The following is a 57,671-nucleotide window of genomic DNA, read 5'->3' as shown; positions in this document are numbered from 1 at the left end:
AAGGCACATCAATTGCCTGATGTGCCTGTATGTTACATGAGAACGCATTGGCAGTCCTCACTCCACCGTAGAAAATGCTGCAATGGAGTCAGCAGTAAATTAGTTTACTGCGTCTTTCAGCGCTTTACCGGCACGGAAACCCGGTACTTTGCTTGCCGGGATGGTAATTTCTTTACCTGTCTGTGGGTTACGGCCTGTACGCTCAGAACGCTCACGTACTGAGAAAGTACCAAAACCAACCAGTGCTACTTCATCGCCTGATTTCAATGAATCAGAAACTGAGCTAATAAAAGCATCTAAAACACGTCCTGCTGCCGCTTTAGAAATATCAGCGTCTGCGGCAATCTTGTCGATCAATTGTGACTTATTCACTCTATTCATCCCCTCTTTTATTATTCACTATCGCGACGAGCGTCCAGCCAGCCGAGATGCGCAGCCAGTTATATCAAGGTTGTTGAGCCGAAACAACGGGAATTCTCTGGGTTGCGGCTTCAACAGCCCCTTAACTTAGCGGCACAAAAAAAAGCTGGCAAGTCAGATTTGACTCGCCAGCTCCGCTTTTTCGCTAATTTTAGCGCCAGATACTATTTTGCCGTAGCGACCTGCATGCCATAAGGCGCGTTTTGCAGCGCTAATGTCAGCACGTCTTCAATGCGCTTAACCGGATGGACATCCAGATCCGCCAGTACGTTTTCCGGAATCTCTTCCAAATCGCGTTTGTTTTCTTCAGGAATAAGTACCGTTTTGATGCCGCCGCGATGAGCCGCCAGCAGTTTTTCCTTCAGACCGCCAATTGGCAATACCTGACCACGCAGCGTAATCTCGCCGGTCATCGCCACATCAGCGCGAACCGGGTTACCGGTGAGGCAGGAAACCAGTGCGGTACACATAGCGATACCGGCGCTGGGACCATCCTTCGGCGTTGCCCCTTCCGGTACGTGTACATGGATATCACGTTTTTCGTAGAAGTCGCCGTTGATACCCAGTTTTTCAGCGCGCGCACGCACCACGGTCAGCGCCGCCTGGATAGATTCCTGCATCACTTCACCCAGCGAGCCGGTATAGGTCAGCTTACCTTTACCCGGCACGCAGGCGGTTTCGATGGTCAGCAGATCGCCGCCCACTTCCGTCCACGCCAGGCCAGTAACCTGACCAACACGGTTTTCGCTGTCGGCACGCCCATAGTCAAAGCGCTGTACGCCAAGGAAATCCTTCAGGTTATCGCCATTGATGTCGATGCGTTTGAGATTTTTATCCAGCAGCAGCGCTTTTACCGCCTTACGGCACAGTTTCGACAGTTCACGTTCAAGGCTACGCACGCCCGCTTCACGGGTGTAGTAGCGAATGATGCCAACGATAGCGCTGTCATCTACCGAAATTTCGCTCTCTTTCAGCGCATTACGTTCGATTTGCTTCGGCAGCAAATGCTGCTTCGCGATGTTCAGCTTTTCATCTTCGGTATAGCCAGAGAGACGAATCACTTCCATACGATCCAACAGCGGTGCCGGGATATTCATCGAGTTAGAGGTGGCAACGAACATCACATCGGAGAGATCGTAATCCACTTCCAGATAGTGATCGTTAAACGCTACGTTCTGTTCCGGATCCAGCACCTCAAGCAGCGCAGAAGCAGGATCGCCACGCATGTCCGAAGACATTTTGTCGATCTCATCCAGCAGGAACAGCGGGTTTTTCACGCCCACTTTCGCCATTTTCTGGATCAGTTTGCCCGGCATCGAGCCGATATAGGTACGGCGGTGACCACGGATTTCCGCTTCATCACGCACGCCACCCAGCGCCATACGCACATACTTGCGTCCGGTCGCTTTGGCAATAGACTGACCCAGCGAGGTTTTACCTACCCCCGGCGGTCCTACCAGGCAGAGGATCGGCCCTTTGATTTTATTAACCCGACTCTGTACCGCCAGATATTCAAGAATACGGTCTTTTACGCGCTCCAGGCCGTAGTGGTCGCGATCCAGCGTTTCCTGAGCTTTACGCAGGTCTTTTTTCACCTTGCTGCGCTCATTCCACGGAACCTGAACCATCCACTCGATATAGCCGCGCACCACCGTCGCTTCTGCCGACATGGGCGACATCATTTTCAGCTTCTGCAGTTCAGCTTCCGCTTTTTCACGCGCCTCTTTCGGCATTTTTGACGCTTCGATTTTGCGTTTCAGCGCTTCGTATTCGTCCGGAGCGTCATCCATTTCGCCCAGCTCTTTCTGAATAGCCTTCATCTGCTCATTCAGATAGTACTCGCGCTGGCTTTTCTCCATCTGTTTTTTGACGCGGTTACGGATACGTTTCTCAACCTGTAACAGGTCGATTTCCGATTCCATCATCGCCATCAGATATTCCAGACGTTCGTTAACGTCGGACATCTCCAGCACGGACTGTTTATCCGCCAGCTTAAGCGGCATATGCGCCGCCACGGTATCGGCGAGGCGCGCAGCGTCGTCGATACTGTTCAGCGAAGTCAGTACCTCAGGAGGAATTTTTTTGTTGAGCTTAATGTAGCCTTCAAACTGGTTGATGGCCGTACGCACCAGCACTTCCTGCTCGCGCTCTTCAATCTCAGGCGAGACGAGGTATTCCGCCTGCGCGCTAAAATGCTCGCCATTATCGGCCAGCTGGGTAATTCGTGCACGCTGTAAGCCTTCAACCAGCACTTTTACCGTGCCGTCCGGCAGCTTCAGCATCTGCAAAATAGAGGAAACGGTCCCTACAGAGAAGAGATCGTTAATGCCAGGTTCATCCGTTGAAGCCTCTTTCTGTGCGACCAGCATGATCTTTTTATCATGATCCATTGCGGCTTCGAGGCACCGAATCGATTTTTCCCGACCAACAAACAACGGAATTACCATGTGCGGATAAACCACTACGTCGCGCAACGGCAACACAGGGATTTCAATGCGTTCAGAACGCTCAGGATTCATAGAGCTCTCTCTTAGTTTAATGTCCGCCAGGTGATGGGTACCGCATAGTGCAGGCTATGTACCAGGCAACCCACAGGTATTTGAGTATATGGGGATGTTTATCAGACATTCAATGTCAGTCAGGTGAGAAAAACAAAAGGGGAAGAAATTCCCCCTTTAGCTGACTAACCCGCTGGCAACATTGACGAATTATTCGCCAGATGCCTGTTGCGCCTCGTGCTGTCCGTAGATCAGCATCGGCTTGCTCTCGCCCCCGATCACCGACTCGTCTATCACCACCTTCTCCACGTCATCCATCGACGGCAGGTCATACATGGTGTCCAGCAGCGCCGCCTCGACTATCGAGCGCAGGCCGCGCGCTCCGGTCTTGCGCGACATCGCCTTGCGCGCTATCGCCGTCAGCGCCTCGTCGCGGAACTCCAGCTCCACCCCTTCCAGTCCGAACAGCGCCTGATACTGCTTGGTCAGCGCGTTCTTCGGCTCGCGCAGGATCTGGATCAGCGCTTCCTCGCTCAGCTCGTTCAGCGTCGCCACCACCGGCAGACGCCCGATAAACTCCGGTATCAGGCCGAACTTAATCAGGTCTTCCGGCTCCACCTGCTCCAGCAGCTGCCCTTCGGTTGCCTTCTGCGACTTGCCTTTCACCGTCGCGCCGAAGCCGATGCCCGAGCCGGTTTCCACGCGCTGGGAAATCACCTTGTCCAGGCCGGCAAACGCACCGCCGCAGATAAACAGGATTTTCGACGTATCCACCTGCAGGAACTCCTGCTGCGGATGCTTGCGCCCGCCCTGCGGCGGCACCGCCGCCACCGTGCCCTCTATCAGCTTCAGCAGCGCCTGCTGCACGCCCTCGCCGGACACGTCGCGCGTTATCGACGGGTTGTCCGACTTGCGCGATATCTTGTCGATTTCATCGATGTAGACGATGCCGCGCTGCGCCTTCTGCACGTCATAGTCACACTTCTGCAGCAGCTTCTGGATAATGTTCTCGACGTCTTCGCCCACGTAGCCCGCTTCGGTCAGCGTCGTCGCGTCCGCCATGGTGAACGGCACGTCCAGCAGCCGCGCCAGCGTCTCCGCCAGCAGCGTTTTACCGCTGCCGGTGGGGCCAATCAGCAGAATGTTACTTTTGCCCAGCTCGATGCCGTTGCTGCTGTCGCCGTTGCGCAGGCGCTTGTAGTGGTTATAAACCGCCACCGCCAGCACCTTCTTCGCCCGCTCCTGACCGATAACATAATCATCAAGATGATGGCGGATTTCGTGCGGCGTCGGCAATGCGCTGCGCTCGCGGTGCGGCGTAACTTCTTTAATCTCTTCGCGAATGATGTCGTTGCACAAATCCACACATTCGTCGCAGATATACACCGACGGTCCGGCGATCAGCTTACGCACTTCATGCTGGCTTTTGCCGCAGAAAGAGCAGTACAGCAGCTTCCCTGAACTCTCTTTGCGCTTATCTGTCATCAGCTAACCTCATGCCTTGTTTCACAGCGCTTTTCAGGCTGATTCTCTCTCTTCATTTAGCTTTTACTATAGCGGTACTTTCCCCAGGCAACGTGAGCAAAAGCAGCCTGTGCTCACGTTGCGTTTACCCGTATTCTGTTCATTCAACCTGCCGTGCGCACATTCTGCCAGATGCTTACGCGCTTAGTTGATTCAGCGTCTGAAAGGATTATGCTAGACTTTCTGCACTTACGAAAATGCACAGATGGAGTGTTAACGATGCCTCAAGAGCCGAATAAAGAAAGCGGTCAGGAAGAAAAGACCTCAGCATTAGCGATGAACAAACTGCTGGAGTCTCGCTCTATCATTATTTCAGGCGAAATCAATCAGGCTCTCGCGGAAAAAGTGATGGCTCAACTGCTGATTTTGCAGGAGATGAACGACGAGCCGATCAAGCTGTTCATTAACTCTCAGGGCGGCCATGTCGAAGCGGGCGATACGATTCACGACATGATTAAATTTATCAAGCCGCGCGTCATCGTTGTAGGCACTGGCTGGGTAGCCAGCGCGGGCATTACTATCTATCTGGCCGCGGAAAAAGAAGATCGTTACGCGCTGCCTAATACGCGCTTCATGATTCACCAGCCGCTGGGCGGCGTACGCGGTAAAGTTTCTGATATCGAAATCGAAGCTAACGAACTGCTGCGCGCGCGCGATCGCATCAACAGATTGATCAGCAAAGCGACCGGTCAGCCGCTGGAACGGGTAGAGAAAGATACCGACAGCAACTACTGGATGAGCCCGGAACAGGCGATCGAATATGGCATCGCCAGCCATGTGATTACCCACTGGGACGAACTGAAAGCCTGACGGCTGCTGCACTACCTGTAAAGAAAAGGCCCCTGCGCATGACTTCAGCCAGCTAACGCAACTGAAGGGAAACACAGGGGCTATTTTTTTGCTATCCGCTGACCGCCGCTATAAAAACTTCAGGGCCGATAATAGGGTCAAAAAAATGGGCCCGCAGGCCCATTTCGCAAGATAACGATTTATTCGCCGGAGGCCTGTTGCGCCTCGTGCTGTCCGTAGATCAGCATCGGTTTGCTCTCGCCCCCGATCACCGACTCGTCTATCACCACCTTCTCCACGTCGTCCATCGACGGCAGGTCATACATGGTGTCCAGCAGCGCCGCCTCAACTATCGAGCGCAGGCCGCGCGCTCCGGTCTTGCGCGACATCGCCTTGCGCGCTATCGCCGTCAGCGCCTCGTCACGGAACTCCAGCTCCACCCCTTCCAGTCCGAACAGCGCCTGATACTGCTTGGTCAGCGCGTTCTTCGGCTCGCGCAGGATCTGGATCAGCGCTTCCTCGCTCAGCTCGTTCAGCGTCGCCACCACCGGCAGACGCCCGATAAACTCCGGTATCAGGCCGAACTTAATCAGGTCTTCCGGCTCCACCTGCTCCAGCAGCTGCCCTTCGGTTGCCTTCTGCGACTTGCCTTTCACCGTCGCACCAAAGCCGATGCCCGAGCCGGTTTCCACGCGCTGGGAAATCACCTTGTCCAGGCCGGCAAACGCACCGCCGCAGATAAACAGGATTTTCGACGTATCCACCTGCAGGAACTCCTGCTGCGGATGCTTGCGCCCGCCCTGCGGCGGCACCGCCGCCACCGTGCCCTCTATCAGCTTCAGCAGCGCCTGCTGCACGCCCTCGCCGGACACGTCGCGCGTTATCGACGGGTTGTCCGACTTGCGCGATATCTTGTCGATTTCATCGATGTAGACGATGCCGCGCTGCGCCTTCTGCACGTCATAGTCACACTTCTGCAGCAGCTTCTGGATAATGTTCTCGACGTCTTCGCCCACGTAGCCCGCTTCGGTCAGCGTCGTCGCGTCCGCCATGGTGAACGGCACGTCCAGCAGCCGCGCCAGCGTCTCCGCCAGCAGCGTTTTACCGCTGCCGGTGGGGCCAATCAGCAGAATGTTACTTTTGCCCAGCTCGATGCCGTTGCTGCTGTCGCCGTTGCGCAGGCGCTTGTAGTGGTTATAAACCGCCACCGCCAGCACCTTCTTCGCCCGCTCCTGACCGATAACATAATCATCAAGATGATGGCGGATTTCGTGCGGCGTCGGCAATGCGCTGCGCTCGCGGTGCGGCGTAACTTCTTTAATCTCTTCGCGAATGATGTCGTTGCACAAATCCACACATTCGTCGCAGATATACACCGACGGTCCGGCGATCAACTTACGCACTTCATGCTGGCTTTTGCCGCAGAAAGAGCAGTACAGCAGCTTCCCTGAACCATCTTTGCGCTTATCTGTCATTCAATTACCCCCTATTTATTGCACACCCTTTCCGCAACGCGGAAGTGGGCTGTCTGTCCCTTGTCGTTTCCGACATGATACAGGCAGACTGGTACAATATCGTATTTAATCAGGTACGCTGGGTAAGCACAGAGTCAACCAGACCGTACTCAACGGCCTCGCTGGCGGAAAGGAAACGATCGCGTTGCGTATCACGTTCAATAGTTTCTATGCTCTGACCCGTATGTTTCGCCATCAGCTCATTCATCAGCTGTTTAGTCTTCACGATTTCACGCGCATGGATCTCAATATCAGAAGCCTGCCCCTGGAAACCGCCCAGCGGCTGATGAATCATGACGCGCGCGTGCGGCAGGCAGAAACGCTTGCCTTTTGCACCAGCGGTTAGCAGGAAGGAACCCATTGAGCAGGCCTGTCCCATACAGATGGTGCTGACGTCCGGCTTGATAAACTGCATGGTGTCATAAATAGACATGCCTGCGGTAATCACACCGCCCGGCGAGTTAATATAGAGGTAGATATCTTTTTCCGGGTTTTCCGCTTCCAGAAACAGCATCTGGGCTACGATCAGGTTCGCCATCTGATCTTCAACCTGACCGGTAAGGAAAATGACGCGCTCTTTTAACAGGCGGGAAAAAATGTCGTAAGAACGCTCGCCGCGCGAGGTTTGTTCGACCACCATAGGCACCAGCGCCATGTGAGGCGCGGAAAATCCACGTTCGCCATTGTATGACATTACCGTCTCCTGGATAAATTTCATTGGCAACACTCTGTACCGATTCTACTCAAGTGAGCACATGAAAACCACGCTTCACGCAGCCACTCTCCGACGCTATCCGGACGGTCAATCAGCCAGCCTTACATTTCTCAAACTACACGAGAAACTATCTGGGGGCGCTGCCCCGCTGTTTCAAGCATAACAACGTTTTCTTCAATCGCTAAACCGGATTACCATCATACCGAATAACCTGACGCTTAATTAGCCAATAAGGCGCACAAAAGCAGATTTTTAAGGCAGATAAACAAAAAGCCCGCGCACCTTGCGGCAGCGGGCTTTCGGCTATTAAAGCAGCGAAAATCAGGCCATCGTGGTCTGATTCATCAGTTCCTGGAATTTAGTGGCTTTTTCAGTCACATTTGCTTTTTCCAGAACCGCTTCAACCGCCTGCTCTTCCAGAGCCACATTACGCATGTTGTTCATCAGCTCATTATTTTTGCTGTAGAACTCGATCACTTCCTGCGGATCTTCGTAGGCAGACGCCATTTCTTCAATCAGCGCTTTTACGCGATCTTCATCAGCTTTCAGCTCGTTGGCACGAATCACTTCGCCCAGCAGCAGGCCAACCATTACGCGACGTTTCGCCTGCTCTTCAAACAGTTCGCGCGGCAGTTCCAGCGCCTGTTTTTCGTTACCGCCAAAGCGCTGTGCAGCCTGACGACGCAGCACGTCGATTTCGCCATCGATCAGCGCGGAAGGCACGTCGATTTCATTCGCTTTGATCAGGCCGTCAATTGCCTGAGTTTTAACACGGTTACGCACCGCGCCTTTCAGCTCGCGTTCCATGTTTTTACGCACTTCTGCGCGCAGACCGGCTACAGAACCATCTTCAACGCCGAAACGTTTGATAAATTCTTCGGTCAGCTCCGGCAGTTCACGCTCTTCAACTTTTTTCAGTACGATAGCGAACTTCGCATCTTTACCTTTCAGGTTTTCAGCGTGGTAATCTTCCGGGAATTTCACGTCAACGGTGAATTCGTCACCCGCTTTGTGGCCAACAACGCCTTCTTCAAAGCCTGGGATCATGCGGCCCTGGCCCATTGCCAGTACGAAATCAGACGCTTTACCGCCTTCGAATTCTTCGCCGTCTACGGAACCGGTGAAATCGATGGTAACGCGATCTTCAGCCGCCGCTTCACCCTCTTTTTCTGACCAGGTCGCCTGCTGCTTACGCAGGGTTTCCAGCATGGTGTCCACGTCTTCGTCAGTCACTTCAACAATCGGTTTTTCTACTTCGATTGATTCCAGACCTTTCAGCTCAACTTCCGGATAGACTTCAAACTCAACGGAGTAAGTGAAATCTTCCCCTTGCTTGTACTGACCCGGTACGTAGTTCGGCGCGCCAGCCGGATTGATCTTTTCTTTGATGATGGCCTCAACAAAGTTGCGCTGCATCAGATCGCCCAGCACATCCTGACGAACGGAAGCGCCGTAACGCTGCGCGACCACGCTCATCGGTACTTTACCCTTACGGAAACCGTCGATACGGACTTTCTTCGCTACCTCGACCAGCTCTTTTTTCACTGCGCTCTCGATGCTGTCAGCTGCGACAGTAATCGTAACGCGACGGCCCAGGCCCTGAGTGGTTTCTACTGAAACTTGCATCTTGTTACCTCAAAAAATCACGAGCTCGGTCAACTTCAGACAGCGCGGATTACCGTAACCCTCGCTACCCAACAACCGGGACGGCCTCTGATGAAGAACCCAATTCCCTGTTACCAGAAGCGTCCCGAAGCAATTCCGGAAAAATAGACGCCGCATTATAGCGGCATCGTTTTACCGCGTCGAGAACGCAAACCGCTCACGGCTTCGCAGTTTGGCGGAAAATAAGCGAAAAATAATAAAAAAGGGCGGGCGAAGCGCGCAAAATTCAGACAAAAGAAAACGGCCCGTGGGCCGTTCAGGGAAAACATCACGCTAAATCAGGCCAGCATACCGGCCCCGCGACAGTTAGGCGAAGCCAGCACGGTATCCTGTAGCCCCTCCCACTCTTTTAACGTATAGGTGTGTAGCGCCAGCGCATGCACGCCGCCTGCCAGCTCATCGCTGAGCGTGCTGTAAATAGCACGATGTCGCATCAGAAAACGCTGATTGGCAAAGCTGTCGCTAACGATGACCACTTTAAAATGGCTTTCCGAGCCAGCCGGTACATTATGACGATAACTCTCATCATGAACTTCCAGATGAGCCGGTTGAAACGCCGTTCTTAACTTTTCTTCTATTTGTTCGCGAATCATGACTTACACTCCTCTACGGCAGAGAGCTACGCCCCATCCCTTTAAATATTAGTCGGTTTTCACCCTTTTCCTCTGGCGAGGCGAAAAAAACTGTCCCGGTTGTTTCGCTGGCAGCCAGGAATGCGTAACGGATGCGATGTAATAGCAGGGCCTGCACTGGAGAAAAAACATGCAGGATGATGAATTTACGCGCCGCCGGGCTTTTTTCATGGAAAGGCAATGATATGATGAGTGCTGTTTTGTCAGCAATATCATTCAGACATACGAGAAAATAAGCATGCTAAAACGACTCCTTCTCCCGCTGCTGGCTGCCTTTATTCTGGCTGGCTGTGCCAATAACAGCAATACGCTTGATGTACAGCCTGTCATTCAGCTGCCCCAGCAGGACCCCAGCCTGATGGGCGTGACCGTAAGCATTAACGGTGCTGACCAGCGCGCCGATCAGGCGCTGGCGAAAGTCAATCGCGACAGCCAGCTGGTTACCCTGACGCCCAGCCGCGACCTGCGTTTCCTGCTACAGGAAGTGCTGGAAAAACAGATGACCGCTCGCGGTTATATGGTCGGCCCTAACGGCGCGGTAGATCTGCAAATCGTGGTAAACAATCTCTACGCCGATGTCACCCAGGGTAACCTGCGCTACAGCATTACGACCAAAGCGGATATCTCAATTATTGCCAACGCGAAAAACGGCAATAAGCAGGTGAAGAACTACCGTCAAACCTATAGCGTCGAAGGCGCGTTCAACGCCACCAACGAAAAAATCACTAAAGCCGTCAACTCAACGCTGAGCGACGTCATCAGCGATATGGCTCAGGACACCAGCGTCAACGATTTTATCAAACAAAACGCACGTTAATGTTTTATTACGGCCTGGCAGGATCGCCGGGCCGCTCTGCAGGGAAAGATCGTTGTGGCTAACCAACTGTTACGTATTTTCACCCAGCGCAACGCCGCGGTGCTGCTGCTGCTGGGCTTCGCTTCCGGGCTTCCTCTGGCGCTCACCTCTGGCACGCTACAGGCGTGGATGACCGTAGAGGGCGTGGATCTTAAAACCATCGGCTTTTTCTCGCTGGTTGGACAGGCCTATGTTTTTAAGTTCCTCTGGTCGCCGCTGATGGATCGCTATACGCCGCCATTTTTAGGGCGGCGTCGTGGCTGGCTTCTTATCTCGCAGCTGCTGCTGATCGGCGGTATCGCCCTGATGGGCTTTATGGAACCGGCGCGGCATCTGACGCTGCTGGCGGCGTTAGCGGTACTGATCGCCTTCTGCTCCGCCTCGCAGGATATTGTATTTGACGCCTGGAAAACCGACGTGCTGCCGCCGGAAGAGCGCGGCAACGGTGCAGCGATTACCGTCTTAGGCTATCGTCTGGCAATGCTGGTTTCCGGCGGGCTGGCGCTCTGGCTGGCGGATCGCTACCTCGGCTGGCAAACAACTTACTGGTTAATGGCGTTAATGATGGTGCCTGGTGCGATCGCTACGCTGCTGGCGCGCGAGCCTGACGGCGCAATTGTTCGCCCGCATACCCTGGAAGAGGCGGTTATTGCGCCGCTGCGCGATTTCTTCAATCGCGATAATGCCTGGCTGATGCTCTCCCTGATTGTGCTTTACAAGCTGGGTGATGCCTTTGCCGCCAGCCTGACCACCACTTTCCTGATCCGCGGCGTTGGTTTCTCTGCGGGCGATGTTGGGCTGGTAAACAAATCCCTCGGCCTGCTGGCTACCATTATCGGTGCGCTATATGGCGGCATTCTGATGCAGCGCCTCAGCCTGTTCCGGGCGTTAATGTTGTTCGGTATGTTGCAGGCGCTTTCTAATCTGGCCTACTGGCTGCTGTCGGTCACCTCCCCGCATCTGTGGAGTATGGCCAGCGCGGTATTCGTCGAAAACCTGTGCGGCGGCATGGGCACCGCGGCTTTTGTGGCACTGCTGATGAGCCTTTGCAACCGCTCTTTCTCCGCTACCCAGTTTGCACTGCTTTCAGCGCTTTCGGCAGTAGGCCGCGTCTATGTCGGCCCGGCTGCGGGGTGGCTGGTTGAGCTATGGGGTTGGCCAACTTTCTATGCTTTTTCCGTCGCCGCTGCCCTGCCGGGCCTGCTGCTGCTGGTCGCCAGTAAAAACAGCCTGTTGCAGGCCCAACAAAGCGAGCAGTTTACCATTCGTCGCTACTGGCCAGCGGCCTATCGCTGGGCGTTGCGCCTGCTGACCGGTGGCTGCGTGCTGCTGGCACTCTGGCTGCTGCTGCTGGCGCTGGAAGCAGGCAATCTGCTGACATCACCAATATCACCTCTGGTTTTATTCAATGCAGGTTGTTTACTGGCCCTGACCGGAATATTTACCGGTACGCTACTCGACTATCTGGCGCAGCGTAAAACATCCCTCGCAAAATAAAAGCATCGGCTTTAACGACAATACAGCTGGCCCAGAAAAATAAGCGCCAGCTGTAAATAATATTGTCCGACTTTTCCCACAAAAATTTATCCCGCCATTTTAACAACTGCCGACTAATATTAAAAAACGGTGCGTAATTATTCATGTTTAATAATTATCACTTAAATGATGCGAATTTGTTAAACTATTGAGGCTCGATTACGTTGTTTAGATTCATCCCTTCCTATAGGCGGGCGGAGCCATCTTTTTTCGTTATATTAACCCAACTGCCTGTCATCATTCATATTCTGTCACTTTATGTAACAGATGTGACACCCTTAGCAAAAGGTGTCAACACAGTTCTGACACGTTCTTAAGCTGGTTTACACTGCATAAACCTTCCCGTAAAATGCCGCCACACTTAAACGACAATAGAGCCCTTGTCATTGAGGTCGTTAAATGAGACTCAGGAAATACAATAAAATTTTGGGGATTTTGTCATTAACTGCAGGCACTTTATTGTTAAGTGGCTGTGATAGTGCGTTGTTAAATCCCAAAGGACAGATTGCAATGGAGCAACGCTCGCTGATACTGACAGCCTTTGGCTTGATGTTGATCGTCGTAATACCCGCAATTCTGATGGCAGTGGTGTTTGCATGGAAATATCGTGCTTCTAACACAAATGCAAAATACAGCCCTAACTGGTCCCACTCTAATAAAGTGGAAGCGGTGGTTTGGACCGTTCCGATCCTGATCATTCTCTTCCTGGGCGTGTTAACCTGGAAATCAACCCACGCGCTGGAACCGGGCAAACCGCTCGCTTCTGATGTGAAGCCGGTTGAGATCGAAGTGGTTGCGCTGGACTGGAAATGGTTGTTCATCTATCCGGAACAGGGTATCGCCACGGTGAATGAAATTGCGTTCCCGAAAGGCACGCCGGTGAATTTCAGGATCACTTCTAACTCCGTCATGAACTCCTTCTTCATTCCGACCCTTGGCAGCCAGATCTACGCTATGGCAGGGATGCAGACCAAACTGCACCTGATCGCCAACGAGCCGGGAACCTTTAAGGGTATCTCGTCCAACTTTAGCGGCCGTGGTTTCTCAGGAATGAAGTTCCAGGCGATTGCTACCCCCGATCAGGCAGGATTTGAGCAGTGGGTAGCGAAAGTCAAGCAGGCACCGAATACCTTAACCACCATGGATGAGTTCGAGAAGCTGGCTGCGCCAAGCGAGAATCATCCGGTTGAGTACTTCTCCAGCGCAAATCCTGAGTTGTTCAAGCAGATCATTGAAAAATTCAAGATGAGCCACGGAGAGATGGACATGTCAGGTCATGAAGGCATGGACATGAGTGAAGCCTCTCACGCGGGAGCCGAGGAATAATACGATGTTCGGAAAATTAACACTGGATGCAGTGCCGTATCATGAACCGATTATCATGGTCACGGTGGCCGCCATCATTATTGGTGGCCTGGCCCTTGTCGCTGCCTTAACTTACTTCGGTAAGTGGAAATACTTGTGGACGGAGTGGCTGACCTCAGTCGACCACAAAAAACTGGGTATCATGTATGTGATCCTGGCATTCGTCATGTTAATACGTGGCTTTGCCGACGCCATCATGATGCGTGGTCAGCAGATGCTGGCTTCTGCCGGGGAAGCGGGCTTCCTGCCGCCTCACCACTACGATCAGATCTTTACCGCCCACGGCGTTATTATGATCTTCTTCGTGGCGATGCCGTTCGTTGTTGGCCTGATGAACATCGCTGTTCCTTTGCAGATCGGCGCGCGCGACGTGGCATTCCCTTTCCTTAACAACCTGAGCTTCTGGTTCACCGCCGTTGGCGTGATCCTGGTTAACCTGTCTCTGGCTGTGGGTGAGTTTGCTCAGACCGGTTGGCTGGCTTATCCGCCGCTGTCAGGCGCAGAGTACAGTCCGGGCGTCGGGGTAGATTACTGGATCTGGAGTCTACAGCTGTCCGGTATCGGTACGACATTAACGGGTATTAACTTCTTCGTTACTATCCTGAAAATGCGTGCGCCGGGCATGACCATGTTCAAAATGCCGGTATTCACCTGGGCTTCGCTCTGTACGAACGTGCTGATTATCGCTGCGTTCCCGGTACTGACCGTTACCCTGGCGCTGCTGACCCTTGACCGTTATCTGGGCTTCCATTTCTTTACCAATGATATGGGTGGCAACATGATGATGTATGTCAACCTGATCTGGGTATGGGGCCATCCGGAAGTTTACATTCTGGTTCTGCCGGTATTCGGTGTGTTCTCAGAAGTGGTTGCCACTTTCTCGAAAAAACGCCTGTTCGGCTACACCTCGCTGGTGTGGGCGACCGTAGTCATTACCGTTCTGTCCTTTATCGTTTGGCTGCACCACTTCTTTACGATGGGCGCAGGAGCGAACGTTAACGCCTTCTTCGGCATCATGACGATGATTATCGCCATTCCGACCGGCGTGAAGATCTTTAACTGGCTGTTCACCATGTATCAGGGCCGCATTCAGATGCACTCTGCCATGCTGTGGACCGTAGGCTTCCTGGTTACCTTCTCGGTGGGTGGGATGACCGGCGTGCTGCTGGCGGTACCGGGCGCAGACTTCGTGCTGCACAACAGCCTGTTCCTGATCGCGCACTTCCATAACGTGATTATCGGTGGCGTGGTGTTCGGCTGTATGGCTGGCGTGACCTACTGGTTCCCGAAAGCATTTGGCTTCACCCTGAACGAAACCTGGGGTAAACGCGCCTTCTGGTTCTGGATTATCGGCTTCTTCGTTGCCTTTATGCCGCTGTACGCGCTGGGCTTCATGGGGATGACGCGTCGTCTGAGCCAGGATATCGATCCGCAGTTCCATCCGTTACTGGTTGTCGCTGCCGTCGGTGTCGGCCTGATCGCCCTGGGTATTCTCTGCCAGCTGATCATGTTCTGGGTCTCCGTACGTGACCGTCATCTGAACCGCGATCTGACCGGTGACCCGTGGGGTGGCCGTACGCTGGAGTGGTCAACTTCCTCTCCGCCGCCGTTCTATAACTTCGCAGTGGTACCGCACATCAATGAGCGTGATGCCTTCTGGGAAATGAAAGAAAAAGGCGATGCGTACAAACAGCCTGCTCATTACGAAGAGATTCACATGCCGAAAAACAGCGGCGCAGGTCTGATTATCGCCCTGTTCGCGACGGTCTTTGGTTTCGCTGCCATCTGGCATATCTGGTGGCTGATGGGTCTCTCCTTTATCGCGATGATTGCGAGCTGGATCATTAAGAGCTTCGACGAAGACGTTGATTACTATGTTCCGGTCAAAGAGATCGAAGCAATCGAGAATCAGCACTTCAAAGATATCAGCAAAGCAGGTCTGAAATAATGGCACAAACACTGTCTAAACAACACGACGCCCATGCGGAGCATGGGCATCACGATGCGGGAGCCAATAAGGTTTTTGGTTTCTGGATCTACCTGATGAGCGACTGCATTATCTTCGCAACCCTGTTTGCGACCTATGCAGTTATGGTTAACAACACGGCGGGTGGCCCGGCGGGTAAAGACATTTTCGAACTGCCGTTCGTGCTGGTCGAAACCGCCCTGCTGCTGCTGAGCTCCATCACTTACGGTATGGCCGTGATCGGCATGAACAACGGCAGCAAAGGCGCGGTAAACCGCTGGCTGGCGCTGACCTTCCTGTTCGGTCTGGGTTTTATCGCGATGGAGATCTATGAGTTCCATCACCTGATCGAGGAAGGCTTCGGCCCGGATCGCAGCGGCTTCCTGTCCGGCTTCTTTACGCTGGTTGGTACCCACGGTCTGCACGTGACTTCTGGCCTGATCTGGATGCTGGTGCTGATGTTCCAGATCGCGAAACGCGGTCTGACCGACACCAACCGCGCCCGTATCATGTGTCTGAGCCTGTTCTGGCACTTCCTTGACGTGGTATGGATCTGCGTATTTACCGTTGTCTATCTGATGGGGGCCATGTAATGAGTCATTCTGTTAACGAACATGGTGCCTCTCACGGCAGCGTGAAGTCATATATGATCGGCTTCATCCTTTCTATCATCCTGACGGCTATTCCGTTCTGGATGGTAATGGATGGCGGCGCTTCGCATGGCACAATTCTCAGCGTGGTTCTGGTGTGCGCGGTAGTTCAGGTGCTGGTTCACCTGGTCTTCTTCCTGCATCTGGATACCAAGTCTGAAGGCGGCTGGAACTTTGTGGCGATTGTCTTTTCCGCCATCATTATCCTGATAGTCGTCGTTGGCTCGCTGTGGATCATGTGGAACCTCAACTACAACATGATGATGTCCCACTAAAGAGTCGCTCGTGATGATTAAGCAATACCTGCAAGTAACAAAACCAGGAATTATTTTCGGGAATTTAATTTCTGTTATCGGGGGTTTTCTGCTGGCTTCAAAAGGCAGCATTGATTACACCCTGTTTCTCACCGCCCTCGTTGGTGTTTCGCTGGTGGTCGCATCAGGTTGTGTTTACAACAACTTTATCGACCGCGACATCGACAGAAAAATGGAGAGAACCAAGAATCGAGTGCTGGTTAAAGGCCTCATCTCTGTGAAAGTAACCCTGGTTTATGCAACCGTATTAGGTATTGCTGGCTTTGCGTTGCTGTATTTCGGAGCGAACCCGCTGGCCATGTGGCTGGCGGTGATGGGCTTCGTGGTATACGTCGGCATTTACAGCCTCTATATGAAGCGTAACTCAGTTTACGGTACGCTGATTGGTAGCCTTTCCGGCGCGGCGCCGCCGGTAATTGGCTACTGCGCGGTAACCAATGAGTTTGATGCTGGCGCACTGATCCTGCTGGCGATCTTTAGCCTGTGGCAGATGCCGCACTCCTATGCGATTGCCATCTTCCGCTTTAAAGATTACCAGGCGGCGAACATACCGGTTCTGCCGGTAGTGAAAGGCATCTCCGTGGCAAAAAACCATATTACGCTCTATATTCTGGCGTTTATGATTGCCACGCTGATGCTGTCGCTGGGCGGCTACGCTGGCTACAAATATCTGGTGGTTGCGGCGGCAGTCAGCGTGTGGTGGCTGGGAATGGCGCTTTCAGGTTACAAAACCTCAAACGATCGCGTTTGGGCACGTAAGCTGTTCGTGTTCTCCATTGTCGCTATTACCGCGCTGAGCGTGATGATGTCGGTGGATTTTATGACCCCGGCTTCTCAGGATCTGCTGACCTGGGTACGCTGATCGCAAGCAACATCACTTAGGGCGCATTTTGCGCCCTTTCTTTTTGTTACGACTGCTTAAACACTTCTGTTTTACCCGCCCTGCCCTACTCCTTAAAATATTGTCAGCAATAATACTGAGGTTGTAATGAACGATAATAAAATGACACCGGTTGAACTGCGAGCAACCTGGGGTTTAGGCACCGTTTTTTCTTTACGTATGCTGGGCATGTTTATGGTGTTGCCCGTACTGACCACTTACGGCATGGCGTTGCAGGGTGCCAATGAAGCGTTGATTGGCCTGGCGATCGGTATTTATGGCCTGGCGCAGGCTATTTTCCAGATCCCGTTCGGCCTGCTTTCCGATCGTATTGGTCGTAAGCCGCTGATCGTCGGCGGGCTGCTGGTTTTTGTAGCCGGCAGCGTTATTGCCGCCAGTACCGTATCAATCTGGGGCGTTATTCTTGGGCGCGCTTTGCAGGGTTCCGGCGCTATCGCCGCCGCCGTAATGGCACTCCTTTCCGATCTGACGCGCGAGCAGAATCGGACTAAAGCAATGGCGTTTATCGGTATTAGCTTCGGCATTACGTTTGCTATCGCCATGGTGCTGGGCCCGATAATTACCCACGCTCTCGGCCTGCACGCGCTGTTCTGGATGATTGCGATTCTCGCCAGCCTCGGCATTGTGATTACGCTGTTGGTGGTGCCGAATGCGCCACATCATGTACTGAACCGCGAATCAGGTATGGTGAAAGGCAGCATACGTGAAGTGCTGATACAGCCGCGTCTGCTGAAGCTGAATATCGGTATTCTTTGTCTGCATGTGTTGCTGATGTCGAGCTTTGTCGCCCTGCCGGGCCAGTTTGAACAGGCCGGTTTTCCGGCCGGACAGCACTGGAAGGTGTATCTGGTGACAATGCTGATCGCCTTTGTCGCCGTCGTACCCTTTATTATTTATGCTGAAGTAAAGCGTCGGATGAAGCGGGTGTTTATCTGCTGCGTGGCGTTAATTCTGATTGCGGAAATTGTGCTGTGGGGTGCCGGTGGGCATTTCTGGACGCTGGTGGTTGGCGTGCAGCTCTTTTTCCTGGCGTTTAATTTGATGGAGGCGATTCTGCCTTCCCTGATCAGTAAAGAGTCGCCAGCGGGATATAAAGGTACCGCGATGGGCATTTATTCCACCAGCCAGTTTCTCGGCGTGGCGATTGGCGGCAGTCTTGGCGGCTGGATTTTCCAGAATTTTGATGCCCAGACGGTGTTTTTGTTAGGTGCGGTAGTGGCTACGCTGTGGTTGTTGTTGAGTACCACCATGCAGGAACCGCCATATGTAAGTAGTCTGCGTATCGTTTTAAATGACCATGCGCTGAAGGATGCGCGGCTGGAGCAGAAGCTGAAAGCGCAGCCCGGTGTCTCTTCCGTATTTATCGTACCGGAAGAGCGCAGCGCCTATGTAAAAATTGACAGCAAGGTGACCAGCCGGGTTGAACTGGAGGCGCTGCTCGCCAGCATGTAAAACACCGCTTAAATACTGAACGGCACCTGCACAGGGAGGCCAGTTCGATCGTAAAGACGCTAAACGTCATTCCTGACCTCTCGTCCCGCGCCTTCTCTGGCCCGGGACGCTTTACTCTTCGATCTGGCTTCCCTGCGCCTTAAGTCCAGTGTCGACTGTCAGCAGGTAAAACGGACTGTTTAATCGCGGAAGTTTTTAAACTGGAACGGCTGCCCCAGGTTGCCACCGCGCACCAGCGCGATAGCGCTTTGCAGATCGTCGCGTGATTTACCGTTAACACGGACTTCTTCGCCCTGAATCTGCGGCTGCACTTTGATTTTGCTGTCTTTAATCAGCTTAACAATTTTCTTCGCCATATCGCTCTCAATGCCCTGCTTCAGCTTGAGATCGAGGCTCCAGTTTTTGCCGCTGTGCTCAATCTGATCCGGCACTTCCAGCGCCGCACCCTCAATTCCCCGTTTCAGCAGCTTCTCGCGTAGAATATCGACCAGCTGCTTCACCTGAAAATCAGATTCGGTGGTCACTTTAATAGTCTGCGCTTTTTCATTCAGCTCGATGCTGGCGCTGACGTTGCGAAAATCGAAGCGGGTTGAGAGTTCACGGTTGGCGTTTTCAACGGCGTTTCGCACTTCCTGCATGTCGATTTCAGAAACGATATCGAAAGATGGCATTATTTTTTCTCCAGACGCTAAAGTGACATGCATAATACCTGCTTGCGTGGGGCAAAGAAAACAGCCTGTGCGCACAGTGATTATCGATTAACTCGCCGTTAAGGCCTTGAAACTCCGCCTGCGGGAGGATGCATGAAAATTACGGTACTCGGCTGCGGTGCCCTGGGTCAGCTCTGGCTGACCGCACTCGATCGTCAGGGCCATGAGGTTCAGGGTTGGTTACGTGTGCCACAGCCCTACTGCTCGGTCAATGTTATCGGCACGAACGGCGTTGCCAGCAATAAAACCTTTATCGCCAACGATCCGCTGTTTCTCAGCAACAGCGATCTGTTACTGGTTACGCTGAAGGCGTGGCAGGTTTCCGGCGCGATAAAAAATATCGAGACGCTACTGCCGCCTGATTGCCCCATTCTTCTGCTGCATAACGGCATGGGTACGCTGGAAGAACTTCGCGGAATGACCCAGCCGCTGCTACGCGGTATTACTACCCATGCGGCAAAACGTGACGATACGGTAATAGTGCATGTCGCCAGCGGTATTACCCATATTGGATCTGCCTCACCCGGCAGCGAATCACTGAGTGAGCTGGCAGAAACGCTGCATCAGGCGCTGCCGGACGTGGCCTGGCATAACGATGTTTCCGCTGCCTGCTGGAGAAAACTGGCGGTTAACTGCGTGATAAATCCGCTCAGCGTGATCAACGATTGTCTGAACGGAGAGCTAATCGCCTGGCCTGAGCAAATCGCCATTTTGTGCGAAGAGGCGGCGGCGGTAATGGAAAGAGAAGGTGTTCACACCAGCGCGCAGCAGCTACAGGATTATGTTCATTCGGTGATAGCCAACACCGCCCTGAACGTATCTTCAATGTTGCAGGATGTTCGGGCGCAGCGGCGTACTGAAATAGATTACATTACCGGTTACCTGTTGCAGCGGGCACGGGCACAGGGCATCGCCACGCCGGAAAACAGCCGGCTGTATGAATTGATTAAGCGAAAGGAGCAAGATTATGAGCGCGAACGTATCGGCGCTGGTCTGCCTGGCACATGGCACTGAAGAGATCGAAGCGGTTACGGTAATCGATCTGCTGGTGCGGGCGGGCATCAATGTTACCACCGCCAGCGTGAATGGCGATGGCGAGCGGCAGATCGTCTGCTCACGCGGCGTCAGGCTGCTGGCAGACAGCAGACTGGTAGAGGTCGCAGATAGCCATTTTGACGCCATCGTTCTGCCGGGCGGCCTGAAAGGTGCGGAGGCTTTTCGCGATAGCCCGCTGCTGGTAGAAACCGTACAGCAATTTCACCTTTCCGGACGCATCGTTGCAGCCATCTGCGCCGCTGCGGGTACGGTGCTGGTGCCGCACGACCTGTTTCCCGTCGGCAATATGACCGGCTTCCCTGGCCTGAAAGATAAAATCCCTGAAGAGAAATGGGTTGAGAAACGCGTAGTATGGGATCCGCGTGTGAATTTGCTTACCAGCCAGGGGCCGGGTACGGCGATGGATTTCGCCCTCAAGCTTATCGATCTGCTGGTGGGAAAAGAAAAAGCGCGTGAAGTCGCAGAGCAGCTGGTACTGGCGGCGGGCATTTACGCTTATCAGGACTAACGCAACAACAGCCATTGCTGGCAGGCTCCTTTTCAGCAATGGCTGCTAACTCACCATTTTTAAAAATCGTAGCGTGATGCGCCATAGCTAACCGGCTTCGCTCTTTTCTGTTCGCCTCCTGCCATAAACTCACTTAATTTAAAACCTGACCGATAAAAATTATTAAGTTACACCTGAAAGCCACCGCTTCGTATTATCGCCAGTTCCTTCGTTAGGGGTTTTATCAAACAGCATCAGTAAAACAGCTTCTGTTTATGGCGATTTTACACAACACCGCACTAATGCTGACCGCACATTAATAGTCATTTTTTACTTACTAACATTTTTTGTTGATTTGTATTTATTAAATGAAAGGTGAAAAAGTTACTTCGCTAAAACGGCCCGTTATATTTCAGCTCATCCCAATAAAAAATCATGACGTGAGGTTGAAAATGACGGAAGCGGATATTTTTAATGCGATAATCGAAAAAGAAGGTGATTATATCAATCACCCTGCCGATAAAGGCGGCCCTACCCGTTGGGGCATAACGGAAAAAGTAGCCAGGGCGCACGGCTACAGCGGCGCGATGGCCGATCTGCCTCAGACCACGGCGCTGACTATTCTTTATACCGACTACTGGACTCGCCCTAAGCTGGACAGGCTGGCGCAGGTTTCGCAGGCTATCGCCATTAAGCTGTGCGATGCGGGGGTTAATATGGGCACGGCAACCGCCATTACCTGGCTTCAACGCTGGTTAAATGCCTTTAGCCAACAGCAGAAGCTTTATGCTCCTCTCTCTACCGATGGGAATATCGGTCCACGTACGCTTGAGGCGCTGGATATTTTTCTCACTCATCGCGGTGAGGAAGGTGAACAGGTAATGCTAAAAGCGCTTAATTGCAGCCAGGGCGAACGCTATCTGCAAATAACCGAAACGCGTCCGCTAAATCAGCATTTCATTTATGGCTGGCTTAAAGAAAGGATAACATTATGAAGTTCATCAGCGGGAGCGCAATAACAGGTTTTATAATCATAACCCTGTTATATCAGTTTAACCTAACGCGTCAGCAGCAGAATAAAATCAGGCAAATGGAAGATGAAAAAATAACATTACTGGACAAGCTCATCTACCAACAAAATATCATTGACGATCTGCGCCAGTATGAACAAATCAACCGAATGCTGACAGCTAAACAATTACAACAGGAAAAAGCCGCCGCTCAACAGCATAACGTGCGTCAGAAGGAATATCATCATGCGATCAAAACCAATCCTTGTGCTGCTCAGCCTGTGCCAGATTCTGTTATTAAGCTCCTGCGCGCAGCGCCCGCTCAGCGCACCGCTGCTGCGGCTTCCTCCTGAAACGCTATTTCAGCCCTGCGAACAGCCGCTATTTACAGGTAAAAGCTGGGGAGACGCCGTCAGCTACAGCCTGCAATTGCAGCATAGCTTAAAAATCTGTGCGGAACGCATCGACAGGCTGATTGAATGGCGTCGGCAGGTCAGCCCTTTGCCTGTGGAACCGCTTTGACTGACAACGCCAGAAAGGATGTTGACCTGCAAGGTAGCGCTGGCAAGGAAAAAGCGCTGTCCGTAGCGGTAAAAATAACGGACAGCTTCTATTTCAGGGACGATAAACCTTCACGTTCTTAAAGCCCTGCTCATGCAGATAAAGCGCCTGCAGTCGGCTCATTACGCCACGCTCGCAGTAAAGCAGCCAGGTTTTACTCTGATCGAGATCGCCAAACTGGGTGCCCAGCTTATAGAACGGCAGAGATTTTACCTCAATGCCTTCCACTTTCAGCGGCTTAATCTCCTGCTCATCCAGCGAACGAATATCCAGCAGAGCATCGTTAGCAGAAAAAGAGGCTACGGTTTCCACTTCGGCGACATCTTCCTGTGTCTGCTCAGCGATAGTGCGAATATCCACGTTGGTCGCTTCCTGCACCACGCGATCCAGCACGGCGAAATCGAAGTTTTCTTCTTCTGCCTCAATACGCGCCTTCACCGCTTTCACCGTCGGGCTTTTTGAAATCACGCCGCAATATTCTGGCATGGTGCGGGCAAAATCTTCCGTACCGATCTGGCGCGCAAGATTGATGATGTGTTCTTTATCGTGAGAGATCAGCGGACGCAGTATCAGCGTATCTGACGCGTTATCAATCAGACGCAGGTTAGTCAGCGTCTGGCTGGAAACCTGGCCCAGCGCTTCGCCGGTAACCAGCGCCTGCACGCCATAGCGTTCAGCAATCTGCGAGGCGGCGCGTACCATCATCCGTTTCAGCACCACGCCCATCTGACCGTCGTCCACTTTTTCCAGGATCTCTGCCACTACCGGCTCGAAATTGATCGCCACGAAGCGCACGCGATGCGAGCGTCCAAAGCGGTTCCACAGATAGTGCGCAACCTGACGCACGCCGATCTCATGAGCCGCGCCGCCGAGGTTAAAGAAGCAGTAATGCACGCGACAGCCGCGACGCATCAGCATATAGCTGGAAACACCAGAATCGAAACCGCCGGAAATCAGCGACAGCACATCTTCCTGCGTGCCGATCGGGAAACCACCCAGCCCTTCATAACGTCCGGTGATCAGCAACAGGCGATCGTTTTCGATCTCCAGATTCACCGTGACCTGCGGGTGAGAAAGCTTAACCTGCGCGCTTTCAATATGCTGGTTGAGTCCGCCGCCGACGTAGCGTTCCACATCCTGCGAACTGAACGGATGCTGACCGCGGCGTTTTACGCGCACGCAGAAAGTTTTGCCTTCCAGACGCTCGCGGTTGATTGCCAGCGTCTGTTCAAAGATATCGTGCATGTCGGTCCAGGTGCGGTCCTCTACCGCCAGCACGTGATGAATGCCGGGAATGCGCGTCAGCTCATCGATAAATGTTTCACGCAGGCTATCATCTTTAGAGCGGACTTCGATGTGATCCCAGTGACGCACCACTGCCAGCGTTTCATCCAGATCTTTCAGGACATTACGAATATTACCGGTGAGAATTTTGATAAAACGCAAACGCACCGACTGGCTTTTAATGGTGATTTCGGGAAACAATTTAATGATAAACTTCATGACCGCGCAGCTCTGAGGCAATTAAGTGCTAAAAAAGGCGGCACTTAACTGATAAAATCAATGAATTGCAAAGGAACCGGAGCCCTTTGCTTCCGAGGCGCGACAGTATATCACCTTTACCGGCGAGCTGCCTGTTTTACTGCCATGCTCTATGATTATTTTGCTAATCATTTCCAGTCGGCTACCATGTCCGATTGCTAAAGATAAAAAACCTGTGAGCACCTATTACTATGCCAAAAAAAGCCGAACAGCCCATCAGTTTTGAAACATCGCTACAGCAGCTGGAACAGATCGTTACCCGCCTGGAAAGCGGCGATTTACCGCTGGAAGAGGCGCTGAACGAATTCGAACGCGGCGTACAGCTGGCAAAAACAGGACAAAAAACCCTGCAACAAGCGGAACAGCGCGTGCAGATTCTGCTTAACGATGATAAAGACGCTGCGCTAACGCCCTTCACGCCGGACGCTGAATAATGGATTTTGCTCAACTCCTCGCCCATTACCATCAACGGGTGAATGTGGCGTTATCACGCTTTATCGATCCCCTGCCCTTTCAGAGTTCTTCTCTGGTCAATGCAATGCAATATGGCGCACTATTAGGAGGGAAACGATTACGCCCGTTTTTAGTCTATGTGGTTGGCGATATGCTGCACGTTGACGCCGACAGCCTTGATGCGCCTGCCGCTGCCGTTGAATGTATTCACGCCTATTCCTTAATCCATGACGACTTACCCGCCATGGATAACGACAGTTTGCGGCGCGGGCAGCCCACCTGTCACATTAAATTCGGCGAAGATACCGCTATTCTCGCAGGCGATGCGTTACAAACGCTGGCTTTCTCTATACTTGCTGATGCACCAATGCAGCAGGTAGCGCCGTGCGATCGCCTCGCGATGATTTCTGAGCTGGCCCAGGCAAGCGGCGTTGCCGGTATGTGTGGCGGTCAGGCGCTTGATTTAGCGGCGGAGGGGCAGCAAACCAATTTAACCGCGCTGGAGGCTATTCATCGCCACAAAACCGGTGCGCTAATCCGTGCTTCGGTGCGCCTTGGCGCGCTGGCGGCGGGCGAAAGCGCACGTGAGGCGCTGCCGCATCTCGATCGCTATGCGAACGCAATCGGCCTGGCTTTTCAGGTACAGGATGACATTCTGGACGTGGTAGGTGATACCGCCGTGACAGGTAAGCAGCAGGGAGCCGATCAACAGCTCGGCAAAAGCACCTACCCGGCGCTAATGGGGTTGGAAAATGCCCGGCAAAAAGCGCATGACCTCTACCATGAGGCGCTGGACGCGCTGGATCGGCTGGCCGCTTTGTCCCTGGATACTACCACGCTGCGTGCGCTGGCAGGCTTCGTAATCGAACGCGATAAATAACTTCCACGATGAGTCTCTGATGAGTTTTGATACTGCAAAATACCCGACGCTGGCACTTGCCGATTCCGTGCAGGAGCTTCGCCAGCTGCCCAAAGAGAAACTCCCCACTCTGTGTGACGAGCTGCGTCAATACCTGCTGGACAGCGTAAGTCGCTCCAGCGGTCATTTCGCTTCCGGTCTCGGCGTGGTTGAACTGACCGTCGCGCTGCATTATGTCTATAACACGCCGTTCGATCACCTGGTGTGGGACGTAGGCCACCAGGCCTATCCGCATAAAATTCTGACCGGACGTCGCGATCGCATTGGTACTATTCGCCAGAAAAATGGCCTCCATCCTTTCCCGTGGCGTGCTGAAAGCGAGTTTGACGTACTGAACGTCGGTCACTCTTCTACCTCGATCAGCGCCGGTTTAGGTATGGCCGTCGCCGCAGGTAAAGAAGGCAAAGGCCGCCGCACCGCCTGCATTATCGGCGACGGCGCGATTACCGCCGGTATGGCGTTTGAGGCAATGAACCATGCGGGCGATATCAAAGCCGATCTGCTGGTAATCCTTAACGATAACGAAATGTCGATTTCCGAAAACGTCGGCGCGCTCAATAATCGTCTGGCGCAGATCCTTTCCGGGAAAACCTATGCGCGCCTGCGCGAAGGCGGCAAAAAAGTGTTAACCGGTCTGCCGCCCATTAAAGAACTGGTCAGGCGCACCGAAGAACACCTGAAAGGTATGGTTGTGCCGGGCACGCTGTTCGAGGAGCTGGGCTTTAACTATATCGGCCCGGTAGACGGTCATGACGTGCTGACGCTGGTGCATACGCTGAGCAACATGCGTGACCTGAAAGGCCCGCAGTTCCTGCATATTATGACTAAAAAGGGCAAAGGTTACGCGCCCGCAGAAAATGATCCTATCGCCTGGCATGCCGTGCCCAAATTCGATCCGGCCAGCGGCGCATTGCCCAAAAGCGCGGATGGCCTGCCAAGCTACTCCACTATTTTTGGCAACTGGCTGTGTGAAACCGCAGCGGACGATAATAAGCTGATGGCGATAACGCCAGCAATGCGTGAAGGCTCCGGCATGGTCAGCTTTTCACGCCAGTATCCGGGACAATATTTTGATGTCGCCATCGCCGAACAGCATGCGGTCACCTTTGCCGCCGGGCTGGCAATCGGCGGCTATAAGCCGGTGGTAGCGATCTATTCTACCTTCCTGCAACGCGCCTACGACCAGCTGATTCACGATGTTGCGATTCAGCAGCTGCCGGTACTGTTTGCTATCGATCGCGGCGGTATCGTCGGTGCCGATGGGCAAACGCACCAGGGCGCTTTCGATCTCGCCTTCCTGCGCTGCATCCCCAATATGGTGATCATGACGCCGAGCGATGAGAACGAATGCCGTCAGATGCTCTATACCGGCTATCATTATCAGCAGGGGCCAAGTGCGGTGCGCTATCCACGCGGCACCGGTACGGGGGCCAGGCTGGAGCCGCTCTCTGCCCTGCCGTTAGGGAAAGGCGTGGTGAAACGCAATGGTGAAAAACTGGCGATTCTGAATTTTGGTACGCTGTTACCGGAAGCCGCCGCCGCCGCTGAAGCGCTAAACGCCACGCTGGTAGATATGCGTTTCGTTAAGCCACTGGATGAAGATCTGGTACTGGAGCTGGCGGCCAGTCATGAAGCGCTGGTCACGCTGGAAGAAGGTGCGATTAAAGGCGGCGCGGGCAGCGGGGTCAACGAGGCGCTCATGGCGCGTCGTGTACTGGCACCGGTACTGAATATTGGTCTGCCGGATGAGTTTATTCCGCAGGGCACTCAGGATGAGATCCGCCACGACTATCAGCTGGATGCCGAAGGTATTCAGCAACAGATCGCACGCTGGCTGGCGCAGTAATTTCCCTCGCATCGAGAAAAAAGCTCAGCGGAGGCCCTCTCCCTGAGCTTTTATTTTATCAACGGTAACATAACCCAACGCGCCTGCGTTGCGGCAGATGCTCGCCACTAACGATTAATCGATCGCGCCATTCGCGCCAGGGTATGACGCACGCCACGGATAGCGACGCTATAAGCCTGAATGTTTTCCGGCATGGCGATGCCGACAAAACCGGTATCACCAATATGATGCAGATCGGCTCCGGCCATTTTACTCATTAGCGCGATCTGGCGGATCGTCTCAACGCTGCTTCCCTCCTGCGAGGTGCCAATTGCCGTCATCGCCATTTTATCCTGGCGATGAATATGGGTGATCAGCGTTTCGGCATACTCCTGAGTAATACCGGGCACGGTTCCTGGCGCAGGCAGCAGTACGATATCCGCGCCATGGCTCATAAACTCATCACAGTCCGCCATAGTAATCAGCTTTTCTCCACGCACCGGCAGAATGCCTGCGGCGTGCATTTTACCGGCCACGATCACCAAATCGTCTCCTACCGCCTGACGAATATGCTGTATGGACGTCACGATAGCCTCATTACTGATGCCATTGCCGGGATTACCTGTTAGCACGATAAATTTGGCACCCATATCACGCAGGCGCACAGCGTTTTCTGCTGTCGCCAGCCGCCCCTGCTTAATCGCCCAAAATTCACGATGGGTACTGCCAAAATCAGGCGCCACCGGCTCAAGATTAACGCCGATTACGCGCCCGGTGAGGCGCTGTAGCTCGCGAATCATCTCTTCATCGGCGATACCATCAGGCATCCCCTGAATATGGGGATGCTCGGCATCAAACATATTAAGCAGTAGCAGATCGGCGCCCTGACTGGCAGCCAGTTCAGCGTTAGTAATGGTCATTAACAGAGGCTGTACGGCAGCAATGGTTTCGCTTACCACTATCCGTCCTTCGCTTTGCCGCAACGATTCAAGCAACGTCTTTCCCTGTAACTGAGCCAGCTCAGAGGCAGAGCAGTCGAGGTAACGCCGGGTCATATGTATCTCCCTAAAAAATGGTCATCTTACTCGCTCTGGCAATCAGGGAATGTTAAAACATTCACATATTTCACGACGAAAATTAAGTAACTCCGCATAAACCAGACTGAAGAAAAAGAGGACAGGGATAAGACCAGAGAGACAGGCAAGGCGGCGTATTAAAAGATGTAATAATCTGAACTGTGTCCGACGACACAGTTCAGCACTTCGGCCTGGCTTACGGCGACAGATGAAGCCCGGCGTAATAGAGGATGCCCGCAGAAATGATGCCCGCAATGATATCATCCACCATAATCCCCATGCCGCCGTGAACGTTACGATCGAACCAGCGAATCGGCCAGGGTTTCCACATATCCAGTACGCGGAAAATCAGGAAACCGGCCAGCACCCACTGCCAGCTCATCGTCGGAATCGCCATCAGCGTGATCCACATACCGATGAACTCATCCCAGACGATGCTGCCATGATCGTGAACACCCATATCCTTTGCGGTGCGGTGACAAAGGTAAACGCCAATGCAGATGCCAAACATCACCAGCAGCGAGTAGATATCCTGCGGCAAAAAGCTCATCAGCCACCAGAACGGAATCGCCGCCAGCGATCCCATAGTGCCCGGCACGTAAGGGCTCAGGCCGCTACCAAAACCGGTAGCCAGCAGATGCCAGGGATTACTCAGCCGCAGGCGGCTTTTCGCCAGATCCTTATCGCGCGTCAAAGTGATCAAATCCTTTCAGCTTGAGGGTTGTTGGCTTGCCCTCTTCTAACAGCACCAGACCTTCCGATTCAGGCCCCAGCTGCCCGATACAGGTATAAGGCACGCCCAGATTACCCAGCGCCACATCCAGCGCGCCGCGATTAATCTCCGGCACGGTAAAGCAGAGCTCATAATCTTCGCCGCCGCTTAGCGCCCAGCGCTGCGTCTGCTCCACAGGAAAATGGTCACGCAGCACGGAAGAGATCGGCAGCGCATCAAGGTTAACGCGTGCGCCACATTCGCTGGCCTTCAGAATGTGGCCTAAATCGGAAACCAGGCCGTCGGAAATATCAATCGCCGCGCTGGCTAAATTACGTAGTGCCTGCCCTTGCAGGATACGCGGCATCGGACGCAGATGACGTTTAATTAACGCCTCATGCGCCGCCGGATCGGTAATACGTTCGCGATGCTGCAACAGCGCCAGGCCCGCCGCACTGTCGCCCAGCGTGCCGGTGACATAAATCCAGTCGCCCGGTCGCGCTCCGCTGCGTCGCAGCGCACGTCCGGCAGGCACCAGGCCATGAATACCCAGCGTCAGGCTACGCGGGCCGCGCGTGGTATCGCCGCCGATTAACTGCATATCGTAGTAGTCCAGCAGTTCAAACAGGCTGTCGCTAAACGCCTTCAGCCACTCCTCATCGACCTCCGGCAGTGTCAGCGCTAACGTCAGCCAGGCAGGATCGGCGCCCATCGCAGCCAGATCGCTTAGGTTAACCGCCAGCGCTTTATAGCCGAGATCGGCAGGATGGATGTCGCGCAGAAAGTGGACGCCTTCCACCAGCGTGTCGGTACTGATGGCCAGGGTCTGCTTTTCCGGCACGTTCAGTAATGCACAGTCGTCGCCGATACCCTTTTCCACATCGCGACGTGAGCTTGTCACGCGATTAAAATAACGCGCGATCAGTTCAAATTCGCCACATGACATAATGAAATTCCGCTGAACCTGAAAGGAAAAGGCCGGAGAAACTCCGGCCTCGATTGATTACTTCTTGTTGGGGCGGATTTGTGGAGCGGCTTTATCCAGAACACCGTTAACAAACTTATGGCTGTCTTCAGCACCGAATACTTTTGCCAACTCAATACCTTCATTGATCGCCACTTTATAAGGTACATCGCTACGTTTACTCAGTTCATAGAGAGAAACACGCAGGATAGCTTTTTCCACCTGGCCCAGCTCTTCCAGCTTGCGCGACAGGTAAGGCGTCATCAGACCATCAAGGTATGCGCTGTTGGTCGCAACGCCAGCCAGCAGCTCGCGGAAATAGTTGATATCAACATCTTTGACATCCTGTTCCGCGAGAAACTGATATTCAATATCAGCAATGTCATTATGGGACAACTGCCAGGAGTAAAGCGCCTGGACAGCACACTCACGGGCGCGGCGACGAGCAGCAGGTTTCACAAAAATCCCCTTACAAAAATCAGGCTTTGATGGCTTTCAATACATTGATCATTTCGAGCGCGGTCAGTGCGGCTTCCGCACCTTTATTGCCCGCTTTGGTTCCGGCGCGTTCAATCGCCTGCTCGATATTTTCCGTAGTCAGGACGCCAAAGGCGACCGGGATGTCGCTGTTCATAGCGACGCTGGCAAGGCCAGAGCTGGCTTCACCGGCAACAAATTCGAAGTGCGCTGTGCCGCCGCGAATAACGGTACCCAGCGCGATAACGGCATCATGTTTGCCCGCTTTAGCAACGGCGCGTGCTGTTATCGGCAGTTCATAGGCGCCTGGCACCCAGACCACGGTGATGTTTTCATCTTTCACCTGGCCGATGCGTTTCAACGCATCGATTGCACCTTCCAGCAGGCTGTCATTAATAAAGTTGTTAAAACGCGCGATAATAATGGCAACTTTCGCTTCCGGCGTGGCAACAGCAGCTTCGATAATTTTCATAGTTTTCCTTTCAGGGTTCTTATTAGCCCCGCAGGGGGGCGGATTCTATCACACTCTTTCGCACTCTGCTTCCGCTTTTCCGCAGGGCGTTAAACCGGGCGGAGTGTCAGACGCAAATCGGGACCGACCTGCGCCACTTCGCTAAAGCTGAAAGCGGGCGCATCATGCAACCGCTCCAGCCCCGGCAGGGCACAAAGACCACGCGCGCTGTCGCCTAATAGTTTAGGCGCCAGATAGACGATAAGCTCATCCACGACGCCAGCACGCAGCAGCGCACCGGCGAGCTGCGCGCCCGCTTCTACCCAAATATGGTTGATTTGCTGTTTACCCAGCACCATCATCAATGAAACCAGATCGAGCCGCTCGCCGAGCGGTGGCACCTGTAGCTGGCGTACGTTGGGCGGCCATACTTCTTCATCAGCCTGAAGACGGGCCAGCCAGGTCTCTCCCGGTTGTTGCACCAGACGATGCTGTGGCGTTACCCGATTACGGCTGTCAATAATCACGCGTACCGGCTGACGTAGATTTTCAGCCGGATAGCCCGCCTGAATATCCGCGCCCAGCTCCTGCCAGCGTACCGTTAACGCCGGATCGTCTGCCAGCACCGTGGCGCTGCTGCTCAGGATCGCTGAACTCTGCGCGCGCAGGCGTTGTACATCCTGTCGCGCCTGCGGTGAGGTAATCCACTGGCTTTCACCGCTGGCCATCGCCGTCCGTCCGTCCAGCGACGCTCCAAGTTTTAACTGCACAAACGGAAATCCGGTACGCATTCGCTTTAAAAAACCGCGATTCAGCGCTTCCGCTTCCGCCATCATCAGGCCATGACTGACTTCAACGCCCGCCTGTTGCAGACGATACAACCCGCGTCCGGCAACTTCAGGATTCGGATCCTGCATCGCAGCTATCACGCGGCTGATGCCTGCGGCAATCAGCGCGTCGCAGCAGGGCGGCGTACGACCGTGATGACTACAGGGCTCCAGCGTAACGTAAGCGGTAGCGCCTTTGGCTCGCTCGCCCGCCATACGCAGCGCATGAACTTCCGCATGCGGTTCTCCGGCACGCTGGTGCCAGCCCTCACCGACGATTTCCCCATCGCGTACAATCACGCAGCCGACGTTGGGATTGGGGGTGGTAGTAAATCTTCCGCGCCGCGCAAGCATCAGCGCACGCGCCATATATTCTTCATCACGCATGGCTTAATCCTGTAAGCGGGCAATCTCTTCGCCAAATTCGCGAATATCTTCAAAGCTGCGATAAACCGAGGCAAAACGAATGTAGGCAACCTTATCAAGCTTTTTCAGCTCATCCATTACCAGGTTACCGATCATTTTACTGGGTATTTCTCGTTCACCGGTAGCGCGCAGCTGCGTCTTGATATGGCTGATGGCGTTCTCAACCGCATCGGAGCTAACCGGCCGTTTTTCCAGCGCTTTCACCATACCGCTACGCAGTTTATCTTCATTAAAGGGCTCGCGAACATCGTTACTTTTGATAACGCGCGGCATCACCAGTTCCGCCACTTCAAAAGTGGTAAAGCGTTCATGACAGTCCAGGCACTGGCGGCGACGGCGCACCGAGGTGCCTTCACCAACCAGACGGGAATCAATCACTTTGGTATCCACAGCGGAACAGAATGGGCAATGCATGACATATCCTGATGGTTCACAAAATTAAACCTTAGTGTACCCCGAAGCCCATGACAACCAAAGCCTCTGCAGGCTGGCAAGGCATTTTTCTGTGCGACGTGGCACAGGTAACGCGCTTTTTCGCCCTCCCAGACGCTTTCACCTAAGCTTATGTAAGTGAAAGCGTTAAGAGGAGAGCAAAAATGAGAACAGGGCTTCTTTTATTGCCGGTAGTAACCGTCGCACTGCTTAGCGGCTGTGCCGCGCCGCCAGCTAAAACCGAGGTGCTCGATCGGCAGGTAGTTAAGCTGAATCAGCAGGTATTGCAGCTGTCCCGTCAGGCTAGCGCGCTGGAGTTGCAGAATAAACTGAACAGCCAATCGGCACAGGGAGCATGGCTGTTGCCTGCGGCGAGCAGCCGCGTCGAGCTGGAAAGCCTTGCCGGGCCGCTAATGCTGTCGCTGACGCGCGTTGAGCCCGAAGCCAGCGGAACGCGGGCGCTGCTTACGCTCCGCTCTGCGGGTGATGCTCCGCTGCAAAATCTGCGGATGCACGTTGAGTGGGGTGAACTGGATGCGTCAACCGGCAAGCCGCTGAGCAACAGCGCACTATCACAAGCCATTGAGGTGCGTAATACGTTACTGCCCAAAGCCGCTCAGCCAATACCGCTGCGTCTGAGCGGCCTGCCGCCTGAGCGATTAGGCTATATCCGGATACATGGCGTGGAACCGCTGAAATAATATATGTCCATGTAGCCTTTTGACGATATCGGGATATAAAAAAGGCCGCATCATCTGCGGCCTTCCAGTAACGAACAACGCTGCGCTTACGGCATAATTGAAGGCTGATCCGCGCCCTCTTTTTCTACTTTCTGCTGTAGCATATGCTCGCGCTTCATCCCCATCTTCAGCGCCAGTGCCGAAGCGACGTAGATAGAAGAAACCGTACCGATAGAAACCCCGATCAGCATGGTCAGCGAAAAGCCTTCCAGCAGTGCGCCACCGAAGATAAACAGCATCAGTACCACCACCAGCGTTGTTGCGGAGGTCATAATGGTACGGCTTAGCGTCTGCGTCAGAGAGACGTTAAAGATCTCATAAGGCGTACCGCGACGGATCTTACGGAAATTCTCACGGATACGGTCCGATACCACGATGCTGTCGTTCAACGAGTAGCCGATCACCGACATCAAAGAAGCAATGATGGTGAGATCGATCTCGATATGAAACAGCGACAGGATACCTAGCGTAATGATAACGTCGTGCGCCAACGCCAGCACCGCACCGAGCGCCAGACGCCACTCGAAACGGAAACCAACGTATATCAGGATACAGATCAACGCCACCAGCAGCGCCATGCCGCCCGCCTGCGCCAGGTCACTGCCTACGCTGGGGCCGACGAACTCAATACGCTTAACCGCCGCATTTTGACCGGCAGCCTGGTTGATTACCGTAACGACCTTATTGCCCAGTTCCTGGCCTGCATTGCCTGCATTCGGCGACAGGCGAACCATAACGTCGCGGCTGCTGCCGAAATTCTGCACCTGCGGTTCCACAAAGCCCGATTTTTCCAGCGCGCCGCGCAGCGTATCCAGTTCGGCCGGTTTTTCCAGGGTGATTTCAATGACGGTACCGCCCGTGAAATCCAGCCCCCAGTTAAAACCGCGCACGCCCATGATGATAACAGACGCGATCAGCAGCAGCCCGGAAAGGGTAAAGGCCAGCGTATCCCAGCGCATAAAGTCATGGACTTTACGGCCATAGTTTAATTGTTCAACACTATATTGCTGTGCCACAACCTACTCCTCAGATAGACAGCTTGTTGATGCGTTTGCCGCCATACAACAGGTTAACAATGGCACGCGTACCAACAATGGCGGTGAACATCGAGGTGCCCACGCCGATCGCGGTGGTAATGGCGAAGCCCTTAATGGAGCCGGTGCCAACCGCATACAGAATGATGGCGGTAATCAGCGTGGTAACGTTGGCATCCACGATACTGGAGAACGCACCTTTGTATCCTTCATGAATTGCCTGCTGAACGGTACGCCCGTTCTTCAGCTCTTCTTTGATACGTTCGTTTATCAGTACGTTGGCATCAACGGCAACCGCCAGTGTCAACACGATACCGGCGATGCCCGGCATGGTTAAGGTTGCGCCCGGCAGCAGCGACATAATTCCGACGATCAGGATCAGGTTGGCAACCAGCGCGGCAGTCGCAATAACACCGAACTTTTTATAGTAAACCACCATAAAGATGATCGACGCGATCAGCCCCCACAGACACGCTTCCAGACCCTGGGTAATGTTCTGCTGGCCCATTGTCGGCCCGATGGTACGCTCTTCAACGATCTGAATCGGCGCAATCAACGCACCGGCACGCAGCAGCAGCGAAAGCTGACGTGCTTCGTTCGGATTGTTAATGCCGGTAATACGGAAGCTGTTGCCCAGACGTGACTGAATATTCGCCACGTTGATAACTTCTTCCTGCTTAACCAGAATTGCGCGTCCGTTAGCGTCTTTCTTACCGCTGTCTTTGTATTCAACAAACAGCGTCGCCATCGGTTTACCAATATTATCTTTGGTAAAGTTCGACATCATATTGCCGCCCGCGCTATCGAGCGAAATATTAACCTGCGGTTGGTTATATTCGTCGGTGCTGGAAGTGGAATCGGTAATATGATCGCCGGTGAGGATAACGCGTTTATACAGCACAACCGGCTGCCCTTCGCGCGTCTGTTTGACTTCAGAATCCCCCGGCACACGGCCTTTAGCGGCGGCGGTTGCATCTACGACGGTATTCACCAGACGGAATTCAAGCGTTGCCGTAGCGCCCAGTATCTCTTTCGCACGTGCAGTATCCTGAATACCCGGCAGCTCCACCACAATACGGTCAGCACCCTGACGTTGCACCAGCGGCTCGGCAACGCCCAGCTGGTTAACACGGTTACGCAGGATATTGATGTTCTGCTGAACGGCATATTCACGCGCTTCGCGCAGACGATCGTCACTCATCACCGCACGCAGCGTATTATCGCCACGGCTGTTGATCACCAGATCGCGATGACGCCCGGACAGGTAGCTGACGGCATCATCACGCGCAGCGTTATCGCGGAAGCGGATTTCTACGCCGTAGTTATCAATTTTGCGGACGTTAGTATAAGGAATGCCTTTCTCACGCAGATCGCTGCGCAGACCGTCGGTATTCTGCTCCTGCAGCTTACCGAGCGCGGTATCCATATCCACTTCCATCAGGAAGTGTACACCGCCGCGCAGGTCCAGACCCAGCTTCATCGGCTGCGCCGCCAGCATTTCCAGCCATTTCGGCGTGGCGGGTGCAAGGTTGAGCGCGACAACATAATCTTCGCCCAGCGCACTCAGCAGCGCTTCACGGGCGCGCAGCTGCACATCCGTATTGGCAAAACGCGCCAGGATAGCGCCCTGCTCCAGCGCAATGGATTTGCTCTGGATATTTTCTTGTTTTAATACGTTTTGGATCTGGTCCAGCGTTTGCTCACTGGCGGCGCTTCCGCGCGCACCAGTGATCTGAACAGCCGGATCCTCTCCATACAGGTTAGGAAGTGCATACAGCAGACCGATGGCAATGACCACGATCAGCATAATGTATTTCCATAAAGGATAACGGTTTAGCACGGCAGTTCCCTTAGGAAAACAATCAATTAAGCGCCTTCATCGTACCTTTCGGCAGAACGGCAGCCACGAAATCACGTTTGATAATTACTTCATTGTTATCATTCAGCGCAATAGTGATATAGCCAGTTTCTGCTACCTTGGTGACGCGTCCTACCAGACCACCGGTAGTAAGCACTTCCTCGCCTTTTGAAATAGAGTCCATCAGTTTTTTATGCTCTTTGGCACGTTTTTGCTGCGGACGCAGGATCATGAAGTAAAAAATCAGGCCGAATACGACCAGCATAATCACCAGAGAATACGGACTTCCCTGAGAAGGTGCGCCTGTTGCTGCCACTGCGTCAGAAATGAAAAAACTCATCAAATTTCCCTCATTGTTTAATTATCAATCGTTTAATGGCGGAACCGCTTTGCCTTTCCGCGTATAGAAGTCACTGACGAAGTGCTCTAATTTACCTTCTTCAATGGCCTTGCGTAAACCCGCCATCACGCGCTGGTAGTAACGCAAATTATGAATGGTATTCAAACGGGCACCCAGTATTTCGTTACAGCGATCGAGATGGTGCAAGTAGGCGCGACTATAATTGCGACAGGTGTAGCAATCACACTCTGCATCCAGCGGCGACGTATCATCTTTATGCTTAGCATTACGGATTTTTACTACGCCATCGGTAACGAACAGGTGACCGTTACGCGCATTGCGCGTGGGCATGACGCAGTCGAACATATCGATACCGCGCCTCACGCCTTCCACCAGATCTTCCGGCTTACCAACGCCCATCAGGTAGCGCGGCTTATCTTCCGGAATTTGCGGGCAGACATGCTCCAGAATTCGATGCATATCCTCTTTTGGCTCGCCAACCGCCAGGCCGCCCACAGCGTAACCATCAAAGCCAATCTCCACCAGCCCTTTGACGGAGACATCACGTAAATCTTCGTAAACGCTGCCCTGAATAATACCAAACAGCGCATTTTTGTTGCCGAGCTTATCGAAATGCTCACGGCTGCGTTTTGCCCAGCGCAGCGACATTTCCATTGAGCGCTTAGCGTAATCCCAGTCTGCCGGATAAGGCGTACATTCATCGAAGATCATGACGATATCGGAACCGAGATCGTACTGGATCTCCATGGATTTCTCTGGATCGAGAAAAATTGCATCGCCGTTAATTGGATTGCGGAAATGTACCCCGGCTTCGGTAATTTTACGGATATCGCCAAGGCTAAAGACCTGAAAACCGCCTGAATCGGTAAGAATCGGACCCGGCCACTGCATAAAGTCATGCAGATCGCCATGCAGTTTCATGATTTCCTGGCCCGGACGCAGCCAAAGGTGGAAAGTATTGCCCAGCAAAATTTGCGCGCCGGTTTCTTTTACTTCTTCCGGCGTCATGCCTTTTACCGTGCCGTAAGTTCCTACCGGCATAAAAGCCGGAGTTTCCACTACGCCACGCTCAAAAATCAGACGGCCACGACGTGCGCGGCCATCTTTAGTATCAAGTTCAAACTTCACGTTGCCTCCATCAGAGAAACAGTCTGATGCATAATTAACACAACGACGCCGCCGTTGCAGCGTCGGTTAGTCAGACGCCAATTGTCTCGTCCGGCGCCTGGGGATTACGGGTAATAAACATCGCATCGCCGTAACTGAAGAAGCGATACTGCTGTGCTACCGCCTCATAGTAGGCATTCATCGTATGACGATAGCCTGCAAAAGCGGAAACCAGCATAATCAACGTCGATTCCGGCAGATGGAAATTGGTGATCAGCGCATCAATGACCTGATAACGATAGCCCGGATAGATAAAAATTTGGGTATCATCAAAGAACGGTGCGATAAGCGCATCCTGGGCTGCCTGAGCCGCACTTTCCAGCGAACGTACCGACGTTGTCCCCACCGCGACAACACGGTTCCCGCGCGCTTTACAGGCTAACACGGCGTCCACCACGTCCTGCGGCACTTCAGCATACTCGGAGTGCATAATATGGTCTTCGATACTGTCCACGCGTACCGGCTGGAAAGTGCCTGCACCGACATGCAGCGTAACAAACGCCATTTCCACACCTTTCTCACGCAGTGCCGCCAGCAACGGCTCGTCAAAGTGCAGACCAGCGGTTGGTGCAGCAACCGCACCCGGTTTCGCGCTGTAGACCGTTTGGTAAAGCTCGCGGTCCGCCTCTTCGTCAGGGCGATCGATATAGGGTGGCAGTGGCATATGACCAATAGCGTTCAGGATATCAAGCACGCTACGCGCATCGTCAAATTCGATTTCAAACAGTGCGTCATGGCGCGCTACCATCGTAGCCCGTACGCTTTCATCATCGCCAAACAGCAGCGCCGTGCCCGGTTTCGGCGCTTTAGAGGCGCGCACGTGTGCCAGCACTCGCTTGTCATCCAGCATCCGCTCCACCAGCATTTCTATCTTACCACCGCTGGCTTTGCGCCCGTAAACACGGGCCGGAATAACGCGGGTATTGTTAAATACCAGCAGATCGCCGGGATTCAGCTTATCAAGTACATCGGTAAAGACGCCGTGGCTTAGCGCGCCATCGGGGCCGTTCAGCGACAATAGCCGACATCCGCTGCGCTGAGGCTGCGGATAGTGGGCAATCAACGACTCTGGTAATTCAAAAGAAAAATCGGCAACGCGCATACATAGTGTCTTACGGATAACAAACAGGCGGCATAGTCTAGCGGAAAAGCGGCAAATTCTGAACTGTTACCCGGTAACCATTCTGTTAGCGTATACTCCGTGGATGAACTTTCTTGCACATCTTCATCTGGCCTCGCTGGCCAGCAGCTCCCTGGTGGGCAATCTGATGGCGGATTATGTGCGTGGCGATCCGCTGCCGCACTGGCCTGCCGATATCGCCGCTGGCATCGCGCTGCATCGGCGTCTTGACGCACTGACCGACGCACTGCCGGAAGTGCGCAACGCTAAACGTCTGTTCCGCGACAGCACGCGCCGGGTAGCGCCGATCACGCTGGATGTCGTCTGGGACCACTTTCTTTCACGTCACTGGGATCGTCTCGTAACTGACCAGCCGCTGCCGCTGTTTCTCGCTCAGGCGCAGAGACAAATCGAGCCGATGCTTCCTCAATCGCCGGAAGGGTTTCAGCGTCTGAATCACTATTTGTGGCGCGAACGCTGGATGGAACGTTATGCTGAAGCTGATTATCTGCAACAGGTGCTGCGCGGCATGGCCTCACGCCGTCCACGGCTGGCGGCGCTTAGCGATTCATGGACCGATTTTCACGCTAATTATTCTGCCTTCGAAACACTTTTCTGGCAGTTTTATCCCCGGCTGATGGCGCGCGCCGCGGCACAGCAGCTTTAACGTCACCGGCGACGCTGGTCAGTTTACGATACCCCTTCGTCCCAGGCTTTGATAGACTCGCCCTGCTTAATGCAGGCGAGGCGGCCTGCTTGCTCGCCAAAGGCGAAAAATCGCCGCCGTTACGCCGCATTGTTAAATAACCAGGACAAGTCTTTCTCAGGGAGAAAATATGCAGCACCAGATCCTTTACTGGCTTAATCATTTTGGCGTGCCTTACGCGACACCACTTTCGCTAGCCTCAGTCGTGGCGATTATCCTGTTCATTTCGCTAATAGTGCACCTGTTGCTGCACCGCGTAGTGCTGCCGTTGCTAAAACGCTACGCTTACGCTTCCAGCTATCAGTGGCCGAAATCATTAATCGATAATCTTTTGTTCAACCGCTTTGCACTGCTGATGCAGGGCGTCTTACTGAATATCCAGACCAGTCTGTTTTTACATGACGGCGAGCCGCTGTATGCGATCCTGATGATGATTTCACAGGTGTGGATGATGCTGTTCACGCTGCTGGTGCTTTTTTCGCTGCTGGATATCCTGCTGGAACTTTCCGCCAACAGCGCTATTGCTCATCAGCTGCCGCTGCGCGGTATTTTTCAGGGCATTAAGCTGGTAGCCGCCATTCTGTTCGCCATCATGATCATTTCGTTGCTGCTGGGTAAGTCACCGCTGGTGCTGATTACCGGGTTAGGTGCGATGACTGCGGTACTGATGCTGGTATTTAAAGACCCAATCCTGGGGCTGGTGGCAGGTATTCAGCTTTCCGCTAACGATATGCTGAAGCTAAACGACTGGCTGGATATGCCTAAATATGGCGCAGACGGTGCGGTTATCGATATTGGGCTGACAACGGTGAAAGTACGCAACTGGGATAATACGATTACCACTATCCCCACCTACGCGCTGATTGCTGATTCATTTAAAAACTGGCGAGGGATGTCAGAATCGGGCGGACGCCGTATTAAACGTAGCCTGAATATTGATACCACCAGCATTCACTTTCTTAACGAGGACGAGCTGGCGGCGTTACAGCGTGCGCAGCTGTTAGCGCCCTACATCGATCAAAAAATTGCTGAGGTCACCCAGCATAACGCTGAATTAAGCTGTGATCTGAGTACGCCGCTAAACGGACGTCATTTAACCAACGTCGGCACCTTCCGCGCATGGCTTGAAGCCTGGCTAAGAAACCATCCGGAAATCCACCAAAATATGACCCTGATGGTACGTCAGCTGGCGCCTGGCTCAGATGGCCTGCCGCTGGAGGTATATGCCTTTACTAACACCACCGTCTGGCTTGAATATGAGCGTATCCAGTCTGATATCTTCGACCATATTTACGCCGTTCTGCCCGCTTTTGGCCTGCGTGTACATCAGACGCCGACCGGTCACGACATGCAGTTGCTCAGCGCCTCGGTAGTTAAATAACGCGCCTGTAAATAAGCCGCATTGCTGCGGCTTATTTATGTCTACGATTTTTTCACCAGCTTATAGCCCGCCAGCAGCAACACTATCCAGATCGCGCCCACATAAAGCGATACGCGAGTATCCGGGAAATAACCAATCATGCCGATAATAAATATCAGGAACAGCACGCCGAAAGCAGCGGTATAGCTGCCGCCCGGCAGCGCAAACTTCAGCGCCTGCGCCTGCTGTTTATTCAGGGTGCGGCGAAAAGCAATCTGTGAGCACAGAATCATGATCCATACCCAGACGGTAGCGAAGGTAGCCAGCGAAGCGATCACCAGGAACACTTTTTCCGGCATCAGATAGTTGAGATAAACGGCAATCAGCATCGCCAGCATCATCACCACTACCGTCACCCACGGAATGCCGCGCCCGGAGACTTTCATAAAGACTTTCGGCGCGTGGCCCTGCTGTGCCATGCCGTGCAGCATACGTCCTACGCCGAACACATCGCTGTTAATCGCCGACAGTGACGCGGTAATCACCACGAAGTTCAGAATCGAGGCCGCCGCCGCGATCCCCAGATGCTGGAAAGTCAAAACGAAGGGGCTGCCCTGAGTGCCAACCTGATTCCAGGGATAGATCGACATAATGACAAACAGCGTCCCAACATAGAAAACCAGAATACGCCACGGCACTGAGTTAATAGCGCGCGGTATCGATTTTTCCGGATCTTCCGCCTCACCAGCGGTGATACCGATGATTTCAATACCGCCGTAGGCGAACATCACCATTTGCAGCGAGAGCAGCATGCCGACCACACCGTGGGCAAAGAAACCGCCGTTGGTCCAGAGGTTGCTGATACCGGTCGGTTGCCCGCCGTTACCGATTCCCCAGATAATCATTCCAAAGCCCGCCACGATCATAATAATGATGGTAGCCACCTTGAAGAAGGAGAACCAAAACTCGACTTCCCCGAAGACTTTAACGCTCATCAGGTTAATGCCGCCGATAATCAACACCACGCTCAGAACCCAGATCCAGTGCGGTACTTCCGGGAACCAGACGCCCATATAGATGCCGAAAGCGGTAACGTCGGCAATGGCGACGATCAGGATTTCAAAGCAGTAGGTCCAGCCGGTAATATAGCCTGCCATCGGCCCCAGATAATCCTGCGCATAGCGTGAAAATGAGCTGGACTGCGGGTTATTGACCGACATTTCACCCAGCGCGCGCATGATGATATAGGCGACGACGCCACCGATAATATAGGCCAGCAGGACACTCGGCCCGGCCATTTTAATTGCATCGGCAGAACCGTAGAACAGCCCGGTACCAATCGCCGATCCCAGCGCCATAAAACGGATATGGCGCGTGCTCAGTCCCCGTTTGAGCTTATTGGTTTCTTGCATAATGACATCTTACCTGTGGAAATGAAAAACCACGGGCGAGCCCGTGGTTATAGCGAATTGAATCAAGTTCAATGATGCGCGCTGACTGGCTGTGCGCCCATCAGACGATCGGCGACGACCGCGATAACCAGCATAGCCAGTGAAGGCGGTAACCAGGCCAGGCCCTGCTCGGCCAGCGGCAGGTGCTGGCTGATGGCAGGCAGCGCATCTTTAAAGCTGGTGCTTTTAATCGCGTCGATGATACCAAATACCAGACTAACAAGCATGGTCGGCGCAACGATGCGTGAGCTTTTATTCCACCAGCTCAGCGTGAAACTCAGCACAATCAGCACGATGCAGGGCGGATAGATCGCCGTCAGCACCGGGATGGAGATCTGAATCAAATGGCTCAGGCCAAGATTGGACACCACCATTGAGAACAGGCCGAGAATAAATACCAGCGTCTTGTAGGAGAACGGCAGATACTGAGCAAAGAACTCCGCGCAGGCGCAGGTCAGGCCCACCGCCGTTACCATACAGGCGATGAAAATCAGCGCCGCCAGGAAGAAACTGCCCATACCACCGAAAGTATGCTGAACGTAGGCATGCAGGATCGCCGCGCCGTTAGCATTCTGGTCGGCCAGCGAACCGCTACCAGCACCCAGCTTAAACAGACTGAGATAGACCAGCGTCAGGCCAACGCCTGCGATAATCCCTGCCAGAATGGTGTAACGCGTCAGCAGGCTCGCCTCTTCGACACCACGAGAACGCGCGGCGTTAACGATAACGATGCCGAATACCAGCGCACCCAGCGTATCCATCGTGAGATAGCCGTTAACGAAACCGCTGGAAAACGCTGCATTTTGATAAGCTTCAGTCGCCGTAATTGACGTTCCCGCAGGCCACAGCAGCGCGGCAACGCCCAGCACGACCAGCGCGACGATTTTCAGCGGCGCAAGGATATGGCCTACCGTATCCAGCAGTTTGCCAGGATAGAGCGATACACCAATGACCAGCGCAAAGTAGATCAGGCTGTAGATGAACAGCGGCAGCGGGCCGTCGCCGGTTAATGGCGCAATGCCGATTTCAAAGGAAACGGTGGCGGTACGCGGCGTAGCGAACAGTGGCCCAACGGCAAGGTAACAAACCGTTGCCAGCAGGACGCCCGCGGCTTTACCGATCGGCGTACTGAGCGCATCGATACCGCCGCCTACGCGCGCCAGCGCGATAACCGTCATAACCGGAAGCCCAACGGCGGTAACCAGAAAACCGAGCGCCGCAGTCCAGACGTGTTCGCCTGACTGCAAACCAACCATCGGAGGGAAGATAATATTGCCTGCGCCAACAAACAGGGCGAAAGTCATAAAGCCCAGCGCAATGATGTCTTTCGACGTTAAACGATGTGTCATAGAACCGTATTGCCTGTTACTGATGTTGCGGTGGATGTTGTGTTAAGTCCTGTCGCACCCTCTCTGCGCTAAAATTATTATCGCTTCAGGCAATAACCTAAGTTTATGCATATTCACGACGTGGGGCGCAGTTGGTTTGAGCTGCTTTATTCTTTTCACAGAGGGAAACCGCGATAAGGAGGATAAGTAAAACGTTTATAGCGGCGAAAGGCAATACAGGATTGGAAAAGCAGAGTGATATAGTGAATATAAGCCCTACGACAGATAATCACTTCAAAGTATGCCGTAAGCACATTACATGATATGACTTTCTTTTTATTAACGCGGCGTAATTTTCTGCGTTTATCTACGGCAAAATGCACAAAAGGCGCGTTTTCACGCGCCTGGCTGCACAAATTTACGCCAGTTACCAGACGTTTTTTGCGATATCCACCACCAAACGCAGTTTATCCCACTGCTGCGCCTCGCTGAGGTTGTTCCCCTCTTCCGTTGAAGCGAAACCGCACTGTGGGCTCAGGCAAATTTGGTTAATATCAACATATTGCGTAGCTTCTTTGATCCGTGCTTTGACACTCTGCGGATCTTCCAGCTCACCCTGCTTGGTAGTGATCAATCCCAGCACCACCTGCTGATGACCCGGTTTGATAAAGCGCAGCGGTTCAAACCCTCCTGAACGCTCGTTATCGTACTCCAGAAAGAACGCATCGATATTTACGCCGCCGAAAAGAATTTCCGCCACCGGCTCATAGCCGCCTTCAGAAATCCAGGTGGAGCGGAAGTTACCGCGGCAAACGTGCAGACCAACGGTCAGATCGGCAGGCTTATCTTCCAGCGCTTTATTCAGCACCCGGGCGTAGGTGTGCGCCAGCTCATCCGGGTTATCGCCGCGCTCACGAATCTGCTGCTTCTGATCTTCCGAACAGAGATAGGCCCAGACCGTATCATCCAGCTGCAAATAACGGCAGCCAGCGTCGTAAAACGCCTTAATCGCATCGCGGTAAGTCAGCGCCAGATCGTCAAAATAGTCGGTCAGATCGGGATAAACTTCAGCGTCGATCATTTTACGCCCGCCGCGAAAATGCAGTACGCTCGGGCTGGGAATAGTCATTTTCGCTACCGCATCGCCGCTGATGCTTTGCAGGAAACGGAAATCTTCCAGCATGGGATGATCGCCGAAACCCAGCTTGCCGGTGACGCGCACGCCGCGTGCTTTTGTCTGGATACCGTTAAACTGGATGCCCTGCTCCGCTTCGTAGCGCTCTACGCCCTGTAAGCCATCAAAGAAGTCGAAGTGCCACCAGGCACGGCGGAATTCACCATCGGTGACAACCTGTAGTCCGGCAGCGCGCTGCTGTTCAACGACATGACGAATTTCTTCATCTTCTACACGACGCAGCGCGGCGGCATCGATTTCGCCCGCGGCAAACTGCTCACGCGCGCGTTTAATCGCGGCGGGACGTAAGAAACTGCCAACCACGTCGGCGCGAAAAGGGGCGGTTGTTCTTTGCATGTTGTTCAACTCCTGTTACGAGGCGATCCCGCCCCGTTGATTTACCGGTGAAATAGTTTCAGCTTATTATTTTAAGACTTCTGGATGTCTATATGTCTGAAACCAGCGTCGCACGTCTTTCATCAGGCGGCAAGGGAGGAAATTTCATGCCACATGAAATTTTTTCACGATCGCCGGTAAACGGCGATTCAGATAGCATAAATGAAGAATAATTTACCTGTGCCAGGGGCTAATAAAGGAACAGAATCCTTCGCGCCTGACTGGGCACAAATCCATAATAGATTGCGGCACAAGTCAGGGTGAGAGTAGCGCCTTTGCCTGCGCAATTTGTTGTTCAGAAAGCGGCAGATAACCCGCCTGGCTTACCAGCGCCTGGCCCTCCGGCGACAGCACCTGATGCAGAAATGCGGCAGTGAGCGGCTCCGGAGCCTTACCCGGCGGCTTATTAATATAGATATAGAGCGGGCGCGCATAGGGATAACGGCCACTGCGAATGGTCGCCGCATCGGGCATTACCGCCGCGCCCTGTTTTGCCAGCGCCAGCATCTTAACGCCGCTAATATGAAAACCGAAGCTGGCATAGCCGATGGCGTTCAGGTTTCCGGCTACGGCCTGCACCACCGCTGCCGAACCGGGATATTCACCTACGTCATTGCGAAAATCGCCGCTGCACAGCGCCTGCTGTTTGAAGTAGCCCCAGGTACCGGAAGCGGAGTTTCTGCCGAGCCGTTGTAACGAACGCTGCCGCCAGCCGGGCTGGGTAAGTTGCAGATCGCCCCAGGTACGCGGTGCAACCGTTGCCCCGCAGCGACGGGTCACGGAGAAAATGGCATCAAGCTGCTGTGCGTTAAGCTGCGTCAGTGGATTATCCTGGTTAACTACCACCACCAGCGCATCCAGCGCTACCGGCACCGCCAGCGGCGGATAGCCGTAACGATGCTCAAACAGCTGTCGCTCCGAAGGCTGCATCGGGCGGCTCATGGCACCCAGCTGCGCCGCACCGGCAGCCAGCGCGGTTGGCGCAGTGGGGGAACCCGCCGCCTGCACCTGCACGTTAACGCCGGGATATTGATGGTTAAAACTTTCGCCCCACAGCGCCATCAGGTTGCCGAGCGTATCAGAACCGACGCTGCTAAGGTTGCCCGCCAGAATAGCGGGCTTCGCCTGTAACGCGCCGGAAAAAAGCAGCAGCGCTGCGATGATGATATTTTTCATGCCTGCATCCATCAGGGTTTGGGCGTCGCATTGTCCGGCAGAGGCTGGCTGACAATCAACCTTGGCGGCAGAATAAAGCTGAAGCAGGTCTCCTGATGCGGCTCGCTGGTGATATTCAGACGCGATCCATGATGGCTTAAGGCATGCTTGACAATCGCCAGCCCCAATCCGCTGCCACCGGTCGATCGCGATCGTGCCTTGTCGACGCGATAAAAACGCTCGGTCAGGCGCGGCAAATGCTCTGGCGCGATGCCCGGCCCGTTATCCTTCACCGCAAACAGCGCGCCCTGTTTATTATGTAGCCAGCTAACCTCAATCCGCGTCCCTTCCGGCGTATGATTAACCGCATTGTAGACCAGATTAGAGATGGCGCTGCGCAGCTGCTCCTCATTGCCGCAAACTTTCAGCTGCGGATCGGTATTGAACACGATTTGATGCCGTCCGTTGCTGAGGGTTTCCGCCTCGCGCTGTAGCAGGCGCAGCATCATCGGAATATCCACTTTCTCCGCCAGATCGATAGCAGGCGCGGCTTCAATACGCGACAGGGTCAGTAGCTGCTTCACCAGCCCATCCATGCGCCGCGTCTGCTCTTGCATTGTATGCAGCGCCTTTTCACGCGCTTTACCTTCCAGCACCGCATCGCTCATCATCTCCAGGTAGCCCTGCAATACCGTTAGTGGCGTGCGCAGCTCATGGCTGACATTGGCAAAAAAGTTGCGCCGCGCCCCTTCAAGCTGATGCATTTGCGTTACGTCGCGTGCCACCAGCAGCCACTGGCCTTCGCTGTAGGGCATCACGCGAAATTCCATATGCAGCTGATTATTCATCACCAGCGTCAGCGGACGAGAGAAATCCTGCTGGCGCAGGTAGCGTGAAAACTCCGGATAGCGCAGCAGATTAAGAATATTTTGCCCGTTATCTTCCGGCCAGCGCAGGCCCAGATGCTGCTGCGCCAGTCCGTTACACCAGAAAATCGTGCCTTCATCGGTGGTCAGTACCACCGCATCGGGCAGGGATTCCGCACCGCTGCGGAAGCGTTTAATCAGGTTGCCCAGCTCACGACGGCGGCGACGGTTGCGCAGCTGCATCTGATAAAGGCCATAAAACAGCGGTTCCCAGCTCGCCTGTCCGGTAGGCGGCGTCATGGTACGATCGACCCACAGCCAGTGCGACAGGCGCAGCAGGTTCCAGAAATGCCAGCCCAGCAGCAGCAGCACGGCAGCCAGCAAAAACCAGGGTAGTCCGCCAGCGAGCAGGCCGAGCAGCATCGCCGGCAGGCAAACCAGCAGCAGTTCCAGTAAAAGTCTCTTCCAGGAGAGGCGTTCCAGCACGAGGCAGACTCCGGTCAGTAACGAGCGGAGAAACGATACCCCGTTCCACGCACGGTTTGCACCATTCTGTCGTGTCCGGTCAGCTCCAGCGCCTTACGCAGGCGGCGAATGTGCACGTCCACCGTCCGATCTTCGACATAAACGTTGGTGCCCCAGACGTTGTTCAGCAGCTGCTCGCGGCTGTAAACGCGTTCCGGGTGCGTCATAAAGAAATGCAGTAATTTATATTCGGTCGGCCCCATCTCCAGCGGCGTGGTATCGGACATCACCCGATGCGACGAAGGATCGAGACTCAGCCCCTGAATTTCAATCACCTCTTCCACCGCCATCGGCGAAATCCGGCGCATTACCGCCTTAATGCGCGCCACCAGTTCTTTAGGCGAAAAGGGTTTAGTAATGTAATCATCGGCCCCCACTTCCAGGCCGCGCACGCGATCTTCTTCTTCGCCGCGCGCCGTCAGCATCATCACCGGAATATCACGCGTCATCGCCTCGCGCTTGAGATGTTTAATAAACTGTATGCCGCTGCCGCCCGGTAGCATCCAGTCCAGCAGGATCAGATCGGGCCAGGGTTCGATAAGCAGGTTGACGGCGCTGTCATAATCATCTGCCTCTATCGGCTGATAATCGTTCTGTTCCAGGACGAAACATAACATTTCCCTGATAGGGGCCTCATCTTCGACAACCAGAATGCGCTTAGCCATTATTGCTCCTGCGAATGTGACGCGCTGTCACGGGTATGTGCGGCGTCATTATGCGTCAGTTTTATGACAGATTTATGAAAAATGCACGGCCTGCCCGCGCCAGAAATAACCTTTTTGTAACACATCCAGCACGCATTTTCCGTGGTCTGCGCGCGGGCTCTGGTTATAATCGCCCCCGGCGTTCTGCTTTTAGCTGGGAGTTCTATGCGCATTATCCATACCTCAGACTGGCACCTCGGTCAGTTTTTCTATACCCGCAGCCGGGCGGCTGAACATCAGGCCTTTTTTCACTGGCTGATTGATCGCGTGGAAGAACATCAGGTGGATGCGGTCATCGTGGCGGGCGACATTTTTGATACCGGCTCGCCGCCCAGCTATGCACGTGAACTTTATAACCGTTTCGTGGTGGATTTACAGCGTACCGGCTGCCAGCTGATCGTGTTAGGCGGCAACCACGATTCAGTGGCAACGCTCAATGAAACGCGTGCGTTACTTGCCTGCCTTAATGCACAGGTCATTGCCGCCGCCAGCGGCGATCCGCAGGAGCAGGTGCTGACATTGACCACGCGCCAGGGCGAACCAGGCGCTATTCTCTGCGCGATCCCGTTTCTGCGCCCGCGCGATATTATGCGTAGCCAGGCGGGCCAGTCCGGTAAACAAAAGCAGCTGACGCTGCTGAACGCCATCACCGATTACTATCAGCAAAGCTATCATCACGCACGCGCTCTGAGCCAGCAGGCAGAACAGCCGCTGCCGGTCATCGCCACCGGTCATCTGACCACCGTCGGCGTCAGCAAAAGCGATGCGGTACGCGATATTTATATCGGCACGCTGGACGCTTTTCCGGCGCAGGCCTTTCCGCCCGCCGATTATATCGCGCTGGGTCATATTCATCGCCCGCAGCGCATCGCCAACAGCGAACATATTCGCTACAGCGGATCGCCGCTACCGCTCAGCTTTGACGAGCTGGGCAGCGAGAAAAGCGTATTTCTGGTGAGCTTTGCCGGGGGTAAACTGGAGCAGGTCGAGGCGCTACCGGTGCCCTGTTTCCAGCCAATGCAGACCATCAGAGGCACGCTGGCGGAGATCGAAGCGCAGCTGCGACCTTTCGCCGATCTTAGCCGCGCGCAGCCAGTCTGGCTCGATATCGAAATCACCACTCAGGAATATTTGCATAATATGCAACAGCATATTCAGGCGCTGACCGAGGGGCTGCCGGTTGAGGTGCTGTTGATGCGCCGCAGCCGCGAGCAGCGCGAGCGTGCGCTGGCACGTCTGCAAAACGAGACGCTAAGCGAATTGAAAGTAGAAGAGGTTTTTGAGCGGCGGCTTGAGCAGGAAGAGAAAACGGATGAGATGCAGCTCCGGCGCATACGTCATCTGTTCAGCGACACCCTGGATCGGCTACAGCAGGGCGAGGAGAGCCAGCCGTGAAGATTTTATCCCTGCGCTTTAAAAACATTAACTCGCTGCGCGGCGAGTGGAAAATTGATTTTACCCGCGAGCCGTTCGCCAGCAACGGTCTGTTCGCCATCACCGGCCCTACCGGTGCCGGAAAAACCACCCTGCTCGACGCCATCTGTCTGGCGCTCTATCACGAAACCTCGCGGCTGGGAAAAATCTCCCAGACGCAAAATGAACTAATCAGCCGTGATACGGCAGAATGTCTGGCGGAAGTGGAATTTGAAGTTAAGGGCGAGGCCTGGCGTGCTTTCTGGAGCCAGAATCGCGCGCGTGGCGCGACAGATGGCAATTTGCAGGCACCACGCGTTGAGCTGGCACGCTGTAAAGACAACGTCATTGTGGCTGACAAGGTGAAAGATAAGCTGGAGATCGTTACCCAGCTGACCGGGCTCGATTTTGCCCGCTTTACCAAGTCAATGATGCTTTCGCAGGGGCAGTTCGCCGCCTTTCTTAATGCCGATGCCAACGATCGCGCCGAACTGCTGGAGGAGCTGACCGGCACCGAAATTTACGGTCAGCTGTCGGCGCGCATCTTTGAACAGCACAAGCTGGCGCGTATTGAGTTGGATCGGCTACGGGCGAGTGCGGCAGGCATGGCGCTGCTGGACGCCCCGGCGCGTCAGCAGCTGGAGGAGTCGCTTCAGGCGCTGGCGCAGCAGGAGCAGGCGCTGCAACAAAAGTTAGCGATTGCTCGCCAACAGCAACAGTGGCTCAGCCAGCAGCAGCGGCTGGAGCAGGAAAAACAGCAAGCTGACGAGGCACAACGTCAGGCAGAGAACCAGTGGCAGCAGGCGGAACCGCTACGTCAGCGGCTGATACGAGCGGAACCGGCAGAAAAACTGCGCCCGCTCTGGCAGCAGCGTCAACAGCTACAGCGGGATCTGCAGCAGCTACAGCAGCAGACGCAGCAGCTTTCCGCCTCGCTGCAACAGGCAAGTGAGCAGCTACATACCTTGCAAAGCCAGCAGTCACAGGCGGAGCAGGAGAATCAGCGACTGCATGAGGCGTGGCGTCAGCAGGAGAATCTGATCAATGAACAGGTTATCCCGCTCGACCATCAGATCGACACGCTGGCGCAGCAGTTTGCTCTACAACAGCAGAGCCTGAACGAGAATCAGCAGGCACAGCAGCAGCGCCAGCAACGTCAGCGCCAGCTCAACGACGAACAGCAGGCGCTGCTGGCACAACAGGCGCAGGAGCAGCGCTGGCGCAGCGCTAACGGCAAGATCGCTGACTGGGGCGAGCAGCTGGGCGGCTGGCGCGAACGTTTACAGCAGCAGCGGCAGTCGCAGCATAACCTGAAAGCGCTGGAGGAAAAACAGCGCCAGCATCAGCAGCAGCAGCATGAACAACAGCACCAGCTGGCGCAGCTAAAAGCACAGGCCACTCCGCTGGAAAACGAACTGAAGAGCGCGCGCCAGCAGGTTGCACAGGCTGAGCAAGCGCTTACTGTATTACAACAGCAGCAGCCGGAAGCGGCGCTGCGGAAAAAACTGGAGCACCATCAGCAACAGCGCCCGCTGCGGCAAAAGCTGGCGATTTGCTTTTCCGCCCTGCGCCCGCTGCGCCAGCGCCACATCCAGCAGCAGCTGGAATTGCAGACGCTGGATGAACAGATCCTGCATCAGACGCAGCAGCTGGAGCAGCACCGCCAGGCCTGGCGGGAAAAGCACCAGCATCGTTTCGACCTGGAAAAGCGGCTGGAGCTGGAGCAACGCATTATCAGCCTGGAACAGGAGCGCAACAGGCTTATTGCCGGAGAGCCATGCCCGCTGTGCGGCGCAACGGAGCACCCGGCGGTAGAACATTATCAAACCCTGACGCTGACGGAAAACCAGCAGCGTCTGGAGGCGATACGCCAGGAAGAGGATCGGCTGCGTATTGAAGGCGTGACCTGCGGCGAACAGCTGAAAGCGTTGCAGCAACAGCAACAGCGGCTAAACCAGCAGCAACAGGCGCTGAGCGCTGAGCTAACGCGTCAGCTGGACGAGTGGCAAACATTGCTTGCCGCCGCTGGCTTAACGCTGGCACCGGAAGAAGAGAACAGCCTCCATGACTGGCTCACCCAGCAGGAGGCGCAGGAAACGGAGCTGCGCCAGCAGCTGCAACAGCAGGAGAACGCGGCCCGCACCTTGCAACAGGTGAAAGAGCAGCTGGCGGCGTGCCAGCAGCGCTGGCAGCAGCAACAGCAGGCACAACAGTTGGCGGAGCAGCAGCTGGGCCATCTTCAGCAACAGCAGCTGGAACGGGAGCAGCAGCATCAACAGCTATGGCAGGAACAGCAACAGCTAACCGCCGCGTTACAGCAGGAGCTGGCGCAGCACCAGCTGACGCTGCCGGAGCCACAGGCGTCAGAGCTCTGGCTGGAGACGCGACAAAACGAATGGCGGCGCTGGCAGGAAAGTGAGCAGCTACTTGCCGATCTTTCAGCGCGGCTGGCGGTGTGCGAGACCGCGTTACGCAGCGTCAACGATGAGCTGGCGCAGCTGACGGAACAGCAACAGCGGGCTGACAAACTGGCGCAGTCGCAACGGCAACAGCTACATGAATTGCGCCAGCAGCGCCATCAGCTACTGGGCGATAATAAAGTGGCGGACGTGCGCCAGCAGTGGCAGCAGCGCCTGTTGCAGGCCGAGACGCGCTACCGCGAACAGCAGCAGCGCTGGCAGCAGGGGCAGGATCGCTTAAATAATCTGACCGGACAGCATAATTCACTAATTCAACAGCGGGACGGTGCCGAAAAACGCTGTACCGAATATGAAACCCGGTTTATCCAGGCGCTGACGCAGAGCGACTTCAGTGATGAGGCCGCCTTTCATGCCGCGCTGCTGGATGAACAGGAGGCGCAACAGCTGCGCGCAGCAAGCCAGCAGGCGGAGGCGCGCCGTCAGCAGGCCAGTGCGCTGGCACAACAGGCTCAGGTGCGGCTGGCGCAGCATCAGCAGGCACGCCCCGCCGATCTTAACGTTACGCTACCCGAACTGGAAAGCGAGCTGGCAGCGCTGGAACATCAGCTGCACGCTAACGCGCGCCAGCAGGGACAGCTACGTCAACAGCTGGAAAGCGACGATACGCAGCGTCAGCAGCAGCAAAGCCTGCTGCGGCAGATTGAAGATAACGCGCAGCAGGTAGAAGACTGGGGTTACCTTAACCAGCTGATCGGTTCCAGCAGCGGCGATAAGTTTCGTCGCTTCGCCCAGGGCCTGACGCTCGATCATCTGGTCTGGCTGGCGAACCAGCAGCTTAACCATCTGCATGGACGCTATCTGCTACAGCGCAAATCTGTCGATACGCTGGAGCTACAGGTAATGGATACCTGGCAGGCTGACGCCAGGCGCGATACGCGCACCCTCTCCGGTGGCGAAAGTTTCCTGGTGAGCCTGGCGCTGGCGCTGGCACTCTCCGATCTGGTCAGCCACAAAACCCGCATCGAATCGCTGTTTCTTGATGAAGGTTTCGGCACGCTGGATGCGGATACGCTCGATACCGCGCTCGATGCGCTCGATGCGCTCAACGCCAGCGGTAAGACTATCGGCGTTATCAGCCACGTTGAGGCGATGAAGGAACGTATTCCGGTGCAGATTAAAGTCAGAAAGGTAAACGGCCTGGGCTACAGCCGCCTGGATCGACAATTTTCAGTCTGATGCGCCTGTTTTCACCGCGCCGCGCATGTTACCGTGCGCGGCAGTGATTTTTCGTTATTAAGGATGAACCATGCTGGCTTTCCGCCTGATTCCTCTGGCTGCGTTATTAATTAGCGCCTGCCAGAGCGCACAGCAACCTGCGCCCGATACCGCCCTGCACGGCTGGCTTAGCGATATCCAACAACAAGTCAGTAGCCGTTTCGATCGGGCAAAACGCTACGCCGGTCAGCATTGTGACATGACCATCGGTTACGATGCGCAGCGCGGCTATCAGGTATTACGTACCGAAGGCGACGAGCCGCTCTGCCTGCAGGCATGGCAAACTTTCGGCACGACGACAACGCTACCACCGCCGCCACCGAATGCGCCCGCGCAGTTTATGTTGTCCTTTCATCCACAGTAGTTTACCGAGTCAGGCCAGCGGCCAGAGCCAGGCGGCCCCGCGTACGCCGCTGGAATCGCCATGCTGTGCCCTGACAATCGGCGTTTCACATTCGCGTCCGAAAACCCAGGGCTTAATCAACTGCGGCAGCGTCTGGTAGAGCCGATCCACATTGCTCATGCCGCCGCCAAGCACGATAATATCGGGATCGAGCAGGTTGACCACCTGCGCCAGCGATTTCGCCAGCCGCATTTCGTAACGGCTTAGGGCAAGCTCAGCCAGCGCGTCCTGCTGCGCCAGCAGCGCCACGATCTCCGCGCCGCTTAGCGCTTTCCCGCTCAGTCGCTGATAGTCAGTGGCAAAGCCGGTGCCGGAAACAAAGGTTTCGATACAGCCTTTCTGCCCGCAGTAACAGGGCACTTCTTCGCGGTAGCGAATTTCATCTTCATCCATCCACGGCAGCGGGTTGTGGCCCCATTCACCAGCATTACCGTTGCCGCCGCGATGGGAAACGCCGTTAATGGCGATACCCGCGCCGGAACCAGTACCGATGATCACCGCAAAGGTTAATGCCCTGCCCGCCGCCGCGCCATCCATCGCCTCCGATACCGCCAGACAGTTAGCGTCGTTGGCGACGCGCACGTCGCGATCCAGCAGCCGCGCCAGATCCCGGTCCAGCGACTGTCCGTTAAGCCAGGTCGAATTGGCATTTTTCACCCGCTGACTAAAAGGCGACAGCGTGCCGGGAATGCCGACGCCGATGCTGCCCCGCTTGCCGGTTTTCTCTTCCGTCAGGCGAACCAGCCCGGCAATGGTTTGTAGCGTTTGCGGGTAGTCATTACGCGGCGTCGGCACGCGATGGCGAAACAGCGTCTCGCCCGCGTCAGAGAGTGCTATCGCTTCCGTTTTGGTTCCACCTAAATCGATGCCAATGCGCACGGCTTTTTCCTTATCTGTAAGTCGAATGCTTTCCACATTAAAAGGCAGGGCCAGGAAAGGCAATGACCCGCCGCCGATGTTTCGCTATCATGCGCGCACCGTTTATGACCTGTGCTTTTGGCACCTCCGGCAAAGGAAAACCCTATGGTGTGGTTTAAAAATTTGATGATTTATCGTCTGAACAGTGACATTTCACTCTCAGCAGACGACCTGGAAAAACAACTCGCTGCGTTTTCCTTTTCCCCGTGCGGCAGTCAGGATATGGCGAAAACCGGCTGGGTTTCGCCGATGGGTTCGCGTAGTGACGCCCTGATTCACGTCAATAACGGCCAGACTCTGATTTGCGCGCGGAAAGAAGAGAAGATCCTGCCATCACCGGTAGTTAAACAGGCGCTGGAAGCGAAGATTGAAAAGCTGGAAGGGGAGCAGCAGCGTAAGCTGAAGAAAACCGAAAAGGATTCGCTAAAAGATGAAGTGCTGCACAGCCTGTTGCCGCGCGCCTTTAGCCGTTTCAGTCAGACCTTCCTCTGGATCGACAGCGTCAATAACCTGATTATGGTTGACTGTGCCAGCGCGAAAAAGGCGGAAGATACCCTGGCGCTGCTGCGTAAAAGCATCGGTTCGCTGCCGGTGGTACCGCTGGCGATGGAGAAACCTATCGAGCTAACGCTTACCGAATGGGTACGATCCGGCGATCTGCCTGCGGGCTTTGCGCTGATGGATGAAGCCGAGCTGAAAGCAATCCTTGAAGATGGCGGCGTCATCCGCTGTAAGAAACAGGATCTGGTTTGCGATGAGATCGCCAATCATATTGAAGCCGGCAAACAAGTGACCCAGCTGGCGCTGGACTGGCAGCAGCGCGTTCAGCTGATGCTGGCGAACGATGGTTCGGTGAAGCGCCTGAAGTTCGCTGATACGCTGCGCGAGCAGAATGATGATATCGATCGTGAGGATTTCGCACAGCGCTTTGACGCCGATTTCCTGCTGATGACCGGCGAACTGAGCGCGCTGATTAGCGAACTGACAGAAGCGCTGGGCGGCGAAGCTCAGCGTTAAGATGAAGGTGCGCCGCTGGTGGCGCACCTTTACCGCTCTTAAAGGTAGCGGCAGAGATAAGAGGTCGGTTCCGCTACCTGCAAATGGAATTCGCTGTGACCGGGTACGTGGAAAACGCTGCCCGCTTCGTAAGCTTTCCATTCGGTTTCGCCCGGTAGCAACACATTCAGCGCGCCGCTGATAACCGTCATCTCTTCCGGCTGCGCGGTGCTGAAAGTATATTCTCCCTCAACCATTACGCCGACGCTGGCGCGTCCGGTGCTGGCGCTGGAAAAACCGATCGATTTCACTTTCCCTTCAAAGTACTCGCTTACATTCAGCATACAACGTCCTCAAAAACAACCAGATGAACTGGCAGTGTAGAGGCTAAACGCGCAGTTTGTCATCTTAAATTACGGGTTATACCAGCAGCTCCGCTGCCATTTTTGCCAGCAGTATATTGGGTAGCAGAACCGGAATACCAAGCAGCTGCTGTAAGATATCACGCTGATGCGGATGGTAGCCGGGGCCGTCAAGCAACACCACATCCGCCCCCTGCTCCTGCAACTGCAACGCCGCGTCGATTAGCCTGTCATTATTTCCCATTTCCGATTTGGCAACGGCAAAACGGGCAGGACAGCTCAGGTTACGCCATTTCGCCGCCTGTCGCCGCAGCGCATCTTCCGGCGGCACCACAATACCCACCTGATGACCTTCCACTATCGCCTTGACCAGCGGCGGAATAATGCGATCCGGCTCCAGCAGTACCGCGCTATGAGCCTTTAATCCGCGCAGGCCATAAGGATTTACCAGTAAAATGGTTTCGGCACCCTGCGCTTCCAGTTGCCAGATCAACACCTGCAAGCCCTGCTCGACTTTTTTTGCGTCCAGCGTCGCCTGTACGCCATCAGGCAGGGTTACGTTAACGACCCTGTCGCTTTCTTGTGGCGCATATTTTTCCTTAACCTCCGCTGACGATAGTCCATCCAGCAGACCGATGCGAAGGATCTGCGCTTCCGGCAAATGTTCCAGCAGCTGTGGAGTCATATCACTACAGGGGGATTGCGCTATCGTTAGTATAACCAGTGTCTGTTTCATAGGCTTTTTCATCTGAGACGGGTCACCAGTCAACCCGAAGATTAAGAAAGCGTCCGGTTATTTACTTACCGTGACGCGATTTAATTCCCGTCAGGAAACAATTTACGGCTGCGTTATTTTCGACGCCTTTATTGCCTGTACTTCCGATATAAAATTTACTCCCTTTCCTGGATCTGACGGAATATCCGCCACTTTTTCCGGCTTTAGCCAGCTAAAGGAAAAAATGCATTCGGACAAAACCCAGGTATGGGTGCAGAGAAATAACGTTAATGTCACACTTATTGCTAAACACTAAATTCCATGCGTTTAACAAGGTTATTAATAAGATACCCTGTTAAAAAATAAATGCGTTATTATCCGCTGGCTATGACCCTAATATCGCGGTCTGTTTTGATGGTTTCATCGTCAACCCACCAGGCGGCTAACAAAGCAGGCATCATACCCTGGACAAGATATGTTTCTGTAGCCAGGCACTACG

54 protein-coding genes are annotated in these 57,671 nt (G+C 54.3%); 24 read left to right on the top strand and 30 right to left on the bottom strand.

Annotated elements, in window-relative coordinates:
- Positions 1–99 precede the first annotated feature (99 nt).
- The 3 genes from hupB to clpX (C7M51_RS02040) form a co-directional block, all read right to left on the bottom strand.
- Positions 100–372, bottom strand: a complete 273-nt coding sequence (gene hupB, locus C7M51_RS02050; protein ID WP_141177094.1) for a nucleoid-associated protein HU-beta — start codon at positions 370–372, stop codon at positions 100–102.
- A gap of 212 nt (positions 373–584) precedes the next feature.
- Positions 585–2,939, bottom strand: a complete 2,355-nt coding sequence (lon, locus tag C7M51_RS02045; protein ID WP_160620051.1) for an endopeptidase La — start codon at positions 2,937–2,939, stop codon at positions 585–587.
- Positions 2,940–3,128: 189 nt separating this feature from the next.
- Positions 3,129–4,403 (bottom strand): ATP-dependent protease ATP-binding subunit ClpX, encoded by a 1,275-nt coding sequence (gene clpX, locus C7M51_RS02040; protein WP_160620049.1) that lies wholly within the window; start codon positions 4,401–4,403, stop codon positions 3,129–3,131.
- A 258-nt stretch (positions 4,404–4,661) separates the two neighbouring features.
- On the opposite strand from clpX (C7M51_RS02040), the gene C7M51_RS02035 reads away from it, so the two are divergent.
- The gene (locus tag C7M51_RS02035; RefSeq protein ID WP_160620047.1) at positions 4,662–5,252 is read left to right on the top strand and encodes an ATP-dependent Clp protease proteolytic subunit; all 591 of its coding nucleotides are present in this window, start codon (positions 4,662–4,664) and stop codon (positions 5,250–5,252) included.
- A 179-nt stretch (positions 5,253–5,431) separates the two neighbouring features.
- Here the strand turns inward: C7M51_RS02035 and clpX (C7M51_RS02030) are convergent, their stop codons facing one another.
- From clpX (C7M51_RS02030) to bolA, 4 genes are all read right to left on the bottom strand, one after another.
- A complete protein-coding gene (gene clpX, locus C7M51_RS02030; protein WP_160620045.1) occupies positions 5,432–6,706 on the bottom strand; it encodes an ATP-dependent protease ATP-binding subunit ClpX in 1,275 nt (424 codons plus the stop codon).
- A gap of 109 nt (positions 6,707–6,815) precedes the next feature.
- Positions 6,816–7,439: an ATP-dependent Clp endopeptidase proteolytic subunit ClpP gene (gene clpP / locus C7M51_RS02025; protein ID WP_160620043.1), complete on the bottom strand. Its 624-nt coding sequence runs from the start codon at positions 7,437–7,439 to the stop codon at positions 6,816–6,818.
- A gap of 342 nt (positions 7,440–7,781) precedes the next feature.
- Positions 7,782–9,086: a trigger factor gene (gene tig / locus C7M51_RS02020; RefSeq protein WP_160620041.1), complete on the bottom strand. Its 1,305-nt coding sequence runs from the start codon at positions 9,084–9,086 to the stop codon at positions 7,782–7,784.
- 317 nt (positions 9,087–9,403) lie between these two features.
- On the bottom strand, positions 9,404–9,718 hold the full coding sequence (gene bolA / locus C7M51_RS02015; RefSeq protein ID WP_160620039.1) for a transcriptional regulator BolA: 315 nt from the start codon (positions 9,716–9,718) through the stop codon (positions 9,404–9,406).
- Between the two features lie 277 nt (positions 9,719–9,995).
- Between bolA and C7M51_RS02010 the strand changes: the two genes are divergently transcribed.
- The 8 genes from C7M51_RS02010 (at position 9,996) to C7M51_RS01975 (ending at position 18,797) form a co-directional block, all read left to right on the top strand.
- Complete coding sequence (locus C7M51_RS02010) at positions 9,996–10,574, top strand: lipoprotein (protein ID WP_160620037.1); 579 nt, start codon at positions 9,996–9,998, stop codon at positions 10,572–10,574.
- Positions 10,575–10,628: 54 nt separating this feature from the next.
- Positions 10,629–12,110 carry a muropeptide MFS transporter AmpG gene (gene ampG / locus C7M51_RS02005; RefSeq protein WP_160620035.1) on the top strand — a complete coding sequence of 494 codons (1,482 nt, stop codon included), beginning with the start codon at positions 10,629–10,631 and terminating at the stop codon, positions 12,108–12,110.
- A 438-nt stretch (positions 12,111–12,548) separates the two neighbouring features.
- Positions 12,549–13,475, top strand: coding sequence for a cytochrome o ubiquinol oxidase subunit II (gene cyoA, locus C7M51_RS02000; RefSeq protein ID WP_160620033.1), 927 nt, complete (start codon positions 12,549–12,551; stop codon positions 13,473–13,475).
- 4 nt (positions 13,476–13,479) lie between these two features.
- Positions 13,480–15,462, top strand: a complete 1,983-nt coding sequence (gene cyoB, locus C7M51_RS01995) for a cytochrome o ubiquinol oxidase subunit I (RefSeq protein WP_160620031.1) — start codon at positions 13,480–13,482, stop codon at positions 15,460–15,462.
- On the top strand, positions 15,462–16,073 hold the full coding sequence (locus C7M51_RS01990) for a cytochrome o ubiquinol oxidase subunit III (protein ID WP_425280992.1): 612 nt from the start codon (positions 15,462–15,464) through the stop codon (positions 16,071–16,073). Before cyoB ends, C7M51_RS01990 begins: the two co-directional genes overlap by 1 nt.
- Entirely contained in the window at positions 16,073–16,405 is a 333-nt protein-coding gene (locus tag C7M51_RS01985) for a cytochrome o ubiquinol oxidase subunit IV (protein ID WP_085067719.1), read from the top strand. The genes C7M51_RS01990 and C7M51_RS01985 overlap by 1 nt, the downstream gene beginning before the upstream one ends.
- Before the next feature lie 13 nt (positions 16,406–16,418).
- On the top strand, positions 16,419–17,306 hold the full coding sequence (cyoE, locus tag C7M51_RS01980) for a heme o synthase (RefSeq protein WP_160623538.1): 888 nt from the start codon (positions 16,419–16,421) through the stop codon (positions 17,304–17,306).
- A gap of 126 nt (positions 17,307–17,432) precedes the next feature.
- The gene (locus C7M51_RS01975; protein ID WP_160620029.1) at positions 17,433–18,797 is read left to right on the top strand and encodes an MFS transporter; all 1,365 of its coding nucleotides are present in this window, start codon (positions 17,433–17,435) and stop codon (positions 18,795–18,797) included.
- Between the two features lie 179 nt (positions 18,798–18,976).
- Here the strand turns inward: C7M51_RS01975 and C7M51_RS01970 are convergent, their stop codons facing one another.
- Positions 18,977–19,468 (bottom strand): YajQ family cyclic di-GMP-binding protein, encoded by a 492-nt coding sequence (locus tag C7M51_RS01970; RefSeq protein WP_141176765.1) that lies wholly within the window; start codon positions 19,466–19,468, stop codon positions 18,977–18,979.
- Between the two features lie 132 nt (positions 19,469–19,600).
- Here C7M51_RS01970 and panE point away from each other — a divergent pair, with 132 nt between their 5' ends.
- The 5 genes from panE to lysC all read left to right on the top strand — a co-directional run bounded on the left by panE (position 19,601) and on the right by lysC (position 22,582).
- On the top strand, positions 19,601–20,521 hold the full coding sequence (gene panE, locus C7M51_RS01965; protein WP_160620027.1) for a 2-dehydropantoate 2-reductase: 921 nt from the start codon (positions 19,601–19,603) through the stop codon (positions 20,519–20,521).
- On the top strand, positions 20,475–21,071 hold the full coding sequence (gene yajL / locus C7M51_RS01960) for a protein deglycase YajL (RefSeq protein ID WP_160620025.1): 597 nt from the start codon (positions 20,475–20,477) through the stop codon (positions 21,069–21,071). Before panE ends, yajL begins: the two co-directional genes overlap by 47 nt.
- A 431-nt stretch (positions 21,072–21,502) precedes the next feature.
- Positions 21,503–22,045 carry a glycoside hydrolase family 108 protein gene (locus C7M51_RS01955; RefSeq protein WP_160620023.1) on the top strand — a complete coding sequence of 181 codons (543 nt, stop codon included), beginning with the start codon at positions 21,503–21,505 and terminating at the stop codon, positions 22,043–22,045.
- Complete coding sequence (locus C7M51_RS01950) at positions 22,042–22,413, top strand: hypothetical protein (RefSeq protein ID WP_160620021.1); 372 nt, start codon at positions 22,042–22,044, stop codon at positions 22,411–22,413. The genes C7M51_RS01955 and C7M51_RS01950 overlap by 4 nt, the downstream gene beginning before the upstream one ends.
- Positions 22,307–22,582, top strand: coding sequence for an Rz1-like lysis system protein LysC (gene lysC, locus C7M51_RS22690; protein ID WP_425280991.1), 276 nt, complete (start codon positions 22,307–22,309; stop codon positions 22,580–22,582). The genes C7M51_RS01950 and lysC overlap by 107 nt, the downstream gene beginning before the upstream one ends.
- A 93-nt stretch (positions 22,583–22,675) precedes the next feature.
- Here lysC and thiI read toward each other — a convergent pair whose 3' ends face one another.
- On the bottom strand, positions 22,676–24,124 hold the full coding sequence (gene thiI / locus C7M51_RS01945) for a tRNA uracil 4-sulfurtransferase ThiI (RefSeq protein WP_160620019.1): 1,449 nt from the start codon (positions 24,122–24,124) through the stop codon (positions 22,676–22,678).
- A gap of 230 nt (positions 24,125–24,354) precedes the next feature.
- Between thiI and xseB the strand changes: the two genes are divergently transcribed.
- From xseB to dxs, 3 genes are read left to right on the top strand one after another with little or no spacing between them, the layout of a single operon-like run.
- Positions 24,355–24,597: an exodeoxyribonuclease VII small subunit gene (gene xseB, locus C7M51_RS01940; protein WP_160620017.1), complete on the top strand. Its 243-nt coding sequence runs from the start codon at positions 24,355–24,357 to the stop codon at positions 24,595–24,597.
- Positions 24,597–25,496: a (2E,6E)-farnesyl diphosphate synthase gene (gene ispA / locus C7M51_RS01935; protein WP_160620015.1), complete on the top strand. Its 900-nt coding sequence runs from the start codon at positions 24,597–24,599 to the stop codon at positions 25,494–25,496. The genes xseB and ispA overlap by 1 nt, the downstream gene beginning before the upstream one ends.
- 19 nt (positions 25,497–25,515) lie before the next feature.
- On the top strand, positions 25,516–27,381 hold the full coding sequence (gene dxs / locus C7M51_RS01930; protein WP_160620013.1) for a 1-deoxy-D-xylulose-5-phosphate synthase: 1,866 nt from the start codon (positions 25,516–25,518) through the stop codon (positions 27,379–27,381).
- A gap of 107 nt (positions 27,382–27,488) precedes the next feature.
- On the opposite strand, the gene C7M51_RS01925 is transcribed toward dxs, so the two are convergent.
- The 7 genes from C7M51_RS01925 to nrdR form a co-directional block, all read right to left on the bottom strand.
- Entirely contained in the window at positions 27,489–28,415 is a 927-nt protein-coding gene (locus C7M51_RS01925) for a DUF7916 family protein (RefSeq protein ID WP_160620012.1), read from the bottom strand.
- Between the two features lie 217 nt (positions 28,416–28,632).
- On the bottom strand, positions 28,633–29,139 hold the full coding sequence (gene pgpA / locus C7M51_RS01915; protein WP_160620009.1) for a phosphatidylglycerophosphatase A: 507 nt from the start codon (positions 29,137–29,139) through the stop codon (positions 28,633–28,635).
- On the bottom strand, positions 29,117–30,094 hold the full coding sequence (gene thiL / locus C7M51_RS01910) for a thiamine-phosphate kinase (protein WP_160620007.1): 978 nt from the start codon (positions 30,092–30,094) through the stop codon (positions 29,117–29,119). Before thiL ends, pgpA begins: the two co-directional genes overlap by 23 nt.
- A gap of 57 nt (positions 30,095–30,151) precedes the next feature.
- Entirely contained in the window at positions 30,152–30,571 is a 420-nt protein-coding gene (nusB, locus tag C7M51_RS01905; protein WP_160620005.1) for a transcription antitermination factor NusB, read from the bottom strand.
- A 19-nt stretch (positions 30,572–30,590) separates the two neighbouring features.
- A complete protein-coding gene (gene ribH, locus C7M51_RS01900) occupies positions 30,591–31,061 on the bottom strand; it encodes a 6,7-dimethyl-8-ribityllumazine synthase (RefSeq protein WP_141176776.1) in 471 nt (156 codons plus the stop codon).
- Positions 31,062–31,150: 89 nt separating this feature from the next.
- On the bottom strand, positions 31,151–32,254 hold the full coding sequence (ribD, locus tag C7M51_RS01895; RefSeq protein WP_160620003.1) for a bifunctional diaminohydroxyphosphoribosylaminopyrimidine deaminase/5-amino-6-(5-phosphoribosylamino)uracil reductase RibD: 1,104 nt from the start codon (positions 32,252–32,254) through the stop codon (positions 31,151–31,153).
- A gap of 3 nt (positions 32,255–32,257) precedes the next feature.
- Positions 32,258–32,707: a transcriptional regulator NrdR gene (gene nrdR, locus C7M51_RS01890; protein ID WP_038627640.1), complete on the bottom strand. Its 450-nt coding sequence runs from the start codon at positions 32,705–32,707 to the stop codon at positions 32,258–32,260.
- Positions 32,708–32,889: 182 nt separating this feature from the next.
- Between nrdR and C7M51_RS01885 the strand changes: the two genes are divergently transcribed.
- Entirely contained in the window at positions 32,890–33,426 is a 537-nt protein-coding gene (locus tag C7M51_RS01885; protein WP_160620001.1) for a DUF3251 domain-containing protein, read from the top strand.
- Positions 33,427–33,512: 86 nt separating this feature from the next.
- On the opposite strand, the gene secF is transcribed toward C7M51_RS01885, so the two are convergent.
- The 5 genes from secF to queA form a co-directional block, all read right to left on the bottom strand.
- Complete coding sequence (gene secF, locus C7M51_RS01880) at positions 33,513–34,481, bottom strand: protein translocase subunit SecF (RefSeq protein ID WP_160619999.1); 969 nt, start codon at positions 34,479–34,481, stop codon at positions 33,513–33,515.
- 10 nt (positions 34,482–34,491) lie between these two features.
- Positions 34,492–36,339: a protein translocase subunit SecD gene (gene secD, locus C7M51_RS01875; RefSeq protein ID WP_160619997.1), complete on the bottom strand. Its 1,848-nt coding sequence runs from the start codon at positions 36,337–36,339 to the stop codon at positions 34,492–34,494.
- A 22-nt stretch (positions 36,340–36,361) separates the two neighbouring features.
- Complete coding sequence (gene yajC, locus C7M51_RS01870; protein WP_160619995.1) at positions 36,362–36,697, bottom strand: preprotein translocase subunit YajC; 336 nt, start codon at positions 36,695–36,697, stop codon at positions 36,362–36,364.
- A gap of 24 nt (positions 36,698–36,721) precedes the next feature.
- Positions 36,722–37,846, bottom strand: coding sequence for a tRNA guanosine(34) transglycosylase Tgt (gene tgt / locus C7M51_RS01865; RefSeq protein ID WP_160619993.1), 1,125 nt, complete (start codon positions 37,844–37,846; stop codon positions 36,722–36,724).
- A gap of 70 nt (positions 37,847–37,916) precedes the next feature.
- Entirely contained in the window at positions 37,917–38,987 is a 1,071-nt protein-coding gene (queA, locus tag C7M51_RS01860) for a tRNA preQ1(34) S-adenosylmethionine ribosyltransferase-isomerase QueA (RefSeq protein ID WP_160619991.1), read from the bottom strand.
- 103 nt (positions 38,988–39,090) lie between these two features.
- On the opposite strand from queA, the gene C7M51_RS01855 reads away from it, so the two are divergent.
- Together C7M51_RS01855 and C7M51_RS01850 are read left to right on the top strand one after the other, a co-directional pair.
- The gene (locus C7M51_RS01855) at positions 39,091–39,672 is read left to right on the top strand and encodes an ACP phosphodiesterase (RefSeq protein WP_160619989.1); all 582 of its coding nucleotides are present in this window, start codon (positions 39,091–39,093) and stop codon (positions 39,670–39,672) included.
- Between the two features lie 169 nt (positions 39,673–39,841).
- Positions 39,842–41,092 carry a mechanosensitive ion channel family protein gene (locus tag C7M51_RS01850; protein ID WP_160619987.1) on the top strand — a complete coding sequence of 417 codons (1,251 nt, stop codon included), beginning with the start codon at positions 39,842–39,844 and terminating at the stop codon, positions 41,090–41,092.
- 41 nt (positions 41,093–41,133) lie between these two features.
- Here the strand turns inward: C7M51_RS01850 and proY are convergent, their stop codons facing one another.
- The 6 genes from proY to phoB form a co-directional block, all read right to left on the bottom strand.
- A complete protein-coding gene (proY, locus tag C7M51_RS01845; protein ID WP_160619985.1) occupies positions 41,134–42,483 on the bottom strand; it encodes a proline-specific permease ProY in 1,350 nt (449 codons plus the stop codon).
- Positions 42,484–42,551: 68 nt separating this feature from the next.
- On the bottom strand, positions 42,552–43,871 hold the full coding sequence (gene brnQ, locus C7M51_RS01840) for a branched-chain amino acid transporter carrier protein BrnQ (RefSeq protein WP_160619983.1): 1,320 nt from the start codon (positions 43,869–43,871) through the stop codon (positions 42,552–42,554).
- Positions 43,872–44,277: 406 nt separating this feature from the next.
- On the bottom strand, positions 44,278–45,381 hold the full coding sequence (locus C7M51_RS01835) for a cobalamin-independent methionine synthase II family protein (protein WP_160619981.1): 1,104 nt from the start codon (positions 45,379–45,381) through the stop codon (positions 44,278–44,280).
- A gap of 294 nt (positions 45,382–45,675) precedes the next feature.
- Positions 45,676–46,596 carry a PstS family phosphate ABC transporter substrate-binding protein gene (locus tag C7M51_RS01830; protein WP_160619979.1) on the bottom strand — a complete coding sequence of 307 codons (921 nt, stop codon included), beginning with the start codon at positions 46,594–46,596 and terminating at the stop codon, positions 45,676–45,678.
- Positions 46,597–46,607: 11 nt separating this feature from the next.
- Complete coding sequence (phoR, locus tag C7M51_RS01825; protein ID WP_160619977.1) at positions 46,608–47,927, bottom strand: phosphate regulon sensor histidine kinase PhoR; 1,320 nt, start codon at positions 47,925–47,927, stop codon at positions 46,608–46,610.
- A 14-nt stretch (positions 47,928–47,941) separates the two neighbouring features.
- The gene (gene phoB, locus C7M51_RS01820; RefSeq protein ID WP_038627659.1) at positions 47,942–48,631 is read right to left on the bottom strand and encodes a phosphate response regulator transcription factor PhoB; all 690 of its coding nucleotides are present in this window, start codon (positions 48,629–48,631) and stop codon (positions 47,942–47,944) included.
- A gap of 204 nt (positions 48,632–48,835) precedes the next feature.
- On the opposite strand from phoB, the gene sbcD reads away from it, so the two are divergent.
- From sbcD to C7M51_RS01805, 3 genes are all read left to right on the top strand, one after another.
- Positions 48,836–50,065 carry an exonuclease subunit SbcD gene (gene sbcD, locus C7M51_RS01815; protein ID WP_160619975.1) on the top strand — a complete coding sequence of 410 codons (1,230 nt, stop codon included), beginning with the start codon at positions 48,836–48,838 and terminating at the stop codon, positions 50,063–50,065.
- Positions 50,062–53,739, top strand: a complete 3,678-nt coding sequence (locus C7M51_RS01810) for an AAA family ATPase (protein WP_160619973.1) — start codon at positions 50,062–50,064, stop codon at positions 53,737–53,739. The genes sbcD and C7M51_RS01810 overlap by 4 nt, the downstream gene beginning before the upstream one ends.
- A gap of 70 nt (positions 53,740–53,809) precedes the next feature.
- A complete protein-coding gene (locus tag C7M51_RS01805) occupies positions 53,810–54,142 on the top strand; it encodes a cell envelope integrity TolA C-terminal domain-containing protein (RefSeq protein ID WP_160619971.1) in 333 nt (110 codons plus the stop codon).
- Between the two features lie 9 nt (positions 54,143–54,151).
- Here C7M51_RS01805 and mak read toward each other — a convergent pair whose 3' ends face one another.
- Positions 54,152–55,060 carry a fructokinase gene (gene mak / locus C7M51_RS01800; RefSeq protein WP_160619969.1) on the bottom strand — a complete coding sequence of 303 codons (909 nt, stop codon included), beginning with the start codon at positions 55,058–55,060 and terminating at the stop codon, positions 54,152–54,154.
- Positions 55,061–55,204: 144 nt separating this feature from the next.
- Here mak and rdgC point away from each other — a divergent pair, with 144 nt between their 5' ends.
- Positions 55,205–56,116 carry a recombination-associated protein RdgC gene (gene rdgC / locus C7M51_RS01795; protein ID WP_160619967.1) on the top strand — a complete coding sequence of 304 codons (912 nt, stop codon included), beginning with the start codon at positions 55,205–55,207 and terminating at the stop codon, positions 56,114–56,116.
- A 38-nt stretch (positions 56,117–56,154) separates the two neighbouring features.
- Here the strand turns inward: rdgC and ppnP are convergent, their stop codons facing one another.
- Complete coding sequence (gene ppnP, locus C7M51_RS01790) at positions 56,155–56,439, bottom strand: pyrimidine/purine nucleoside phosphorylase (RefSeq protein ID WP_160619965.1); 285 nt, start codon at positions 56,437–56,439, stop codon at positions 56,155–56,157.
- Positions 56,440–56,515: 76 nt separating this feature from the next.
- Positions 56,516–57,193 carry an AroM family protein gene (locus tag C7M51_RS01785; RefSeq protein ID WP_160619963.1) on the bottom strand — a complete coding sequence of 226 codons (678 nt, stop codon included), beginning with the start codon at positions 57,191–57,193 and terminating at the stop codon, positions 56,516–56,518.
- Between the last annotated feature and the right edge of the window lie 478 nt (positions 57,194–57,671).

The sequence above is a fragment of the Mixta intestinalis genome (assembly GCF_009914055.1).
Taxonomy (GTDB): domain Bacteria; phylum Pseudomonadota; class Gammaproteobacteria; order Enterobacterales; family Enterobacteriaceae; genus Mixta; species Mixta intestinalis.
The sequence above is the reverse complement of the archived record's forward strand: the minus strand, read 5'-3'. Positions and strand labels throughout refer to the sequence as shown.

Bases quoted from the DNA above. Each gene is read 5' to 3' on its own strand.
- ispA (WP_160620015.1), top strand. From the start codon at position 24,597: ATGGATTTTGCTCAACTCCTCGCCCATTACCATCAACGGGTGAATGTG.
- dxs (WP_160620013.1), top strand. From the start codon at position 25,516: ATGAGTTTTGATACTGCAAAATACCCGACGCTGGCACTTGCCGATTCC.
- clpX (WP_160620049.1), bottom strand. From the start codon at position 4,403: ATGACAGATAAGCGCAAAGAGAGTTCAGGGAAGCTGCTGTACTGCTCT.
- xseB (WP_160620017.1), top strand. From the start codon at position 24,355: ATGCCAAAAAAAGCCGAACAGCCCATCAGTTTTGAAACATCGCTACAG.
- C7M51_RS01855 (WP_160619989.1), top strand. From the start codon at position 39,091: ATGAACTTTCTTGCACATCTTCATCTGGCCTCGCTGGCCAGCAGCTCC.
- brnQ (WP_160619983.1), bottom strand. From the start codon at position 43,871: ATGACACATCGTTTAACGTCGAAAGACATCATTGCGCTGGGCTTTATG.
- C7M51_RS02035 (WP_160620047.1), top strand. From the start codon at position 4,662: ATGCCTCAAGAGCCGAATAAAGAAAGCGGTCAGGAAGAAAAGACCTCA.
- queA (WP_160619991.1), bottom strand. From the start codon at position 38,987: ATGCGCGTTGCCGATTTTTCTTTTGAATTACCAGAGTCGTTGATTGCC.
- panE (WP_160620027.1), top strand. From the start codon at position 19,601: ATGAAAATTACGGTACTCGGCTGCGGTGCCCTGGGTCAGCTCTGGCTG.
- C7M51_RS01785 (WP_160619963.1), bottom strand. From the start codon at position 57,193: ATGAAACAGACACTGGTTATACTAACGATAGCGCAATCCCCCTGTAGT.
- sbcD (WP_160619975.1), top strand. From the start codon at position 48,836: ATGCGCATTATCCATACCTCAGACTGGCACCTCGGTCAGTTTTTCTAT.
- rdgC (WP_160619967.1), top strand. From the start codon at position 55,205: ATGGTGTGGTTTAAAAATTTGATGATTTATCGTCTGAACAGTGACATT.
- ribD (WP_160620003.1), bottom strand. From the start codon at position 32,254: ATGCGTGATGAAGAATATATGGCGCGTGCGCTGATGCTTGCGCGGCGC.
- C7M51_RS01835 (WP_160619981.1), bottom strand. From the start codon at position 45,381: ATGCAAAGAACAACCGCCCCTTTTCGCGCCGACGTGGTTGGCAGTTTC.
- C7M51_RS01885 (WP_160620001.1), top strand. From the start codon at position 32,890: ATGAGAACAGGGCTTCTTTTATTGCCGGTAGTAACCGTCGCACTGCTT.
- proY (WP_160619985.1), bottom strand. From the start codon at position 42,483: ATGCAAGAAACCAATAAGCTCAAACGGGGACTGAGCACGCGCCATATC.
- lon (WP_160620051.1), bottom strand. From the start codon at position 2,939: ATGAATCCTGAGCGTTCTGAACGCATTGAAATCCCTGTGTTGCCGTTG.
- C7M51_RS01985 (WP_085067719.1), top strand. From the start codon at position 16,073: ATGAGTCATTCTGTTAACGAACATGGTGCCTCTCACGGCAGCGTGAAG.
- cyoE (WP_160623538.1), top strand. From the start codon at position 16,419: ATGATTAAGCAATACCTGCAAGTAACAAAACCAGGAATTATTTTCGGG.
- bolA (WP_160620039.1), bottom strand. From the start codon at position 9,718: ATGATTCGCGAACAAATAGAAGAAAAGTTAAGAACGGCGTTTCAACCG.
- yajC (WP_160619995.1), bottom strand. From the start codon at position 36,697: ATGAGTTTTTTCATTTCTGACGCAGTGGCAGCAACAGGCGCACCTTCT.
- cyoB (WP_160620031.1), top strand. From the start codon at position 13,480: ATGTTCGGAAAATTAACACTGGATGCAGTGCCGTATCATGAACCGATT.
- C7M51_RS01925 (WP_160620012.1), bottom strand. From the start codon at position 28,415: ATGACCCGGCGTTACCTCGACTGCTCTGCCTCTGAGCTGGCTCAGTTA.
- ppnP (WP_160619965.1), bottom strand. From the start codon at position 56,439: ATGCTGAATGTAAGCGAGTACTTTGAAGGGAAAGTGAAATCGATCGGT.
- C7M51_RS01805 (WP_160619971.1), top strand. From the start codon at position 53,810: ATGCTGGCTTTCCGCCTGATTCCTCTGGCTGCGTTATTAATTAGCGCC.
- C7M51_RS01990 (WP_425280992.1), top strand. From the start codon at position 15,462: ATGGCACAAACACTGTCTAAACAACACGACGCCCATGCGGAGCATGGG.
- thiL (WP_160620007.1), bottom strand. From the start codon at position 30,094: ATGTCATGTGGCGAATTTGAACTGATCGCGCGTTATTTTAATCGCGTG.
- C7M51_RS01830 (WP_160619979.1), bottom strand. From the start codon at position 46,596: ATGAAAAATATCATCATCGCAGCGCTGCTGCTTTTTTCCGGCGCGTTA.
- tig (WP_160620041.1), bottom strand. From the start codon at position 9,086: ATGCAAGTTTCAGTAGAAACCACTCAGGGCCTGGGCCGTCGCGTTACG.
- C7M51_RS02010 (WP_160620037.1), top strand. From the start codon at position 9,996: ATGCTAAAACGACTCCTTCTCCCGCTGCTGGCTGCCTTTATTCTGGCT.
- C7M51_RS01850 (WP_160619987.1), top strand. From the start codon at position 39,842: ATGCAGCACCAGATCCTTTACTGGCTTAATCATTTTGGCGTGCCTTAC.
- C7M51_RS01950 (WP_160620021.1), top strand. From the start codon at position 22,042: ATGAAGTTCATCAGCGGGAGCGCAATAACAGGTTTTATAATCATAACC.
- clpP (WP_160620043.1), bottom strand. From the start codon at position 7,439: ATGTCATACAATGGCGAACGTGGATTTTCCGCGCCTCACATGGCGCTG.
- phoB (WP_038627659.1), bottom strand. From the start codon at position 48,631: ATGGCTAAGCGCATTCTGGTTGTCGAAGATGAGGCCCCTATCAGGGAA.
- nrdR (WP_038627640.1), bottom strand. From the start codon at position 32,707: ATGCATTGCCCATTCTGTTCCGCTGTGGATACCAAAGTGATTGATTCC.
- ribH (WP_141176776.1), bottom strand. From the start codon at position 31,061: ATGAAAATTATCGAAGCTGCTGTTGCCACGCCGGAAGCGAAAGTTGCC.
- cyoA (WP_160620033.1), top strand. From the start codon at position 12,549: ATGAGACTCAGGAAATACAATAAAATTTTGGGGATTTTGTCATTAACT.
- C7M51_RS01975 (WP_160620029.1), top strand. From the start codon at position 17,433: ATGAACGATAATAAAATGACACCGGTTGAACTGCGAGCAACCTGGGGT.
- thiI (WP_160620019.1), bottom strand. From the start codon at position 24,124: ATGAAGTTTATCATTAAATTGTTTCCCGAAATCACCATTAAAAGCCAG.
- clpX (WP_160620045.1), bottom strand. From the start codon at position 6,706: ATGACAGATAAGCGCAAAGATGGTTCAGGGAAGCTGCTGTACTGCTCT.
- C7M51_RS01970 (WP_141176765.1), bottom strand. From the start codon at position 19,468: ATGCCATCTTTCGATATCGTTTCTGAAATCGACATGCAGGAAGTGCGA.
- C7M51_RS01955 (WP_160620023.1), top strand. From the start codon at position 21,503: ATGACGGAAGCGGATATTTTTAATGCGATAATCGAAAAAGAAGGTGAT.
- lysC (WP_425280991.1), top strand. From the start codon at position 22,307: ATGCGATCAAAACCAATCCTTGTGCTGCTCAGCCTGTGCCAGATTCTG.
- yajL (WP_160620025.1), top strand. From the start codon at position 20,475: ATGAGCGCGAACGTATCGGCGCTGGTCTGCCTGGCACATGGCACTGAA.